The sequence below is a fragment of the Soonwooa sp. genome (genome assembly GCF_030151385.1).
In the GTDB taxonomy this organism is placed as follows: Bacteria; Bacteroidota; Bacteroidia; order Flavobacteriales; family Weeksellaceae; genus Soonwooa.
The window spans coordinates 1-54,341 of sequence record NZ_JASLDS010000072.1 but is presented as its reverse complement, the minus strand read 5'-3'; the positions used below and the strand labels follow the sequence as shown (position 1 = coordinate 54,341).

Genomic DNA, 54,341 nt, shown 5'->3' with positions numbered 1-54,341 from the left:
TGGTACTTACCAAATCATCCAATTTCAGATTATGTTTCGCAAGCTCAGATTTTAAATTTTCCATTACTTGACGAACTTCCGCCTCAAAACTTTCGTTGGCTAATTTTGAAGTTTGCGGATTCATTCCGATTTGTCCAGACACAAAAACATGTTGACCAGAAACCAAGGATGAGCTTAGCGGAAATCCAGTTGGTTTTGTTTTTTGTGCTTGTGCAAAACCAATTCCCACGATTAATAACGCACCCAATAGTATTTTCTTCATATTTACTTTTTTTGAAATTTACTGTTTATTACTGAATTTCAACATCCTTTTGCAATAATTTCTCAAAGATATAAAAACAAAATCAATAGACAGACTTGTCTATATGTTTAATAATATTTAGCTTTGCCAAATCAAGAGTACAAAAATGGATAAAATAAAGAAAGACAAATATTTAGCTTTAGCTGCTTTTATAGCTTTAGGATGCATTTGGGGAAGTAATTTCTTGTACATGCGTTTGGCTGCGCAATACATTTCGCCGATACAAGTCGTATTTTTACGAGTTGTTTTGGCAACCATTCCAATCGTCGCATTCGGATTCGCAAGAAAAGCTTTTAAAAAATGGCACTTTAAATATTGGTATCATTTTTTGGTGATGTCGTTGTTGGCGGCGGTCATTTATTATTATTGTTTTGTGATGGGCTCGCATCTTTTGTATTCGGGAATTGCAGGTTCCATCAGCGGTTCTACTCCTTTGTTTTCATTTATTTTAGGTTTGATATTCTTAAGAGAAGAGAAAAGTTCAGCATTAAAAATTCTTGGTTTAATCATCGGAATGTTGGGAATAATTCTTTTGGCAAAGCCATTTAACGCAGAAATTACCGCCACCACTTGGGAAGGTGTTTTGTACATGATAATTGGTTCCATCAGTTTCGGCGCTTCCTTTATTTATGCAAAAAAATACATCAGTCCTTTGCAAATTTCGGGCTTGGCGCTGACCTCTTATCAGTTAGTTGGTGCATCGTTTATTTTGTTGATTTTAACACCGTTTCATGGAATTCTGAATATTTTACATGATAGAACCGCAACTATTGGTTTAGTCTTGGGACTTTCGGTATTGGGAACTGGTTTAGCATTTTTGATATATTATTTTATCATCGACAAAATGGGCGCTGTGAAGGCCGCTTCGGTAACTTACATTCCACCTATTGTTGCATTAATTGTTGGTGCAACTTTGGGCAAAGAACCTATCGGATGGCTCGACATTGCTGGGGTTTTATTAATTTTGTTAGGCGTATATTTTTTAAAGAAAAAGTAAAATGAAATCATCTGTTGCCGTTAGAGACCGTATTTTGGATACCGCGTCCGAATTGTTTTACCGACAAGGCTACAATTCTACAGGAATCAACCAGATTATTGATGAAGCCGAGATTGCAAGGGCGTCTTTATACCATCATTTCAAGTCAAAAAACGATTTGTTACACGCATATTTAGAAAAAACGAACGATGCTTGGTTTACGCAATTGCATCAATTTATCAAGAAGCAAAAAACGCCTGAAGATAAGATTTTAGCTATGTTTGATTTTAGAATTAAACGCCAAACGACTAACAAATTTGGCGGTTGTCCCTTTCTAAAAGCAAGTTCCGAAATTCCTTTTGATGATACCAAAGCTTTTGAAATTATCAATACGCATAAAATGAAATTCAAAGCTTTAATACTTGAAATTCTTGATGAGAAGGCATCAGAAGATTGTTCTTTTTCCAAAATCGAATTAGCAGAAACGCTTTTTCTTCTTATCGAAGGTGCAACGATGACGGCGAATTATCAAAAAAATAAATCTGCATTGGAATCAGCAAAAGCGATGGCTGCAAAGTTGTTAAGTTAAATTTTAAATTAAAAGAACATGACAATCAACATCATAAAATTAAACGAAGAAAACATTGTCGAAATAACTGGCGATGGAATTTTGCTGAGTAATACCGAAGATGCAATGCAGCTGCTGATGGATTGCAAATACGAACATCAGGCGTACAAAGCAATTTTTTATCAAGAAAATATAACTCCCTATTTTTTTGAATTGAAGACCAAATTAGCGGGCGAAATGCTACAGAAATTCACGCAATATGGTTTTGAAATAGCGATTATTGGAGATTTTAGCATTTATGAAAGTAAAAGCCTCAGCGACTTTATTTTTGAAAGTAATAAAGCAGGAAAGTTTATTTTTGTAGCTACAAAAGATGAAGCGCTCTCTCGATGGAAAACATCATAAAGCTTTAGAAAATGAAATTGGAAAACGAAAAAATTATTTTGCGTCCTATCGCAAAACAAGATGCAGTGCGGGTTTTAGAATATCGTGCTGACAAAATTGCCAACGCTTATCAAGGTTGGATTCCTGAAAATTTGGAGGAAGTAGAAACATTTATCGAGAAGAATCCAGCGGAATTTAATCAGCCTGAATCGTGGTTTCAATTGGTGATTTTGGAAAAAGAAACGGGAAATCTCGTTGGAGATATTGGTGTGCATTTTTTTGGTGAAGAAAATTTGCAGGTGGAATTTGGGATTACCTTGGATAAAGCATTTCAAGGAAAAGCTTTGGCTTCGGAAGCTTTAAATTTGTTAATTAATTATCTTTTTAAAAATTTGAAAAAACACCGAATTATGGCTTCTTTGGACCCAAGAAATATAGCTTCGGAAAAATTGATGCAACGTCTTGGATTGCGTAAGGAAGCACATTTCGTAAAAAGTTATTACCAAAACGGAACTTGGGCAGACGACGTAATTTTTGCGATTTTAAACGAGGAATGGAAATAAACTTAAAATCATAGAAATAATGACAACAGTACTAAAAGAAAAACTGGCGGAAACGCTTCAACTTTCGTTGGAACGTGTTGATGAGTTTTTGGAAATTTGTTATGTTGTCAACTATGATAAAAACAAAATGATAGAACCCAAAAACGACATTTTCGCCCGTTTGGGATTCATTTTGAATGGTGCTGTTCGGATTTATTATGTCAACGAAAAAGGCGAAGACATCAGCTATCTTTTGCAGGTCAATAATGATGTCATCGGCGATTATGCGAGTTATATTACGGGCAAAAAGTCGGTTGCACTGATACAAACTTTGTTGAAAACCGAAGTTCTGTATTTCGACAAAAAAGATGTTGAAGCTTTGATTCAGAAAGATATTTTTTGGCTTGGTTTGGCAAAACACATGTCCGATTTGGCTTTTTTGGACGCAAAACAACGTTTGGACGAATTGTTTTTCTACACGCCCGAAGAACGATATCTTAACCTTTTGAAAAAGTCGCCCGAGATTCTGAACAAAATTCCGCAGAAGTATATTTCGTCCTATTTGGGAATCACACCACAATCTTTGAGCAGAATTCGGAAACGGATTTATTGATTCCGAAATTAACTTAAGTGAACGTTTTTGGCTTTTCGGACTTGTAATTTTGCCTCATCATTTAAATACAATCACAATGAAAATAGCAATTATAGGAGGCGGAATTGGCGGTTTGACAACAGCTTTAGCCTTGCAAAAAAACAACTTAGATGTAACGATTTACGAAAGTGCTCCCGAAATAAAGCCTGTCGGCGCTGGGATTATCATGGCGAATAATGCAATGCAGGTTTTTGATAAATTGGGTATTCGACACAAAATTGAAAATGCTGGTCATAAAATTTCAAATATTAAAATTACAGACCCGCAGTTGAAGACCTTATCCGACGTACAACTGAATAAATTTGAAAGCAAATATGGCGTTCATAATGTTGCTATTCACCGCGGCGATTTGCAACTAATTTTGGCTGAGGAAATCGGTTTTGAAAACATTCAGCTTTCCAAACGTCTGGCTAAAATTGAGAAAAACGAGGACTATAAACTCACTTTTGAGGACGGAACTATCACAAACGCTGATGTTGTTATTGGCGCCGACGGAATAAAATCGGCGGTTCGAAATCAAATTCTAAACATTGGAACACTTAGAGATTCTGGACAAAAATGTTGGCGTGGCGTTGCAGACATGGATTGGGCGACGAAATACAATCACCAGGCGCATGAAGCTTGGGGAAAAGGAAGACGTTTTGGTTTTGTGCGAATCAACGACCAAAAAGTCTATTGGTACGCCGTTGTTAACGAAAAATTGGTGAAAAACCCGAACAATCTTGCTGAACTTTTTACCGATTTTAATGCAGATGTTGTCAGAATGATTTCTGAAACGCCAAAGGAAAATATCTTCGTGAGCGGCATTATAGATTTGGAACCGATTTCGCAATGGCAAAAAGATCGCGTTTGCTTAATTGGTGATGCAGCGCATGCAACAACGCCAAATATGGGACAAGGTGCTTGTCAGGCGATTGAAGATGCTTACGTGCTCGGAAAGCTTTTTGGCGAGGGAAAAACGGTAGAAGAAGTTTTCACACAATACGAAAATTTACGCATGAAAAAAGCCCATTATATCGTGAATACCAGCGCAGCTATTGGTAAAGTTTCGCATTATGAAAATGCTTTGGCAGTTTGGCTTCGCAATACTTTGGTAAAAGCAACGCCAAATTCTGTCAACGAAAAACAAATGGAAAAAGTCTTTGATATTGCTTATTAAAGTGATATCAATACATTGTAAGTATAATCAAGACGCAGCAAAACGAGTTGGACAAAATCCTGCGTCTTGATTTTGTTTTAAGTCAAATTACTTCCTTCGTTCCAATAATAACTATCAGGATAAATGCGCTCTCCGAAAATGGCAGAACCCACGCGAATAATACTTGCGCCTTCTTCAATCGCAATTTCCAGATCGCCACTCATACCCATCGACAATTCGTTCATTTCAACATTTTGAATGTTTTCAGCAATGATTTTTTGTTGCAGATTTTTGAGTAATTTAAAGCAAGCTCGTACTTTCTCCGAATGATTGCTCAACAAACCAATCGTCATCAAACCCTTTATTTGCAAGGTTTCTAACTGAGAGACTTGACGCACCAACTCAAGCGCTTTGTCAGGATGAATTCCAAATTTGCTTTCTTCGTCGGAAGTATTCGCTTGGATAAAAACGTTCATCTTTTTTCCCTCAAAGAGAAGACGTTGATGTAATTTCTCTGCTAAATCTAATCGATCTAAAGATTGCAAACATTGCACATCATATTTGATGATATCTTTAATTTTATTGGTTTGCAAATGCCCGATAAAATGATTGGTGTGAGGCGTCGTTTTTAGAGCCTCATATTTTTCTTTCAATTCCTGCACTCTGTTTTCTGCAATCATCGTATAACCCGCATCCAAAGCTACTTTTATACGTTCTGCATCCACGGTTTTCGTTGCCAAAAGTAATTTCACATCGTTTGGATTTCGACCACTTTTTTGACAAGCCTTATTCATGCGCTCGACGATTATTGCGATATTTTCGAGGATATTTTGGTTCATAATGCAGATTTTACTTTTAAAAGCGCCTGATAATAATTCTCAAACGAATTTTCCGATGTCGAAAGGAAGAGATAAGGTTCGATAAGTTCCAGCTCCATCAAATGAAAAATACCATCAATAAAAACGCCGTCCACACGGGCATACAAGGTATCGGAAGCAAATTTCGATACATAAGGCTGAATACTTTTTTCAATAATGTCTCCTGAAATTTGAGGCGTGCTAACACTGCCACCCCAATAATGTTGCACTCTGAAATCCTTTTCCTTAGGCGTTTTCAGCAAAGAATGACTATAATTACCACCAAAAAATAAGAAACTCCATTCGCCATCCGCAATCTCTTTTACAAAAGGCTGAACAATAATTGGTGTTGTCGCCATCAATTTTTCAATCTCATTTTTATGTTGAGAAAATTCGCTTCGTTTGACTTTAAAAGTGTCTTTTGCTCCAGCCGAAATTCTTGGTTTTACTACAATTTCTTGCGTATTTAATTGCTCAAAACTTGTTTCGACTTCGTCAAAAGTTTCAGAAAAAATGGATGAAACAACTGGTAAACCGCTGTCTGCAATTTCTTTCAGATAAATTTTATCGCTGTTCCAACGAATGGTTTTTGCATTATTTTTAACCATAATACCTAAAGATTCCAAATGCGTTAACCAATCCAAAAACTCTGAAAGATGAATGTGATAATCCCAAGTCGATTTTACAATCACAATATCGTACTGCTCCCAATTTACCTGCTCGTCGTTCCAAATTTCCTTGGTTACATCTTCAGATTTCGACCGCAAATAATTCAATAAATCTTCGTCCTCATCGTGCTGTACGCCGTTGTTGAAATGTTGTTGCGTTTTATAGGAAGCCAAGGCTATTTTTACTTTTTTATTATTGTTCATTCTTTAATTTTTTGGTGTTATTTTTCATTTTTCTTAAATCGTGACATTCAGTTTCTGCCAAATTCTCGATTTTCTCCTTTTCCAACTGTTCTATCAATAAGGATTTAACCTGTGTGAAAGCATCATCTTTGGCTTCGGCGTACGAAATTTCATATTTTCTGTCGAAGTTTTTTAAATGAGTTGGGATTGCTGATAAAATATTGTCGTAAAACAAATTCAGTTCGTTTTTCGTTGGTTTTTCAAAAGAAATATGCAACTGAAAACGTCTTAAAAGTGCAGTATCAATAATCTCCGAATGGTTGGTAGCACTGATTAACAAAGCATTTTCAGGGAAATAATCAATCAGCTGAATGAGCGTATTTACCAATCGTCGCATTTCGCCAACATCTTTGTCGTCGCTGCCTCTCGCCTTGCCAATTTGGTCGAATTCATCGAGGAAAAGCACCGCTTTTTCTCTTCCTGCTTTCTCAAAAACTTCTTTAATATTTTTAGAAGTTTCGCCAATTCTTGCGTTGACAATATTGCTTAAGTTTAGAATTAAAATCGTTTTCCTTAAAGCGTCAGCAATCGCTTTTGCAGTCGTCGTTTTACCACAACCAGAACTGCCGTGCAACAAAATTTTGTTGTTCACAGGAAGTCCATATTTCTGCAATTCTGGCAAATAACTATGCTCTTTTATGAGTTGCGAAATCACTTTTTTGTTCGTCGCATTCAAGAAAACATCTTCCAGTTTTACCGCTTCTTTTTTTTGAATAATTAAATCAAATACGCTCATTTACTGCAAGAATTAAGGTTTAAAATATTCAATGATGCAATGATATCTTCGCTGTTAAAATCCATTCTGCCGTTGTTGAACATTCTCAACAAAACATTGGAAAGAATATCGCCCGACAACAAAACGGCTTCGTTTAAATGAATTCTTTTGAGCAAAAACGAAAGTAAATGTGCAGCGAAAAGTTCGCCCGTTCCCGCCATTTGAACAGGAATTTCTTTGTTTCGGATGATGGTCATCTCGCCATTTTCGATGATGCAATTATCCAAAGTTCCGTGTAAAGTGGTTTTGAATTTTGCACCAGTAATAATGATTTTTTGAGTAGAAAATAGCGCATTAAAACGGATTAAATCCAATATTTCATCAGCCGAATTTGTAGTGGTATTCAGAATTTTTTGAATTTCAAATTGGTTGGGTGTAGAAATATCGGCAAGCGGCAGCAAAAGCTTTTCAATACTCGTAGAAACGTTCGGATTTACGTACAAACCTGCGTCAATATCGCCCATCACAGGATCGCACAAATACGTAATCGATGGATGCGTTTTTTTAATTCTTTGAATAAAATCAGCCGTCATTTTCACCTGATTTTCCGTGCCAATATAACCAGTAACAATCGTTGCAACGTCGTTGAGCAAATCTAATTTCAAAACGCCTTCTAACAAATCCTGAAACAAATCGTCGGGAACAGCGCCGCCGCCAACCGTCGCTAATCCCAGATGATTGGAATAAAGCACCGTCGGAATGGTGATGACTTCGAAACCGTTCAATTGAAGCACCAACGCCGTCGTATTGAGCCCTACAAAGCCGTAGGAAACCTTGCTGTGGATGATGATAATTTTCTTTTTGTTCATGCTTTTTCTAAAAATAGAGGTCGGAAATGGATTCGAACCACTGTAAAAGACATTGCGTGCCTTCACCTAACCACTCAGCCATCCGACCTTAATTAACAATGCAAAACTAAGATTATTTTGGATGGTCTATATCGTCCAGATTTAAGAATATAGGTAGTCCAATTTTTAAATTTTAAAACTGTGGTTTTTATCTAAATCAAAATTGTAATATTCATACGTCAGTTCGAGTAGTGAAGCGTATTGAGAACTATTAAATAAGAAACTTCTCGATAATTGTAGCGACTTAATCTTAAGTTCAAAACATTGTATTCGAATTGAAATTATTTAACCCAAAATGAACATAGGTATTTCTCTAAAGGACTATCTTTGTTTGTAAGAATTATTTTAATCAATAGTCCAGATGCTTCCATTCGAAAATATTATCCACGTTGACCGAAACAGCAATATTGCCATTTACAAACAAATCGCAATTTCCATCATTAATGCCATCAATAACGGAACTTTGAAAGCTGGTGCAAAACTGCCGAGTAGTCGCGAATTGTCTAAATTATTGGGCTTTCATCGCAAAACCATTGTTGCGGCATACGAGGAACTGAGTGCGCAGGATTGGATACAAAGTAGTCCACGCAAAAGCATCACGGTTTCTAACCAAATTCCGATGCTTTATCCTAAAATCGATGCTAAGCAAAACAAGATTTTGGCGTATGAAAATAAATTATCTCTACCTTTTAAAATCGTAAAAAAAGAAGCCAAAAATTCTGGAAATGATAATTCTAAAATTACGATAAACGACGGTTATCCCGATGTTCGGCTTTCTCCGCTGGACGAATTATTGAAAACGTATCGCTCGTATTTAGCCCGAAATTATGCGATTGAAAATGCACATATCGGCAACGACCAAGGCACGATAAGTTTGCGTGAGGAATTGGCTGAGTTTCTGGCAGAATCGCGGGGTTTAAACATAAAACCAGACAATATTCTCATTACGCACGGCGCACAAATGAGTATTTATTTAGCTTCAAAATTGTTGTTAAATGACGGCGACATCGTTGTTGTGGGCAATCCCAATTATTCCAATGCTAATGAAACCTTTGTGGAAATTGGTGCAAAATTACTTGAGGTAAATGTTGATGCGAATGGATTGGACGTTGATAAAATCGAGCAAATCTGTAAAAAGAAAAAAATCTCGGCGGTTTATGTCATTCCGCATCATCATTATCCAACGACAGTGACTTTGAGCGTGGAGCGTCGCATGAAGTTGTTGGCGCTTTCTCAGCAATATTCGTTCGTGATTATCGAGGACGATTATGACTACGATTATCACTACAATTCGTCGCCGTATTTGCCTTTGGCGAACGCTAATCACAACGGAAATGTCATCTACATCGGTTCTTTTTCCAAGATTTTGGACCCGTCGTTGCGTATTGGTTTTATGGTGGCGCCTGCAAATTTTATTGCGCAAACGGTCGCACTTCGAAAGTTGATTGATGTTGGTGGCGACGGTTATATGCAAAATGCGTTGGCTTCGCTCATCAAAAATGGAGAATTAAAAAGGCATTTGAAAAGGGCTTTAAAAGCTTATCATTTTCGACGTGATTTTTTGAACGAACTTTTAGAAAAAAAACTCGGCAAGTATGTTCAATACAATATTCCGTCTGGTGGAATGGCGTTTTGGATTGAGTTAAAAGCGCCTTATAAAATCAAAGATTTAGTAAAAGATCCACAGTTGAAAATCAAGCGTTGGGACGAGGTGCTCAATGCGTTCAGATTTGGTTTTGCATCGATGAATGAACAGGAATTGACGATTACAGTAACCTATCTCGCTAAACTTTTCAAGAAAATGGACGACCAGCAATCTGGACTATCAGAATAATCAAATCTGAGCTACCAAGTGCATTTTTTCTGTCAGTAATTTTGCTCCCGAAATTAGAAACATAAAAAATTTAGCAATGGAAAAATGGTTCAACAAAATGGTCCTCGAAACTGAAAATGTCTTACTTCGTCCCCTCACTATCGAAGATAAAAACGATTTGGTGGAAGCCAGCAAAGATGGCGATTTATCGGAGCTTTGGTTTACGACGGTTCCGACGGAAGAAACGGTTGAAAAGTACATCAACGCTGCGTTGGAAGAATATAATGCCGACAAAGGTTTGCCTTTTGTGGTGATTGACAAAAAAGCGAACAAAATTATCGGCACAACCCGCTATATGAACGGCGTTCCCGAATATCGAAAATTGGAAATTGGCCACACTTGGTACGCAAAATCTTACCAAAAAACCTACGTCAACACCGAATGCAAATTTTTGCTTTTGACACATGCTTTTGAGGTTTTAAAGGCGATTGCCGTGGAATTTCGCACTAATTGGTACAATTTTCCATCCCGAAATGCGATTGCAAGATTGGGCGCAAAGCAAGATGGCGTGCTTAGAAACAACATGATTTCGGCGAATGGCTTGGTTCGGGATACCGTTGTTTTCTCTATTATTGAAAACGAATGGCCAACCTGTAAAGTGGCACTTACTTACAAAATTGATCAACTTTGGAAAAGAAATAATCTTGGAAATTAAGTTGCGCAAAGAATTTAAGTTTTATAGTATTTTTCCTTTAGCCACAGACTTGCTTTAACCAACAAAATAAGGACGGGAACTTCCACCAAAGGGCCGATAACGCCGACAAATGCTTGTGAAGAATGGATCCCGAAAGTGGAAATAGCCACCGCAATTGCCAACTCGAAATTGTTGCCCGTTGCGGTGAATGCTATCGACACATTTTTGTCGTACGGAACTTTCAAAGCCTTATTGATAAAGAAACTGACGAAAAACATGAGGACAAAATAAGTGATGAGCGGCACCGAAATCCGAAGCACATCCATCGGTAATTCGATGATTTTATCGCCTTTTAAACTGAACATCAAAATGATGGTAAACAAAAGCGCATAAAGCGATAGCGGCGAAATTTTGGGTATGAATTTCCGATTATACCACGTCAGACCTTTCGTTTTTACCAAAAAATATCGGCTGAGAAAACCTGCAAGAAACGGAATGCCCAAATACAAGAAAACGCTTTGGCTGACGTCTTTTGCAGAGACATTGATGTTGAATTCTGCCAATCCGAGTTTTGCTGGCAAAACATTGATGAAAAGCCAAACCAAAAAACTGTAAAACAAAATCTGAAAAATGCTGTTGAGGGCGACCAACATTGCGGCGTATTCGCGGTTTCCTTTTGCCAAATCGTTCCACACGATAACCATTGCGATGCACCTTGCCAAGCCGATTAAGATTAATCCCGACATATAATCGGGTTGATTTCTGAAAAACAAAATCGTCAATCCAAACATCAGAACCGTTCCAACAATCCAGTTTAAAACCAAGGAAATCATCATTGATTTTTTGTCTGAAAATGCCTTTGGAAGCAGCGAATAATCGACTTTTGCGAGCGGTGGAAACATCATCAAAAGCAATCCCAGCGCCAACGGAATATTGGTAGATCCAACCGAAACTTGGCTAATCGCGTTCGAGATATTTGGAAAAAAATGACCCAAACCAACGCCAATTGCCATCGCCAGAAAAATCCATAAACTAAGGTAACGATCGAGGTATTTTAGTTTTGGTTGCATTTAGTGGAGATTGATTTTTGAGAAAACATAAAACATTTCGGCAGCGATTTCCAAACTGCGTTTTGCGTATAATTCTGTCTGAGACGAGGTATTGTCGGCAATCTTTGGATCTTCGTAGGTAATCGGAATTCTTTTTTCGGCACCTGCGATAAATGGACAACCGCCGTCGGCTTCGGAGCAGGTCATCACCGCCGCAAAGTTGGAAGCGGGATTAAAAACATGGTCGTATCGCTTCGAAAAGCCGATAATCGGCAATGCGTTGTCGTCAAATTTTATGGCATAAACGGGATTTTCGTCTTTTGAAATTTTTGTGATGGAAAAACCTTGTTCAGTCAGCATTTCAACGATTTTTTGAAAAAGCGCCGTCGTTTCGGTTCCACCCGAAAAGCAATTTACTTTTGGAATTTGAAAATGCGCTGCAAAAACTTGTGCCCAAACCTGAGCCAGATGACTTCTTCGCGAATTGTGCGTGCAAATGAATTGAATATTGACAGTTTCTTTTTGATTTATTTTCTGTTGAATATAATCGATTAATGGCTGTAAAATTTCCTTTCGTTGTTCATTTATATTTTGAACAGAAGCAATGCTGGCAATGTTTTCGGTTAAATTTTTATACATAATTTTGAGTTTAGCAACATCCAGAATTTGGTGCGCAGTTAGTAGTATTGAGATTGGCTAAATTCACTTTTTGTTTTTGAGTGGGAATTCCGCAAGCATCACCAGCCAAGCAAGCCGTTTGTTTATTTTTTAGTAAAAAATGCTCGCCATTAAAATCCAGATCATATTTTCCGATGGTTTCACTTTGGAATTCCACTTCGATTTCGGCATCTTCGATACCCAGTTTTTCCTCAGACAATTGGATAATGTTTAGCAATTTTGCGGGTTTCAAACGATGATCAAAATCGTTGGCATTCCATAATTGAAAATTGACCGTTTTTTCATGTCGGATTTTTCCACCACAATCGATAAAATCCTTAGTGATAATGCCCACTTCTGTCACATGAAAATGCTCGGGTACAAAATTTCCATTTTCCAATTGAAACTCTACATTGCTCAATTGAGGTAAGATTTCTTTAATTTTTGATAGTTTCATACAATTTAATTTTATTATTTATATATTGCAATATTACGATATTAAAAGTCAAAAAAAATGCCTTTAACAGCATTGGTTAGTGCCTACATTTTGATTAAAAAATCCATCAAAATCCTGTTGAATTTGTTTCCATTTTTCTTCATCAATACAATAGCAAACAGATTTTCCTTCAATGGAACCTTTAATAATTCCGATATTTTTCAGCTCTTTTAAATGCTGAGAAATCGTTGCTTGCGCCAAGCCCAATTCTTCTACCAAATCGTTGCAAATACAGCTTTTCTGATTGATAATATGCTGCAAAATCGCCACACGAGCGGGATGTCCCAAAACTTTGAAAAAGCCTGCAAGTTTGTTTTGTTCTTCCGAAAAAATATCCGATTTGGTAATGCCCATTTGTTTTTATTTAACATTGCAATATTACGATGATAAATTGAAAATGCAAAGTGTTTTGTTTGTTTTTTTGAAATTTAGTTTGAGATTAGATGTAGCAAATTGTTTAGAAGATAAAATTATCTTATTGACAATCAATTAATTATATAACATTTGTCTTTTTAAATATTTTTTCTAATTTTGCAACATCTTATACTAAGTGTACATATCACAACCTCGTTTCTCAGAGGTTTTAACGATTACTTTTTGTAGTCGCGATTTTTTATTTCCATAAATTAATCTTACAGTGTTTTGCACTAATCTTAGTATGAAAAAACATAATTTAATAAGTTCTGCTATTGAACTTTTCTATAATAAAGCGTCCGAAGAAGATAGACTTTCAAAAGGAATGGGCGTTTTCGAATTTGAGCGCATAAAATATTTGATCAGCTTGTATCTTAAAAATTCTTCCACAATTCTTGATATTGGTGGTGGTACAGGCAAATATTCTGAATGGTTGTCCAAATTAAATCACAACGTTTACTTGGTAGAACCTGTTGATAAACACTTAAAAATTGCCCAAAATAGGTCTCAAAAATTAAAAAATAAGTTCAAAGTCATAAAAGGCGAAGCAAGAAATTTGGATTTTCCTAATAATTTTGCAGATTTAATCATACTTCACGGCCCTTTGTATCATTTACAGAATGCCGAAGACCGCATTCTTGCCATTAACGAAGCCAAAAGGGTTTTGAAGAAAAATGGAATTATTTTGGGTTTTAGCATTAATTCTACAGCTTCCACTTTAGTAGGTCTTTTAAATGGACTGATCTACAAACCAACATTTTTTGACATGTGTAAATCTGAGTTAAAATCAGGTATTCATACGCCTCCAGAGGATTTTCCTTGGTTGTTAGCGGAGGCTTTTTATCATAAACCAACGATTTTGAAAGACGAATTCTTGCAATGCAATTTTAAAATTGATAAAATGTTTGCGGTTGAGGGTTTTATTTGGCTTGACAAAGATTATTATTCCAACATGTTAAATCCTAAACGAAGAAGTGTTTTGAATGATTTATTGATGGCAACAGAAAATGATGAAACCTTGCTGCCCTTTAGTCCACACATGATGATTGCGGCTATTAAATAACATTAATTATAGAAGATTTTAGTTTATTTAAAAAAAACAAGCGAGGTTCTCTTTTTGAGAAACCTCGCTTGTTATTAAATCTACATTTTATTGGCAATTGCCATCCAATCCGCAAGATTGTCCTTCAATAATTTCTAAATTATTGGTAGGATTTTCCTTTTGCCATTCTTCAAATGCTTTGGTTATGGTACTTAGGAAAACTTCGGGTGGTTGCGCTCCAGAAATCGCATATTTTTGGTTAATCAGGGAAAACGGAACTCCGTTTACACCTATTTTTCGGGCTTCGTTAATGTCTTTTTCAATCGCTTCGGCAAAGTTTTTATTTTCTAAAACCAAACGCAATTCCGTTTTATCCAAACCAATTTTTTCGCCTAATTGTAACAAGGTTTCGGTATTAGCAGTGTCTTGTCCATTGACAAAAAAAGCTTCAAATAAAACTTCCTCCGCCTCCTGTCCCAACATTTTTGTTTTAGCAAACTGAACCAGTTGATGCGCTTTTTGAGAATTGACCAAAACCGAACGATCAAAATCGAAATGCAAACCAACATTTTTCGCGGTATGTGTAATTCCTGCAATCATTCCGTTGACCTGCTCCAACGCCAAACCTTTTCGTTTCACCAAATAATCGGCGTAACTGTCTTCGGCAGTTTCGGGAAGATGAGGATCCAAGACAAAACTTTTCCATGTAATTTCCAATTGATCTCGTTGTGGAAATTGCGCCAATGCAAGTTCCAAATTTCGTTTTCCGATATAACAAAACGGACAAACAACATCGCTCCAAATTTCTATTTTCATCTTTATCTATCGTATTTGTGAAAAACTTTTGAGACAATTTTCCAATCATCACCTTCCTTGATTAATGAATGAAATTCGGTGAAATTATCGCCCGTTGCATTGGCTTCTACTTCGTTTCGTACAACTGCTGTCGTAGTTGTTTTATCCAAAATACTGACATGCAAAATAATGTTAGGCGCTGCACCTGCCTGCTTTACCGAGGCGTGTAGATTTTCGATAGAACCTTCTACAAAATGCCCGTTCCAATAGCCATACATCACCGCATCTTTCGTGAAAACGTCATTAAAAATCGTTGTATCACCTGTTCTAAAACCTTCTGTATAGGTTTTCATTGTGTTGATAATTGCTTCGTAATCCGTGATGGAATTCGCGTTTTTATTTTCCATTTGTTTCAATTAATGTTAAACTTTATTTTTCTACTGCAAAGGTAAAGCAGCTTTTAACCGACTACTTTTCCAAGCGGTCCAAGTTTCTTTTCTAAAAAGTCCAAATGGATTAAAACGCCCAAAAACTACAAATGATGGCGATAAGAAGATGGCGAAATGCCGTATAAATCTTTGAAAATGCGAGAAAAATGTGAAACGTTTTCGAAACCAACAGTATAACAAATATCCCTAATGGACATCGCCGTTGTCTCCAGCAGATCCTTCGCTTTTGCCAATCTTTTTTCTCGAATTAATTGTGCGGGCGGCATATTGAAGATATTTTGAAAATCTCTTTTGAACGCCGAAAGGCTTCTACCAGAGAGATACGCAAGTTCTTGGAGGGAAGCTGGTGAGGTATAATTGGCTTCAATCACCGACTGAATGTCCACACGAACAGGTTGATCAAACTGCAACAGTTGTGCGTACATTGGTTGCGAGCCAATAGCAATGTTATAAAGCATTTCCATCATTTTGATGTGGATTTGTCCCTCCTGAACGGGATAAGTTCCTGACAAATACATTTTCACAGATTGGGCGAAATGAATTTGACATTCGGGCATCGGAAAAATACCTGGATTGGCTTCTGCATCTGGCTTTGCAATTGGTTTCATATCCGATGATGTCAAAAAAGATTTTAGCACAGCATCTTTAATGCTTACAATAATGCAATCGTAGGTTGGACCGCCGTTGGCAGATTTTTCAAATTTTAGGAAAGTCGCTTTTTTGAATAAAATCATTTCATTTTTCTTCAATTCAAAAACGTCTTTGCCATGCGTTAATTTCAAACTGCCATCCAACAAAAAGAAAAGACTATGTTCTTCCAGAAAAAAACTGCCATGTTGCGCCGTATTGCTGCATTGCTCCATAACCGAATAACCATCAAAATCCAATCGCACTTTCGACGAGTTTTCATCCAAAGGTGTGGTAGAAATTTTAATTATTTTGTTTGCGCTTACCACTAAAATCCGGTTTAAATTTCCGTTGAAGCGTTTTTATTAATCAACACATTCCGGTATTCGATTCCCCATTCTGCAAGCTCCACGATGATGTGCTCCAAAGTGCGACCGAAATCCGTAATTTCATATTCCACGGTGATGGGTTTTGTTTGTTTTACGCTTCTTGTTATCAGAAGATTCATTTCCAAATCTTGCAATTCTTTCGATAACATTTTTGCGCCAATGCCCGTTACTTCGCGTTTTAAATCACTAAAACGCATTTTCCCAAAAACGATAAGCGCCGACAAAATATGAAATTTCCATTTGCCAGAAAGTATGCTCATAGCGTCGTTCATACCCACCATTCTCAGGCTGCATTGGGTTGGATTCAGAACTTTTTTTTCGTCTTTCAAAATGCGTAATTTATCGTTGATAAAGGTAATAAATTTCCGATTTGGTTTCCTACAACACACCAGTTTCCTGTTGGAAACCAATAGTATAAATCGCAAATGACTCCTCTAATTTTGCAATCAAATATTCTGAAAAAGTTTCGGAAAATTCTCATCAAAATAATAGAAAATGATATTAATAACGGGAGCAACAGGCGCTTTGGGACAACAAACCATCAAGCATTTACTAAAATCGAAAGATGCAAAAAAAATCACAGTTTTGGTTAGAAACGAAAATAAAGCACAAACCTTTTTAGACCAAGGAATCAATGTAAAAATTGGGAGTTACGAAGATATAAATTCGCTGGAACAAGCCATGCAAGGCATCGATCAATTGCTTTTGATTCCGTCGCCAAGCGGAACAATTTTTAGCGAAAACAAAAATGTAATTGATACTGCAAAAAAATACGGCGTAAAACATATTCTCTACACCAGTCTTTTGGTGAAAGATATCGATAAATCTCCGCTGAAAGCTTTACTACAGCAGCATTTGGAAACCGAAATCTATGCAAAGGAAAGTGGAATTCCCTATACCATTTTGAAAAACACCATGTATGCGGATGCAATTCCTCTTTTTGTGGGGAACGATATTTTGGAAAACGGTGTTTATCTTCATGCTGCGGATGGAAAAGTACCGTTTGCGCTAAGACGCGAGTTGGGTGAAGCTGCTGCCAATGCACTTTTGGACGAAAAACATTTGAACAAAGAATACGAATTGACAGCTTCTGAGTATTATACTTACGCCGATGTTGCCGATGCCTTGTCTGAATTATCGGGAAAGCAAGTGCCTTTTTATGCGGAAACGACGGTTGAAGAATACGAAAATCATTTAAGGAAAAAAGGCGTTCATGAAGGTGAACTGTTTGCTATTTCTGGATTTGTAACCGACAAGCGAAATGCTGTATTTCAGCTATTGTCCAACAATTTAGAACATCTTTTGGGCAGAAAACCTTTGTCTTTAAAAGAAAGTTTGCGGGAGATCTATAACTTTTAAAATGAAATTTGTTTGATGTAAAGCTTGTCTATAATTTTAGGCAAGCTTTTTAGTTTAAATGACTTTTTGAGGAAAATTTATTTTTTAATTTTGTTCTTTATTGAGATACGAATTATGGTAAAATATTCGGAAGAAACGGATAACTTAAGATTGGCAAGTCCCATCAAGAACGATTATTACACGGTTTTAATCTGTTCTGAGGGAAGTGCTAAGATTAAAATTGGCTTTCATCATTTTGAAATTACTTCCGGAACAATCACAATTTTGCCTCTCGATGTGCTCATTTCTACTCAAAATGTTTCTGATAATTTTAAAGTAAAACAAGTCCTTTTTACAAAGGTATTTTTGCAGAAAATCATCCTGAAAGAGGGAATTATTGACGAATTACTTTTGCTAAATACCAAATATCCGCCGATGTATGAACTCAACGAAAGTTTTACTTCGGTAAAGGAAAAGTTTGTTCAAATAAAAAGGGAGTTAAATTCAAAATACGCCTATCATTTAGATATTATTCGCTTAATCATCATGGAGATTTTGTACGAATACAACAGGGCTTGCGAGTATTGTTTGCTGGGATTTGAGAAAACGATGAACCGAAATTATCAGCTGACCTACGAATTTAAAAAACTGGTTGATGAGCATTTTACATCGTGGAATTCTATCGGACAATACGCCTCGCATCTCGGAATTTCGGCAAAACATTTGACCGAAGTGATTAAAGAGGAAACGGGAAATACTGCTTTGCAGATTATCCACGAACGAATTTTGTTGGAAAGTCAATATCTTTTAAAACATACGACCCGCTCCATTAAAGAATGTGCCGATCAATTGGGCTTTGAAACCGCTTCTTATTTTTCACGATTTTTTAAACGTTATTTGATGATTTCGCCCAACGATTACAGAAAAAGTAAGTAAAATGAAGAAATGTCCTGTGATTTTTATCACAAAGGCGCAAAAACAACTATTTTTCAATTACAATTGAAGTGTAAAGTGAATAAAGTTTCCAACCTAAAGATTCATATAAATGTTTTCCCTCCTCTGTTGCTACCAAAAAATTTTGATAAACTTGTTTTGATAAAGCAATTTTTTCCAATTCTTTCATCAGAATACTTGCAAGACCTTTACGTTTATAACTATTATTAGTAATAATTCTATCGTAAACGGCGATATCGTCAACTAATACGACTCTTCCTTGCGAAGCAATTTCGCCATTTTTGGCAAGGATTTTAACTACGAAAGTCGAATTATAATTTTCAAAAGATAAACTATAATTTTCATTCAGCTTGTTTTCAATATTTTTCATTGGATGAAAACAAAACATCATGTAACCTTGAGGTTGAATTTTCCATTTTTCCGAAATTTTATCTTTGATTTCAGACGGTGCTCCACAAAATTTTAGAAAAATATATGGTTCATTAATTTCTTCTGAAAGTTGGAAAAAATCGTCATTCGGTTTAGAAAATACATATCGAGTTTTCTGGTTTTCAAATCCGACATCAACTTTAAATCCAGATTTATAGGTAACAGGAAGTGGTAATTCTCTTGATAACGACCAAGCTTTTAACCATTTCAAAATAATATCCTTAGAAACATGATTTCCCATAAAATGAATATTGATAAAGCGAAAATAAAAAAACTTCTGCTAACATTGTGTTTATTGATTGTTACTGCTCTTGCGTCTAAATATTTACTTTTCAATTCAAACAACATTCACCTCCCAAATCACATAATCCGTAAAAATTGAATCTTTTACCGAAGATTCGATATTGTGCTAATCTCCGGCTCCACCGAATTTTGCATTATTATTTTAATGCAATTTTATATGAACAAAAACGATACAACGTGGAGAGATCTTTTCTCGAACGGAAACGGATTAAAAGCCACAACATTGGCTTTGGGCGTGATGTTACACGCAACAAATGTGTATTTGGCAACAACGATAATGCCGTCAATCATTAAGGAAATCGGCGGTTTGGAATATTACGCTTGGAACACCACGATCTTTATCGTCGCCTCGGTGATTGGTTCGGTCATTTCGGCAAATCAAATGGGAAAATCGGGACCTCGAAAAGCCTATCAAATCGGGATTTTATTATTTTCGATCGGTGTTTTGTTGTGCAGTTTGGCGCCGACAATGTATGTATTGTTGCTCGGACGCTTTATTCAGGGATTTGGTGGCGGATTGTTATTCGCTTTATCCTATGCGATGATTAGATTGATTTTCGCCGAAAAATTATGGTCCAGAGCAATGGCTTTAATTTCTGGAATGTGGGGCGTGGCCGCATTTTCGGGACCTTTTATTGGCGGAATTTTCGCTGAGCATGGGCATTGGCGAATGGCTTTTGGCGTGCTATTGATTTTTTGCGTTTTCTTATTCATCTTATCTTCCAAAACTTTACCCAAAACTAAAACTCAAGAAAAGGTTTCCAAAATCCCTTATCTCAAACTTTTACTCTTGGGATTGGGGGCTTTAACGGTTTCTATTGGTAGTATTCAGAAAAATATAGTCGGAAGTCTCATCGGAATTTGTGTTGCATTTCTTTTGTTACTGATTTTAGTTATTTCGGAGAAAAATTCCAAAAACCGTTTACTCCCAACTGGCGCTTATAAAATATCTTCGCAATTGGGCACCACTTACAGCATTATGGCATTGCTAACCATTGCCACATCCATCGAAATTTATGTTCCTTATTTTGCACAAATTATAGACGGACTTTCACCTTTAGAATCAGGTTATCTTACGGTGTTAATTGCCATTGGATGGACATTATCTTCTATTCTATTTTCTGGAATTAAAGGAAATCGAGTAAACAAAATTATCCTTTTGGGTGCATTTGTAATGTTGATTGGCATGCTGGGACTTTGCTATTTTTCGATTGCGACTTTACACACATTCACGATGAAACTCATTATAGAATGCACATTCCTGCTACTCATCGGAATCGGCATCGGAATGGGTTGGCCACATTTGCTGACAGAAGTATTTTCGCTCTCGCCAAAAGGCGAGGAAGACCTTACCTCATCGTCGGTAACAACCGTACAACTGATTGCAACATCCTTTGGAGCCGCGATTGCCGGACTTGTGACCAACTTTGGCGGAATCACCAATCCAGGTGGAGTTATCGGCACAACACAAGCTTCGATTTATCTTTACGGCTCTTTTGCTGTTGCTCCTTTGATTGCAATTATCCTTTGTTTGATGTTGAAAAAGACGAAGTAAAATTTGACATTACTATTTTCAGTTTAAGTATTGATTTTATCATTTTAAAAATAAATTCTTCCATAAAAACAGTACAGAAACCAATCTCCGTACTGTTTTTATTTTTAAAATTTTGAAATTATTTTGCTTCCGAAAGTGCCATTTTAATTGCTAAAAACGAAAGAACACTTGCCATAAACCATTTTTGAATTCGAATCCATGTTGGATTAGCTGCGAAAAATTTCGCCGCTTTTGCCGCTGTTAATACGATGATAAAATTGATGCTAAAACTTACAAAAACCTGAATAACGCCCAATTCTAAACTTTGCGTAAACACCGATCCATATTCTGGTTTGATGAATTGCGGAAAGAATGATAAATAAAAAACCGCCACTTTTGGATTCAAAACATTGGTCAAAAATCCAACTGAAAACAATTTTTTGGGACCATCGATTTTTAAGTTTGGGTCGACTTCAAAAATATTCTTGCTATTCGGTTTTACCGCTTGGTAAGCCAGATACAGAAGATAAATCGTTCCTAAAGTTTTCAAAACAATGTAGGCATAAGGGACAGCGAACAAAACCGCCGTTAATCCAAAGGATACCATCACAATATGAAACAAAAATCCGCAAATAACGCCAGCCAACGAGGTTAAACCTGCTTTTTTCCCTTGTGTAATGCTTCGTGAAATTAAATAAATCATGTTAGGACCAGGACTAATGACTAATGCCAACGCTGCGAGTGCAAAAAATAAAATGTCTGTAAATGGAATCATGCTAAAAAATTTAATTGTTAAAACTGAGTGATATTCTTGTAAACTGCTTATTCATCACAGAAAACAACTATTGTTCGGATGCTGGATTTTTAATTTTTGGTAAAAAGACTGCAAAAATCCCAATTAATGGTAGATAAGCGCAGAATGAAAACACATATTCTACACTCGTTCTGTCCATTATCCAGCCCAATCCAGCCGACGCAATTCCTGCCACACCGAACATTAATCCATAGAACAACCCTGCAATTGTTCCGATTTTTCCTGGAACCAAATCCGTGGCGTACAACATGATTGCTGAAAATGCCGATGACAGAATTAAACCGATTAAAATGGCAAAAACAATTGTCCAAAGCAGGCTAAGATGCGGTAACAACAAGGTAAACGGCGCAACGCCTAAAATGGAAAACCAAATCACATATTTTCTTCCGATTCTATCGCCAACTGGCCCGCCAATCATCGTTCCGACTGCAACAGCGGCTAAAAATGCAAATAGATAATATTGTGCATGCTGTACACTAACATGAAATTTGTCGATGAGGTAAAATGTAAAATAATTGGTCATCGACGCCATATAAATGTATTTGGAAAACAGCAGTAAAAACAGAATAGCCATAGAAAACATGACCTGCTTTTTAGTAATTCCAGCCGCATAAATTTGCTGAACATTGGAAGCACTTTTTTTCCTAAAATCGAGATGTTCTTGATACCATTTACTTACACGTTGTAAAATAAAAATCCCTAAAAATGCCGCCAAACAAAGAAATACAAGCGATGTTTGCCCAAAAGGAATAATGATAATCGCCGCCAGCAATGGTCCCAAAGCTGTTCCGAAAGAACCACCCAATTGAAAGATGGATTGCGCCAAACCTTTTTGTCCGCCTGATGCGATATAAGCCACTCGAGAAGATTCCGGATGAAAAATAGAAGAACCTAAACCGACCAACGCAACCGCAAATAGAAATAAATAAAAGTTATTTGCAAACGCCAGCAAAATAATCCCACTCAGGCTAAAAAGCATTCCCAAAGGCAAAGAATAGGGTTGTGGTTTTTTGTCCGTATATCGTCCAATCCAAGGCTGCAACAACGATGCAGTGACTTGATAAGTAAAAGTAATAATCCCAATTTGTGTAAAAGAAAAGTCGTATTTCTCCTTGATTAAAGGGTAAATCGATGGAATAACCGATTGCATTAAATCGTTGAGCAAATGCGAAAAACAAATCATAAACAAAACGGGATAGATTGTTTTATGCGCAATTTTCTTGGCAGTAATTTCTGTCGTTTTTTCTGTTGTTATCATATAAATTCATTTATTCATCCTATCATCAGATGAATTTTAAGTTTAAAAAAAATTACACCAAACTAATGATCAACTCAGAAGCTTTCCAAGCGTTTAAAGCGTCGCCATCTTTAATGCAATTGTAAAGGGCAACGTGTCTTCCGTGCGATTCAATAAGCGGTGCTGTGCTTTTATGATTTCTATGAAACCATTTTTTAAGGTGTTCGGACGTCGCTTTGTAAATATCGAACAACATATCGTTGTAAGAAGCCTTTGCAATCGCCAAATGAAACTGAATATCCGATTCAATGGTCATGTCCAAATTACCTTCATTGGCATATTTTCCACGAAGATCGAGGTACTTTTTTATGTTTTCTAAATCTTCTGGAGTTCGCTTTAATGCGGCTTTTTCGGCAATTTTTAATTCTAAAATTTCACGAACTTCATTCAATTCGTTAATGCTGGAACGCAGCATGCGATGCTCAAAACTTTCCTCGCTGACAATTTGCTTCTCTACAAAAGTTCCACTTCCTTGTCTCACACTCAAAAGTCCAATGTTAGAAAGTGTTTTAATCGCTTCTCTCACCGTCGATCTTCCTACGCCGTACATCTTTTCCATCTGCGTTTCGGTAGGCAATTTTTGACCAACTTCATACTTGCCCTCTGCGATTTCGTCTCGTAAAAGGTCGGATAAACGTTCCGCAAGTGATTTTTTTTGAAGTATTTTTGTCATATCATCTGATGAATTGCAAATGTACAAATTATTTTTGATTTACAAATTTTTGCCCCTATTTTAAAGATTTAAACTTTTCCCAATTCTGCATATTCATCTCGCAATTTTTTCGGCAACTTTTTAACGACTTCTTGCACCGAATGTTTAATCCAAGTTTTCAAGGTTTCGTCGTCCATATCGCCATTTAGCAAAATCGTATTCCAATATTTTTTGTTGAAATGCCAAGCTGCCTCAACACTTTCGTAACGTTCACGAAGTTCGATAGCTTCCTCGGGATCGCATTTTAGCGAAACTTTCAATTCTGCATCATTCAATGGAATCACCGCAAACCATTTGTCATAAATCCGAAACATCAGATATTCATCCTTAAAAGGCATATCTTCCGTCGCCAACGGAATGGACAAACAATATTCGCGAAGTTCTTCGATGTTCATAAAAGATGGTATTAATTAATTTAATCCTTTGTATTCGCGATAATCACAGCAAATGAATCCATATAATCTCGCCAATGCACAATTTTTCTGTTTTTAATAGTCACAATCGAACAAAACCTGTTGTCATAAGGCTTTCCAGTTGCTGGAATCGTACCGTGAACAGCATATTCCAAAGTGACAATTCCTTGCGCTTGGTCTTTATAAACATGTAAACCATCTGCCGAATCGAGTTGCGTTTCGTAACCGCCAAACCAGTCCATATAGGCTTTCCTCCCTTCTATTCTATTGGGAAAATTCGGGAAATTGTACAAAAACTCAAATACAGCATTTTCATCCACAGCATCCCAAAAATGTTCGCCGTCCACTTCGCCTTTCAAACCTTGCATCACGATATTATAAAACGCATCAGCATTTTCCCGAAACGCAGGATGATTTCTATCGACTTGATTATTAGAAGTATTTTCTGACATGAGATTTATGTTTTAAATAGGAGTTTAAAATTAGAAAAAAAATGCTTTTCAGCAAAATCAAAAAGGCTAAAAAAAGTTTGATTTTTGTAAGTTAGCAAAGCGATAAAATTCACGATAAATGAAAAAAGAAATCCAAATTGACGGTTTCAAAATTCAAGATTTGACAAGTTTGTATAAGGAATTTAATGACAAATTGATGCCCAATGAAGATTGGAAATTGGGCGAAAGTTTGGATGCTTTGGACGATTTGTTGTATGGCGGTTTTGGCGAAATTAATGGCAACGAAGCTATTCGATTCGTTCGGACAGATTTTGAACGGATGAAAGAGCTTTTCGGTTATGATTTTACCTTGAATTTCTACAAAAATAAACTGCAATATCCAGAAGTTTTCAATATAAATTTGGTTCAAAACTCTATTGATGAACTGAAAAGTGGATACGGAAAAACCTATTTTGAAATTATCTTAGAAATCATTGAAAGTCATTCTAATATTGAATTGGTGACGAGATAAACATTGAATTCAATAATTCTTTTTTATCTGTTTCAGAATTTCACATCTATTTAAAATTTAGTTTTTATAATCCATTCGTGAGTTTTCTTTCTTTTAAACTTCAAATTCAAAAATCATTATTTTAGCAATTGCTTAAATAATAAAATTAACTACATTTGCCTTATGGAAAAAATTTCGTGTATAAGGCAGCAAGCGGATGCTCATCAAATCAATCGTTGCAAAGAAAAGGTTTCGGAACTGGATGATACTTTTGATTATTTGTCGCAAGGTCTCGAGTTGATAGGCAACAATGTAAGGTTGAAAATCCTTTATTTATTAAATGAGGAAAAACGTTTGTGTGTCTGCGATTTGAGCGATATTTTGGGAATGACAGTTTCTGCAATTTCACAACATTTACGAAAATTAAAGGACCGTAAACTCATCGAAACAGAAAGAGAAGCACAGACTATTTTCTATTCTTTGACCAATGAATACGATAAAATTCTGCAACCCATTTTCAATATTCTTGATAAATCCGAAATCCTCGAATCAATATGAAATCAGAAAATAAACTTTTAGGCGCTGGACTTTTAACGGCACTTGCTGCGTCACTTTGTTGCATTACGCCTGTTCTTGCGCTTTTCGCGGGTGCAAGCGGTGTGGCTTCTACTTTTTCGTGGCTTCAACCTGCCAGACCTTATTTTATTGCAATCACCGTTCTGGTGCTGGCTTTTGCGTGGTATCAGAAATTAAAACCTAAGAAAGAAATTGATTGTAATTGTGAAACCGAGGAGAAACCAAAATTTGTACAATCCAAAACTTTCCTTGCAATCATCAGTGTTTTCGCGGTTTTAATGCTCAGCTTTCCACTTTATGCCAATATATTTTATCCCAAAACGGAAAAGGAAGTCGTTGTTGTTGAAAAATCTAATCTTAAAACGGTGGAATTTGGAATTAGCGGAATGACTTGCGATGCGTGTGGTGACCATGTTAATCATGAAGTGAACCAGTTGCAAGGCATCGTAAAATCTACTGCTTCGTATGAAAACGGGAGTGCCATTGTGGAGTTTGATGAATCCAAAACGACAGTTGCTGAAATCGAAAAAGCAATCAATTCTACTGGCTACAAAGTGATTAACAAAACGGAAAAATAAATGGAAATTATATTAAATTCAACAATTACGTGTCCCAATTGCGGACACAAAAAAGAAGAATTAATGCCGACAAATGCATGTCAGTATTTTTATGAATGCGAAAAATGCAAGTCGGTTTTAAAACCAAAACAAGGCGATTGCTGCGTCTATTGCAGCTATGGCACAGCAAAATGTCCGCCAATACAGGAAAACAAGAAATGTTGCTGATTTCTAACAGCTTGCAAAATTTGTCTTTAAAATTATTAAAGACATTTTTTTTGAAATATAATATACCGATTGGTATATTATTTGTAACTTTGCCTTGTGAAATCGTTTAAGTATCAATTTAAAACTTTGGCATTATGACAAATGATTTGAAAATAGAAAAATCCTTGCTTCCTTTTAATTCGTTTTTAAAAGCGGATTGCAGCTATGAGTTTATTGACGGCTACAGCACCGATTTTCTTGATAAAAAAAACGAAATTAATATCAAGACAATTACTAAATTATTTTTCACTTCGGAGCCAAATTGGGTGAAAAGCCTAATGAAAATTAGAGACAATGCAGTTGGAAAATTAGGATTGAAAACCACGGGAACGACTTCTGACAAAGCGCAAGATTTGGAAAATTTCAATGCTGAAATAGGTCAAAATGTGGGATTGTTTAAAGTTTTTCATCAATCGGAAAATGAAGTGGTTTTGGGTGAAGATGATAAACATTTGAATTTTCGTGTTTCACTTTTTATGGAACCAACACAATCAGAAAAGAAGAAATTGAGTATTTCGACTTCGGTGAAGTTCAATAACTTATTGGGTAAAGCTTATTTTATTCCAGTCAAGCCCATTCACAAGCTGATTGTCCCATCGATGTTGGGTCGAATGGTGAATCAAATTCAATCTTTATAAAACACAATTGGATTTTAGAAATTTAAGACAAAATCATGAGTAAAGCAGAAAAAACGAGACAATTTATCATCGAAAAAACGGCGCCTATTTTTAACAAAAAAGGTTACGCTGCGACCTCTTTGGCAGATATTACCGAAGCGACTGGACTTACGAAAGGCAGTATTTATGGTAATTTCGAGAATAAAGAGGAAGTTGTCATCGAGGCTCTTCGCTATAATGTTTCGAAGCGCAGTGGTGGTTTGGACGAGGTTATTTCTGCCTCCCAAAATCCTTTGGATGCGTTAATTGGCATGCTGGAATATCATCGCGAAAAGTTGATGCAAGTCTTGAAAACTGGTGGTTGTCCCATGTTAAATGCGGCAACGGAAGCCGATAATCATTTAGATTTTCTTAAAAACACGGTTCAACGACAGTTTCAAGGTTGGCAGATGAAATTTATCAAGGTCATAGAAGAAGGTCAGGCACAAGGTTATTTCAAAAAAGACATTTCGGCAGATAATTATGCCAAGGAATTCATTATGTTAATCGAGGGCGGCATCCTTTTGTCAGGCACTTTGGATGATAAAAAGTACATGGATTTGGCAATTGACCGTGGCTTAAAAATCATTGAAATCGAAATTAAAATTTAAAAATTTTTAAACATAAATATACCATTTGGTATTTAACAATATTTTCATCCCTAAAAAGATGATGTAATTAAAAACAAAAAGACAATGGAACATTTTGATATCACCGTAATTGGTTCGGGTCCTGGCGGTTATGTAGCGGCAATTCGCAGCGCTCAATTGGGTTACAAAACTGCAATTATCGAAAAATATGACACGCTGGGCGGTACGTGTACCAACGTTGGATGTATTCCCTCAAAGGCTTTGCTGGATAGTACGCACCATTTTTCGGACGCTTTGCACAAATTCAAAGTGCAAGGAATTGAAGTTGGCGAGGTACAATTGAATTTTAAACAAATGTACGACCGCAAAGCTGACGTTGTTCTGAAAAACACCCAAGGTTTGGAGTTTTTGATGAAGAAAAATAACATCACCAAGTTGCATGGTACAGCAAGTTTTGTCAATAATAATCAAGTGAAAATTGTGGATGCTTCTGGTACGGAAACTCAAATTTCCAGCGACAAATTTATCATTGCAACAGGCTCTAAACCCTCTTCCATTCCTGGAATTGAAATCGATAAAAAACGCATCATCACATCAACCGAAGCTTTAGCGCTGACTGAGCAACCCAAAGAAATCATCATTATTGGTGGTGGTGTTATTGGTGTAGAAATGGCTTCTATTTTTAACAGAATTGGCACTAAAGTTACGATTTTGGAGTACGCCGATTATCTGATTGCGACAATGGACCACGAGTTGGGCAAAACTTTGCAGAAAATTTTGAAAAAAGAAGGCGTTGATATTCAGTTGCAACAATCGGTTTATAAAGCTGAAAATCAAGGCGATTCGGCAAAAGTTTGGTTTAAAGATAAAAACGGAACCGAGCAAACTTTACAAGCCGATTATGTGTTGATGGCGGTTGGTAGACGACCTTTCACGCAAGGTTTAGGTTTAGAAAATACAAGTGTAAAACTGACAGAAAGAGATTTTATAAAAGTGAACGAAAAATTACAAACCGAAGCTGCTAATATTTATGCCATTGGCGACGTTATCGGCGGTGCAATGTTGGCACACAAAGCGGAAGAAGAAGGCGTTTTTGTTGCTGAAACTATCAACGGACAGAAACCGCATATCCATTACAATCGCATTCCTGGCGTGGTGTACACTTGGCCAGAAGTGGCATCTGTTGGCGCAACCGAGGAAGAATTGAAACGTGATGGAATTGCTTACAACTCGGGCAAATTTCCGTTTTCGGCAAGCGCCAGAGCTCGGGCTTCAATGGATTTGGATGGTTTTGCTAAAGTTTTGGTTGATCCCAAATATGGCGAAGTTTTAGGCGTTCACATCATCGGTGCTCGTGCGGCTGACCTTATCGCATCTGCCGTTGTTGCGATGGAATACGAAGTTACCGCCAAAGATATGTTTACGATGTCGTACGCGCATCCAACCTATTCCGAAGTTGTGAAAGAGGCTTATATGCTGGCTTCTGGACAAGCTGCAATTAATATTTAAATTTTAAAATTCAATTAAATCTTGAATTTTAACCATAAACCTAACAATAAATGACACCAATAGAATTATTAAAATCGTATAAAGGCAAAGTTTTCGACAATTCACCGTCACCTTTCACAAAATGGTTGGCACCGACGGTTATCGACGCTTCCGAAGGCAGAATCGTGTTCGAATTTACCGTTCGTCCAGAATGGCTGAATCCGATGCACAATATCCACGGCGGCGTTACAGCTGCGATTATCGACGATGTTATCGGAACCATGATGTTTTCTTTGGGCGAAGACAGTTTTTACACGACCATCAACAACACCATCGATTATTTTTCGGTGGCAAAAGCAGGTGACAAAATTACAGCCGAAACCCAAATTATCAAGAAAGGCAAGCAATTTGTGCACGCTGAATGCGAAATCTGGAACCCCGATCATACGAGAATGATCGCCCGCGGAACCTCTAATTTATTTAAAACCTCATTACAGAAATGAAACGTGTTGTAGTAACTGGTCTTGGGACTATTAACCCTTTGGGAAATGATATTGAAAGTTTTTGGTCGAACATAAAAGCTGGCAAAAGCGCTGGGCAAAAGCTTTCACGCTTTGATGCATCTAAATTTCGGTCGCAAGTAGCGTGTGAAATTCAGGACTTTGATGCGTCCAAATATTTGGATAAAGCGGAAATAAAACGCACCGATCTTTTCACTCAATATGCCTTGTACAGCGCATCACAAGCGATGGAAGATGCCAATTTTGATTTGAGTAAAATCGACCCTTTTGATTTTGGTGTGATTTGGGGAGTTGGTCAAGGTGGAATGCAAACCTTTGAAAATGAAGTCGAAAACTACGTAAATGGCGATTATAACCCACGTTTTAATCCGTTTTTTATTCCTAAATTGTTGATTAATATGGCATCGGGAATGATTTCGATGAAATATGGTCTGCAAGGAATCAACTATACGCCAGTTTCGGCTTGTGCAACGGGAAACACTGCAATAATGGACGCTTTCAACTACATTCGATTGGGTAAAGCCAAAGTTTTTGTGACAGGTGGTTCCGAAGCGGGCATTACTCCTGCCTCTTTTGGCGGATTTTCTGCCATGAAAGCCATGAGTCAGCGCAATGACGACCCAAAAACGGCTAGCCGACCTTTTGATAAAAATCGAGATGGTTTCGTTATGGGAGAAGGTGCAGGTGCTTTGATTTTGGAAGAATACGAACATGCAAAAGCTCGCGGTGCAAAGATTTATGCCGAATTGGTGGGCGCTGCGATGACTGCGGATGCATATCACATGACTTCGCCACATCCCGAAGGTTTGGGTGCAGCAAAATCCATGGAATTGGCGATTGAAGAAGCAGGTTTGAAACCAAAAGATGTCGATTATCTCAATCTTCATGCGACTTCTACGCCAGTTGGTGATATTGCAGAATTAAATGCCGTTCAGAAAGTTTTTGGTAATGACCATCAACTGCATGTGAGTTCCACAAAATCCATGACTGGGCATTTATTGGGCGCTGCCGCTGCTATTGAAGCGATTATTGCCATAAAAAGCATCAACGAAAATATTATTCCCGCAACGATTAATGTTGAAGAATTAGATGACGAAATCCCTACTGACATCAATGTTGTCATCAATCAACCTTTGGAAAAACCCGTGAAAGTTGCGATGAGCAACGCTTTTGGTTTTGGAGGTCATAATTCGACAGTGATTTTTAAAGAATTTGTTGAGTAAAGAATTAGTTTTTATCGCAAAGACCAATATTTAATCTGAGTTTTGCAATAATTAGAATAACGTCAGTTCGAGTTGATTTTGCAAAAATTGTGTCGAGAACTTTTTAAAACAAGTTCTCGATACAAAATCTTTCAGATTTTTACTCGAACTGACGACTCGTTTAATGAACAGCTTTTATCCTGAACTGATGCTGTGTTAATTAAGGTCATATTTTTATGGCGCAAAGGTTTTATCTTCCATAAAATTTCACCATTTTAAAATTGAAAATCATTGTATTGAGCAAAGTCGAAATGTTCTTGCGCCTTAATTTACAAGTCAAAATAAATAATTGGAAAAAACTAACCTGCGATTGTGGGTTAGTTTTATTTTTGTGAGAACAGCATTGAATCTGATTTAAAACTCAATTCCGTATTTTTGATTAAATATAGCAAAGAAAATGTCCATTATCTACCGAGTTTTATTGCCTAATGAAAGCAAAATTTATCGTGAAATTCGATTGGAAAGTTTAAAAACCTTTCCAGATTCTTTTGAAGTAAAATATGAAGATTCGGCAAAGCAGAAAAAATTAGCGTTCGAAATTGAAATCGAAAATCAAAGCATTGATAGATTTGTTTGTGGCGCTTTTGATGATGAAAAACTTATTGGCATTTGCACGTTTGCGAAAGATAAAAATGGCAACGGAAATATCATTCAGATGTTCGTAAAACCTGAATACCAAGGTCAAAATATTGGAAAATATTTATTAGAATTCATTTTAAAAGAAGCCAAAAACCGATTTCCAAAAACCAGTATTTTCTTGGAAGTTGCCAAAGATAATTTGTCAGCATTTCGTCTTTATAAAAAAGCAGGTTTTAAAATTGAAAAAGAATCGGAAGACGACAGGATCGTTTTGATGAAATACAGTTAATAATGTTAGTCATCTTCCTTCTTAAAAACGGTTTTTCGATATTCAACACCCCAATGAGACATTAGTTGCAAGATCTCGAACAAGGATTTTCCCAATTCGCTTAAGGAATAATTTACGGTCATCGGTTTCGAAGTCGTTTCCTCGCGTTTTATCAAAAGATTCTGCTCGAGATCTTTTAATTCTTGGGTCAAAACTTTCGCTGAAATATTGGTGATATAATACTTTAATTCCCCAAAATTTAGGACATGACCATAATTCAAAGTTTGAATAATTACCACTTTCCATTTGCCACGCAATAAATCTTGGGTGTCTTTCAGACCCTTCATTAATTCAAGGCAATGATCTGTAATTTCCAAATTTTGTTTGCTCATCAAATGGTTTATTTAGGAAATTCAAAAGTAAAAAAATATTCCAAACTAACTTCTAAGTAATCGGTTACCAAAAGGTAACTCCTATTCTATTTTCAAGTTTATGAATATACATTTGTTCAATAAATCAAAGAAAATGAACAAAGTAATAGAAAACCTAAATTGGCGAAGCGCGGTCAAAAAATACGATTCTCAAAGGAAACTAAGCGCTGAAAATTTAGAAATTTTAAAAGAAGCGATTAGATTGTCGCCAACTTCTTTTGGACTTCAATTATTCAAAGTTTTAGTAATTGAAGATCCCGAAACGAAACAGAAATTGCAAAATGCAGCTTATGGACAAGAACAAATTGGCGAATCATCTCAGCTTTTTGTATTTGCAAATTATACAAAAGTTACTGATGCACAAATTGACGAGTATTTTAACCAAATGATAAAAATGAGAAACTTGAAAATCGAAGATGTTGCAAGTTATAAGGAGGATGTTTCTCGGTTTGTAAAAGGTCTTGGCGACCATCTTGGAACATGGACAGCAAAGCAAACTTATCTTGCCTTGGGAATATTGCTCATTACTGCGGCGGAATTACAAATTGATGCTTCGCCGATGGAAGGCTTTAATGCCGAGGAATTTAATAGAATCTTGGACTTGGAAAAACACAATCTAAATACATCCGTAATTGCAGCTGTCGGATATCGGTCAGACAACGATTTCTATAGCAAAATGCCAAAAATTAGAAAATCAAAAGAGGAGATTTTTCTTACAATTTAACAAAAGTAAAAGCCGTTCTGTTGAGCGGCTTTTGTTGTATTAAAATGCAAATTATTTCTTCTTAATCATACGCTTTGCAACCGACTCATAATCCAATAAATCAACATTATTTTCGTCATAGAAAAGTTCCCATTTAAAGTTTGGAATAAGAATTTTAGTAGTCGGCGATTCGCTCCAATCAACTTCAAATTGGTGCTTTTTTAAAACTTCAACCACCTTTTTGCCAACCGCGATGGTTACGTCATCATCTTCATTATCCACTTTCTGAAAAGCAATGTATAAACTCGAATCTTCCTTTGCAATTGCCCTTGACAAGTCTTGCTCGTGATAAAAGCAATATCCGTGAGAAACAATTCCGTTGTCGCGCAACTTTCGCTCCACGTCCACAACCTCATACTCGCCGTCGCTGGTCGTGTAACCTGCATTGTGAAGCGCAATAATATTTTGGTCACAAAGTTCGTCAAAAGCGGCTATCAAGCGGTCGGTATTGGTTGGGTTTTTCCATGTTTTGGTTTCGTTTAACCTCGATTGCCATTCGACTTCAATATGTTGAGTTGCCCAATCTTCCGAGATTTCGTTTTCGAATTCGTTGTCTTCAATTTCATCTAAAATATTGTCTTTAATCTCATCAAGCGACAAAAATCCCATTCGTACTTGGTTCTCAATCGATTCGTAAATAAAAGCTTCGTTTTCAGTCATTTTTCAGTGTTTGTAGGTTTTAATTGTTTTAAAAATAGGACTTTTTCGTAAATCAAATAGTATTTCAACACTGTTTTAAACAATTTTAACAATGATTTTACTTTTAACAAAAAACCACAGAAAATCAAATGTTCTGTGGTTTTATAATTCTATTTAAAGAAAATTTATAAATTCATTCCGCCTGAAACTTCGATGCGTTGACCTGTAACCCAACGTGCATCGTCGCTGCATAAGAAAGCAACTACGCCACCAATATCATCTGGCAAACCAACTCTTCCCAAAGCCGTAACCTGAGCAACATGGTCGTTGATTTCCTTGTTGTCACGCACTCTTCCGCCACCAAAATCCGTAGCAATCGCTCCGGGTGCAACTGTATTTGCAGTTATTCCGCGAGAACCCAATTCTTTTGCTAAGTATCGACTCAAAACTTCTACAGCGCCTTTCATGGCTGCATAAGCTGATGAACCAGGGTTAGAAAAACGAGCCAAACCAGTTGAAATATTCACGATTCTACCACCATTATTTAAAAAAGGTAAAGCTTTCTGCGTCAAGAAAAACACGCCTTTGTAATGGATATTCACTGCATTGTCGAATTGTTCTTCCGTGGTTTCTGCAAAAGGTGCATACAAAGCCGTTCCAGCATTATTGACCAAATAATTGAAATTCGGTTTTCCTGTTTTCTCGGTTAAATGATTCGTAACTTCCTTTATAAAAGCATCGAAAGATTTCACATTTCCAGCATCCAACTGAAACGCCGCGGCATTTTGTCCTAAATTTTGGATTTCGGCCACCACTTTGTCCGCTTCTTCTTTGTTGCTATTGTAGGTCAAAACCACATCCACACCTTTCTTCGCTAAACTCAAAGCCATATTTTTGCCCAAACCACGACTTCCGCCAGTTACCAAAGCAATCTTATTTTCTGTACTCATATTTTTGTTTTATTTAATGATGCAAAGTTGCAAGAAAATCGGCAATTCAATATTGCGTGAATCAATGAATGATTTGTAAAATTCAAATCATTTAGTTTCGATAAGCCAAAGGCGTTAATTGCGTATGTTTTTTGAAAAAGTTAGAAAAATGTGCCACTTCTTCAAAGCCCAAACTGTAAGCAATTTCCGAAACATTCCAATTGGTTTGTTTGAGTAAATATTTAGCTTCCTGAACAATTCGATTACCGATAACTTCGGTCGTTGTTTTGCCGATGCTTTCCTTTAAAACCTTGTTCAAATGATTGACATGAACCGATAATCTTTCCGCAAAATCCTTTGCTGTTCGAAGATTCAGTTTTTGATTGGGAGATTCAATCGGGAATTGTCGCTCCAACAACTCAATGAAAAGTGAAGTTACCCTTGCAGCCGCATTATGCGAAGAATTTTGCTCGTCTAAAGGTTGCAGTTTTTGTCCATAATGAATCAATTCCAAAACATAATTTCGGATCAAATCATATTTAAAACGATAATCGGAATGCAGCTCCTGTTGCATCTTTCGGAAGATTTGCAACACTTCTTCCGCTTTTTCATCGTCAATTTGAAATATCGGATAAGCACCCGTTTGGAAAATTGGCAAATCATCCAACACAACACCCGTTTTATTTCGAACTAAAAAATCATCGGTAAAAACACAGAAAAACCCCAACTGATGCTCATCTTGAGGCAACCAATGATACGGGATTTTAGGTGTTGCAAAAAGCAAAGCATTCTTTTTGATTTCGAAAGTTTTATCTGCATATTCCGCTAAATTATGCCCACGAATCATACTGATTTTGTAATACATCCGTTTGTTGTAGGGCATCAATTGTGTGCGACGTGTTTCATTGAAAGTTTCCGCGATATCAAAAATATTAAAATGTCCAATATCCTTGGAAATATCTGGCGGCAAAAAACTATAGATATTTTGCCCCGTTGCATTAGACATTTCCTGATAAAACTGGTTGATGCTGGTTTTCTTTTCCATGACAAAGTTTGCAAAAATCAAATGTACGCAAAACTTTCAATCAATATTTTTTTGAATTTAAATCTTTGCTAAATCTGAAATTGCATTTACAATTTTATCATTCAAAAGAAGTGGAATTTCATGTCCCATACCTTCAATTTTTAAAAGTTTTGAAGTTTTGATTCGTGTATGTAAATCCTCTGCACAAGCCAAAGGAAAAATTGGGTCTTCGGTTCCATGAATAATTAAAGTCGGTGCTTTAATTTTATCAAAACGTTCGGGATTAAAACCCGTCAAAGTCATCGCCGTAATATGTCCCAAGGTTTGTGCTGGCACTGCACGCTGATTCTCCTCGACAAGTGTTTGCCATTCTGCCTCTTCATCAAAAGGAGTCAAACTGCCTGAAATTCGTTTAGCAAACTTCAAGCGGTTTTCTCGAAAAGCTTCTTTTTCCGTTTTAAAATCTGGAACTTTCTGCATCATCATTTGCATAACATCTGGCGAAGTTTGCGGAAGTTCGGGATTTAAAGAAGTAGACATTATTATTGTTGCACTCAAAACTCTTTCCGGAAATTCAGCAGCTAAAACTTGAGCAATAATTCCGCCCATCGAGCGACCGACAATATGCGCTTTTTCTATTTTCAAGGCATCCAACAATCCGATTGCATCTTTTGCCATATCCAAAAGTGAATAGGCATTTTCAGGAATTTTTCCTTGCTGTAAAAGTTGCATTAATTGTCCAACGTCCGAAACTTTTTGCTCAATAAAAGTACTTTTCCCAGCATCGCGATTATCAAATCGAATCACGTGAAATCCTTTAGTCACCAACTTTTGACAAAAGTCTAAATTCCAACGTGTCATCTGACTTCCCAAACCAGAAATAAGTAAAATACTTTCTTTATTTTCCTCGCCAAACTGTTCGTAGCAAATCGAAATACCATCGATATTTATATATTTTGAACTCATTTTTAAATATTTTAAACTTTATAAATACTTGACTACTCAAATAAATATTTTACAAAGATAGTTTTAAAAATTAAATTTAAAGTTCAATTCAATCTATAAAACAAATAGTTAGCTTTAATTATTGTTTGACTTGTCAAGTATATTCGATTTTAAGAAAGAAAAAATAGCTCAAAACAAAATGAGGTTCTCCAAATGGAAAACCTCATTATTATTATCAAAGTATGGTTTGAATTTTTATGTCTTCGAACCTTTCTAAAGCTTATTTCTTTCTAAAGAATAAAGCTCGATTGTACTCGTAATTCATTCTGGCGATTTGAAGCACCGAGATTCCTTGTGGACATTCGACTTCGCAAGCTTCGGTGTTGGAACAATGTCCAAAATGTTCTTTGTCCATTTGTTCAACCATGTCCAAAACACGTTTGCTACGCTCTTCTTTACCTTGAGGTAATAAAACCATGTGCGAAATTTTTGCAGAAGTAAAAAGTGCGGCACTTCCGTTTTTACAAGTCGCCACACAAGCACCACAACCGATACATGCTGCTGCATCAAAAGCCTCTTCAGCGGTTTGGTGAGTTACAGCAATCGCTGTCGCATCGGGTGCTTGCCCAGTATTGATAGACACAAAACCACCAGACGAAATTATGCGATCAAAAGCAGTCCGGTCAACCTTCAAATCTCGTTTCACAGGGAAAGCTTCTGCTCGGAAAGGCTCAATAACAATGGTTTCACCGTCTTTGAAAGAACGCAAATGCAATTGGCAAGTCGTTGTATTTTCCAAAGGTCCGTGTGCTAAACCGTTAATCATCACACCGCATTGCCCGCAAATCCCTTCACGGCAGTCGTGATCGAATTCTACTGGCTCGTCACCAGCAACAATTAATTTTTCGTTGAGGATGTCTAGCATTTCCAAAAAAGACATGTGCGGATTGAGCTCTTTTAGTTTGTAATCGACCAATTTACCTTCCGTTTTCGCGTCTTTTTGTCTCCATATTTTAAGATGTAAATTCATAGTTTGTGCTTTTTATTTATAACTTCTCACCGTTGGTTGGAGTTCTTCAAAATTTAAATATTCTTTAATTAATTCGGGCTCGTTATCGTTGCTAGTCCATGCCCAAGCGGAAATAAATTTGTAATCGGCATCATTTCTCATCGCTTCGCCATCGGGCGTTTGGTATTCTTCACGGAAATGGGCGCCACAAGATTCGTTTCGGGTTAAAGCATCATAACACATTAGCTCTCCAATTTCGAAATAATCGGCAACACGACCTGCTTTTTCCAATTCGGAATTCATGCTTTCGGCTTGTCCTGTCACTTTTACGTTTTTATAAAACTCGGATTTCAGTTTTCGGATTTCCTCGATAGCGAATTTTAAACCTTTTTCATTCCTTGCAAGACCGCAGTAATCGTATAAAATTTTACCCAAAGTTTTATGATAATAATCCACAGTTTTGGTACCCTTGATGCTCATTAAAGTTTGAATCTGATTTTTCACCTGAGCCTCTGCGTCGTCAAAAGCTTTATCTTCGGTCGAAATTTTTCCAGTGTGAATTTCGTCAGCCAAATAATTGGCAATCGTGTAAGGTGCGATGAAATAGCCGTCAACACAAGCTTGCAACAGAGAATTGGCTCCCAAACGGTTGGCGCCATGATCTGCAAAATTGGCTTCACCCAAGGCAAATAATCCAGGAACGCTGGTCATTAACTCGTAATCTACCCAAAGTCCACCCATCGAAAAGTGAGCAGAAGGCGAAATCATCATCGGTTCTTTATAAGCATCGTAGCCTGTGATCTTTTGGTACATGCTAAAAAGGTTGCCATATTTTTCTTTGATTTTCTCTTTTCCTTGTTCTTTAATCGCTTTTGAGAAGTCTAGGTAAACCGCATTTTTCAATGGACCAATCCCGAAACCTGCATCAATACGTTCTTTGGCAGCACGAGAAGAAATATCTCTAGGCGCTAAATTTCCAAATGCCGGATAACGACGTTCTAGATAATAATCTCTTTCATTTTCGGGAATATCGACTGGTGCGCGTTTTTCATCTTTATTTAAAGGAACCCAAATACGGCCGTCATTTCTTAAAGATTCTGACATTAAGGTTAATTTGGATTGATAATCTCCTGACTGTGGCAAAGAAGTTGGGTGAATCTGAATCCAGCTAGGAGAAGCCATCAAAGCACCCTTTTTATGTGCTCGCCAAATTGCAGAACCGTTGCAACCCATTGCCAGCGTCGATAGATAATAGATTTTGCCATATCCGCCACTCGCCAAAATAACAGCATGAGCCGCATGTCTTTCGATTTCGCCAGTGTCCAAATTTCTGACAATGATGCCACGCGCTTTGCCGTCAATCATTACCAAATCAAGCATTTCGTGTCTTGAAAATAGCTGAACAGATTTTTTACCAACTTGTCGCATCAAAGCTTGATAAGCGCCCAAAAGCAGCTGCTGTCCCGTTTGTCCTCGTGCGTAAAATGTTCGACTTACTTGTACACCACCAAAAGAACGATTGTTAAGGTAACCACCATATTCTCTACCGAAAGGAACACCTTGCGCCACAGCTTGATCGATAAGTTCCAAAGAACATTCTGCCATGCGATAAACATTAGCTTCACGAGCACGGAAGTCGCCACCTTTTAAGGTGTCAACAAACATTCGGTACACACTGTCGCCGTCGTTTTTATAATTTTTGGCAGCATTCACACCACCTTGCGCCGCTACCGAATGTGCTCTTCTTGGACTATCTTGGAAGCAAAATGACTTTACATTGTAACCCATTTCGCCCAAAGATGCAGCAATAGAACTTCCTGCTAAACCTGTCCCAACAACGATAACATCCAATTTCTTACGGTTGGCAGGGTTCACCAATTTGGCTTTCTTTTTATAATTTTCCCACTTTTTTTCTAGTGGTCCTTCTGGAATTTTAGAATCTAAAATCATAGTTTTTCGATTTAAAGATTAGTGAAGTAAATGTAAATAGGCATCATGGCAAAACCTGCGCAAATAATAATGGAATAAGCGATACCTACAATCTTAAACCATTTTACATATTTGGGATGATACAAACCTAAAGTTCGGATAGCGCTGTAAATCCCGTGAATTAAATGGTAACACAACGCAATCATAGAAATAACATAGATAAGGACGTACCACCATTCTTTGAACACCGAAACTACCAGTATATAAAGGTCTTTGTTTCCTGCCTCGTCAATTGGTGGTGTTCCAAATTTGTACACATACCAAAAGTTTTGAAAGTGTATTACTAAAAATATCAAAACCAAAGTACCCAAAACGCCCATATTTCGTGCAGCCCATTTGCTAGCTCTTCCGCGGCGGTCATTTTGATATTTTCCGCCTGATTTGCGGTTCTTCAAAGTGATAATTAATCCATCTACAGCGTGCAGGATAATGGAAAAATAAAGCACATAAGAAACAATTTTAATAATAACATTTCCAGCTAAAAATTGCGAATACGCATTAAACTGATGGTGCGCCACATCCTCTGGTAAAAAGAGTTGAAGGTTTCCCAAAAAGTGAATCAGAAGAAAAAAGCTTAGAAAAAGTCCCGTGAGACACATCAGCATTTTTCTAGTTAAAGATGATAGCATAATTTTTATTTAAACTTAATAATAGCCTATAATTTTCATTATTAATGTACACCAATCTAATAAGAATTCATATTTTTCGGACAAGACATAAATCAGATTTGCCAAAAAAGTAAGGCATTATATCCATAGAAAATTGGGAATCTTTCTAATCCGAAACTACCCACTTAAAAAAAAATAACCGTTAGTTAAGCTCAATCAACATGAGCCTCACAAAAATATCAACACTTATTGTTTTGCAATAACTTACAATTGTCACTTTTAAAAACAAGACAATGCAAATCACTATTAACATCAATAAGAATTAACTTAAGTAACAAACATTTTTATATTTAAATATTATCTTACAGGGTGTTAAAATTCTGGACAAAATTAGAAAAATACTTGCTCATAAAAAAAATACTTTATGTACAAACAGTTAAAGAAATAATGATTTTTCGTAAACAATTTATAATATGGATATATTGTCTAATCAAAATAAAAGTAATATTTTAGTAACTTCACAAATTACCATTGAAAAACTATAATGAAGCGAATTACTATCGAAATAAAATGGGCAATACTTTTTAGCATCATGACTTTGGTATGGTCATTTTTAGAAAAACAAGTAGGTCTTCATGATAAATATATTGATTATCAAACATATTTGACCAATCTATATGCAATTCCGGCTACATTAATGATGTTATTTGCTCTACTTGACAAAAAGAAAAATTTTTATAAAGGTCAAATGTCTTTCAAGCAAGGTGTTACTTCAGGTATTATTTTATCAGTTTTTATAGCATTTTTAGCACCTTTTGTTCAATGGGTTATTTCTTTTGTTATATCTCCAGATTTTTTTAAAAACGCCATCCAAAATTCTCTTAATCATGGTTACTATAGAACATTTAATGAAGCCAAAGCACAATATAATTTTGCCAATTATGTTCGACAAGGGACATTTGGAGCACTTGCACTAGGTGTTGTTACATCAGCTATTTTGATGATTTTCTTACAAACCAAAACCACGAAAAATCTTCGTACAGAGGAAAATTTCTAGAATTTTAATCAGATGTTTTTTAAACCAAAATTAGTTTTGTTGATAAGTTGCTTATCAATGCTCATGTTACAGGTTAAGGGACAAAAGATTTCGTCTATTTATCCTAAAATAGATTCGCTTATTCATCAGGAATCGCCTATTAAATTTAATGGCAATGTTTTGATTACAAAAGGAAATCACAATCTATACCACAAAAGTTTTGGCTATCAAAATTTTAAGACAAAAACAAAACTGCGCTTCGAAGATCGTTTTGAGGTTATGTCTATAACTAAGCAATTGACTGCTGTTATGATGATGAAAGCGGTTGAAGAAAACAAACTAAATCTAGAAGCTCCAATTTCTAGCTATATTCCAGATTTAGATTCGTCTTGGAAAGATTCCGTTAAAGTATACCAACTTCTCAACCATACACATGGAATTATTGAGACAGATCAAAAACTTGCCTTTGAACCAGGAACAAATTTTCGCTATGGGAATTTATCATTTGCACTTGCAGGAAAGATTTTGAAAAACATTTATGGAAAACCTTACGCCGAACAAGCAAAGAACTTTCTAAAATCTTTAGGTTTTAAAAACCCAGAAATCTACGATGCAAATAGCAAACAGTCACAAGTAAAAGGACATTTAATCGAAAATGGAAAAATTGAAACTATAGAAAAAAGTGGTATTCGTCCAGATTTTGCCGCCGCAGATGGATGGTTAGCATCCGCAAGCGAGCTTGGACAATGGAACCAACTACTCTATTCTGGTAAAATTCTAAAAAAGGAAAGTTTACAACATTTGCTTAATGCAAAAGCGATGTCGCAACACGATGTTTTTGGAAAAGAAAAAATGCCTTACGCATACGGAATCCGAATTGTGAATGATGGAAACATTAATTATTATGGACATACAGGATTAGGTGATGGTTTTAGCGCTTTAAATATTTATATTCCTAAATACGATTTAAGTTTGATAATCCTTGAAAATCAAATGCCTGAAAACAGTGATTATTACTATGATGTTGAAACAAAAATCAAAAATGTACTCCTAGATTTTCTAAATAAAAACCAGAATATTAAATTTTAAATTCAATTTTACGGTTAACCGTATTTTTCGAATAGAAAGTACAATTATATTTGCATCAATAAGTTCTCGAACTTGTTAACCAAACTAAATATTGTATTGTGAAAGGCTTTTACTAATGAGGTGATTGCCTTTTTTTTATTCAAAAAAAGCTGCTTTCGATCTCGAAAGCAGCTTTTAATTTAACTAAACTTAATGCTTTTGCATCTTGCTCGGATCATCATAATTCATCATCCAATTAATATTGAACTTATCGACGAACATTCCGAAATAAGCGCCCCAAAAGGTTTCTTGCAAAGGCATTGTTATCTTACCTCCTGCCGACAAAGCATTAAATAAATTATCCGCTTCTTCTTTAGAATCTGCATTAATCGCAATCGAAAAATTGTTTCCAACAGTCAGTCCTCTACCCCAGTCTGTTCCCGCATCACTTCCCATTAACACAGTTTCTTTACTGATTGGTAATGTGATGTGCATAATCTTTTCTTTATCTTCTTCGGATATTTTTTTTCCGTCCACTTCAGGCATATCGCCAAATTTTCCAACGTGAGGAAAATCTCCACCAAATGCAGATTTGTAAAAATCGAACGCCTCCTTACAGTTACCTTCAAAAGTTAAATAGATGTTAGTTGTTGCCATAATTATGTAAAAATTTCAGTTAAAAATTGTGCGAAATTCTACTTCCGAAAATTTAAAATGTAAGTAATAAATTTAAACAAACTTTCTATAAAAATCCGATAAAATTCCACTCCTAAAATATAAAATTTTCTGCTTCTACATGATGTGCGAAGATTTTTTCACACTATAATTTTTAATAAATTTGAATTAAAATATTGGAGAATGTCAGAATTAGTACATAGTAAAGAAATAAAAATTAGCAAAGAGCATTTAGATAAAAATGATCATGTTAACAATGTCCAATATGTGCATTGGGTGGAAGAAATTGCAGCTGATCATTGGGAAGTTCTAAAAAACAAGACGCAATACTCAAAAGATTATTGGGTTCTTTTTGATCATCATATTCAATACAAAAAGCAGGTTTTCCTTGGAGATAATTTAATTGTTAAAACTTTTCCGCTTTCTCCCATCGGAATTAAGCAACCAAGAAAAGTCGAGTTTTATTTAGGTGAAGAATTGGTTGTAAGTTCGGATACATTGTGGATACTTTTCGACCATGAAACTCAGAAAATTAAACGAATTGACGGAAATTGGTTAGAAGAATTGAAGATGAAAATTTAATTACTTTTCTCTTCCAAATGAATTATTATCATGTAGAAAAGAAATAATTCAGTACGCTCAATCACTTCTATTACTTTCATAATTCTGCCAACCAAGCTTCAAACTTTTTTGGATTCGTTCTTTTAGTTTATCAGGCTTTATTACGGTTATAAATTCTCCCATTCCTAAAATCATTCTTTCCAACTCGAAATTAAGCTGAACACAAATCCTAAAAGTTGTCCCTTTGTCATCTTCTTTTAGAATTGTTTGAGAATGGTGAAAAGGTTTTGTGATGACGTAAGGCGCATGTTTTTTGGAAACAAAAAAATCGACATTTCGGGGACGTTGCGTTTCCGAAACGGTTGCGCCGATTACTTCTCCAAAGTATCGATCCGCATCCAAATTATAATCGATGTAAGTGGTTTTTTCGTCTTTATTAATTTCTTGCATTCTGTCCAAAGCCAAATTGTAAAGCTTACCTTTATGAAGGCAAATCAAAAACCAACGGTTGTTGTATTCCTTCAACAATTGTGGATGAACGGTCATGTTTTGTGCTTCGCGAGCAGTGAAACTTTGATAGAGAATACTTAAAACTTGTTTATTGAGAACTGCTTGATACAAAACATCAATATATTCTAAACCTTTTAAACGCTCGTTTTTATCAAGATGAATAATTGATTTTTGTTGCGTTGCTTGTATCGAATCTTCCAGTTTCTGGATAACACCATTCATTTCTTTGAACATCGAAAAATCTTTGAACTGCTTTAGAATCTGAATAGCATCGGTCATCGCTTTCAAATCACTTTCTGTAACCGAAATATTATGAATACTGTATTCTGGGTCGCTGTAGCGATAGTATTTTCGTTCGTAAACTTCAATAGGCGCTTCATAACCAAACTTTTCACTGCGCATATTCTGCAAATCCAATTGTACAGTACGTTTGCTAACAAAGGATTCTTTGCCTTCAAACTCGAATAAAGCTTCCGAACACTCATCGATTAAATCGTCAAGCGTATACTTTTTATACTTGTTCTTCAAGCATTTATCGAGGGTTTTATACCGAATTAAAGCATTTTTGTTGGAAGACATTTGATTATAGTATTAATGGTTGAAGATGTTAAATAGTTCTTTTTGTTCTTTCGAAAGTCCCTTAAAGCTTATTTCCAAAGTCATTGACGGAAAATTCTCATCACTTAATCTGATAAAGAGATCTTGATTAGCGTAATTATGTAAAGTTCTTACTATCGGAAATTCAGCTTTAAGAAATAGTTTCTTGTATTCTATTTTGTTTCTTGTAACGACAAATATTGTTTTAAGAATTTTCCATCCAAATATCTTCTGGTAGCCACAAATAAAAAATATCCCATCGAAGATATATAGATCAGCTCTATTACAAAGGTAATTAGTATTTCTACCTCCCCAAACTAATGTTGAACATCTAACACCAATAATTTCCTTAATCTTCTGAGTTTTTGATAGTGCTTTTATGACTTCGATCGAATTTTTAAATGCTCTTGACCTTTCATGAGCAAAGTAAACACCTAATACAATTAAAACTAAAATTGTAATAAAATAAAGCTCCATTGAAAATTAGACTTAATTATTAATCATTATTCGTTTCTGTATTTAACCTAGAAAAATGCTCTCACTCAGAATAAGTTGAAGAAACTACAAAATTCAGCTTTTACTTATTACATTTAAACTTAATAAAAATACAAAAATAAAACTGCTACGCAATTTCAATGCGCAATATTTTTTTTGCACAAAAAAAAGCTTGTCTCTTTCGAAACAAGCTTAGTTATTAAGTTGAAGTAAAATTACTTCACGATTTTAATATTAACTGCTGAAAAACCTTTTGGAGATTTTTCCTTCTCATAAGTTACCTTGTGACCTTTTTTCAATTCCTCTTCAGAATTATTGATGTGGAAAAAGATATTTTCTTTCGATCCATTTTCTGTTATAAAACCGTAACCTTTATCGCTTAAGAAAGTGATAATACCTGTAATTTCGGTTTCGTCAACTTCAATCGGTGCTGCACCAAGTTGGATAGCATCTAGATCGATTTCAACTTTTTCGCGTTGGTCAGGTGGCGTGCTTGTCAATTGACCGAACTCGTCCACATACATAAACATTTCATCAAGACTTTTTCCTTTATTGTTTTCGGTCTTGCGTTCTTCACGGCGTGCTGCCTTTTCCTTTAGTTTTTGTTGTTTCTTTTTAAAGTTTTCTTTTTTTGAGAAAGAATCTGCCATAAATAATTTTAGATTTAATTTTTGGGTTGTTAATTGTTAAGCCTTTCAGGCTTTTTCTACACACTATTTTAAGTTCAATAAAAGCTGCAACAGCATTATTGACCTCTTCATTATTTAGAAACTGCAATAGTTTCTTATCCTTTAATTCTTAATTTTATATTTAAGTTGCTAGTAAAAGCAGCGAAAAAATGAAAGTAATGCGAATAATAAACCTTGAAAAGTTTATAAAAACAAGTGCTTTCTTTAATTAGGTATTCAAAGATACGACAAAAGAAATTAATAATCGATTAAAATGCATATTTTAAATTTTCAAATTCAAAATGACAAGCATATTTTTGGCAACTGAATAACAAAAAGCCTAACTAAAATACTGTCAGGCTCATTTTGATTTTTATTAAATACTATCTTCTTCCTCCACGGGGCTCTTCCATTTTTGGAGCATTATGCATGCCTCCTCCTTGCATTCTAATAACTGGTGCTGGTCTTGGCGTATTATTAATTTCTCGAGTTTCTTTTGGGATGGCAGCTTCTTGAGGACGAACTTCCATGTTTCTTGGCGGATTATTGCTAATCATTTGATTTTGTTCTCGTTGTTGGTTGTTCATTTTGGCTTGGAAGTTTGCATGCTCTTTCGCAATTGCATTTTGAGAAATTACACCTTGATTACTTTTGAATTGCATTTCACTATTGGCTTTTGCAGATTCGTTATGTATTTGTTGTGCTTGTGTTGGCGCAATGTGATTCTCATTATTTAGCATCATTTTATTTCGTTGACTTTCATCCATTTTTACACCGCCTTTTCCTGCGAAACTGGTTCTGACATTATTGTTAACGTAATTTTTGTCAATATAAGTATTGTGTATAATCGTTGTATCGATATTATTGACTGCGGTATTGTAGACAAAAGTATTGCCATTCCAACGACCACCATTGTAACCACGACCAAAATAGCCGTAGCCATAATTAATACCACCATAATAACCTACACTTCTACCCCAATATCCAGGATTCCACATGTATGCATTGTCAACGAAGCCCCAATATCCAGGAGTCCAAAGCATTCCCAAAGAAGGTGGCAATGTCCAATATCCAGGAACCCAATAATAACCTGAAGCATTATCGTAAGCCCAATAACCAGGAACCCAGATGTAACCATCACCAGGACAAACGACTTGATTGTACATCGGAATTTCGGGAGGCGCAAAGTTTACAGAAACTTGTAATTGTGCGCTCATTTTTAAACTAATAGTCATTGTTAAAATTAATGACAAGCAGAAAGTTAATACTCTTGTTCTCATGACTTTAAAAATTAAATGTTTGTAATCCTTTCTTTAACAATTGCCATATTTCAAATGCAAGACCAATTTTTGAATTATAAACAAGAATTAACGCATATTAAAAAAAACTGAAAATCAAGTTTATAAAAGCTTTTTTCAAAAAAAATCAAAAAAGATTTTACTACGCAAAAAGATTGCGCAATTGGGTTTTTACTTTGCATCATCAAATTAACAGGAAAGTTATAAACGTCGAATTGCTGCAGCCCGACTTGAGCGGAAATCCTTTTGTGAGGAACGAACAAAAGATTGGGAGCGGAAGGCATAAATGAGAAAAAAGCGAAGGCTTTTATCGAAGTTTACGAACGAAGTTCAAGCTGCCCAAAAAAAATTAGAAAAGATGAAAATTACAGGAAACGAATTAATTGCTTTAGGATATCAACCAAAAAAATGGTTTGCCGAAGCTTTGGAATATATCAACGAAAACGACTTGTCACAAGCGGAAATGGAAGCTTATTTGGAGCAATTCCGTGCGCCAAACCCAATTCCGTTAAAGGAAAAAGCGGAGGATTTTGTCATTAACATTAAAGCGGAAAACGAAGCCGAGGAAGATAATGTGCAAAAAGTAATCAGAACAATGGAGGTTTTGATGAAGACGCCGACTTTGGTTTCAGGAGCGTTGATGCCGGATGCTTGTCCGACTGGTCCTGAAGGGCAAATCCCTGTAGGAGGCGTGGTGGTAGCGAAAAATGCGATTCATCCAGGATTTCACTCGGCGGATATTTGTTGTTCGGTGATGTTGACAGATTTCGGGAAAGTGGACCCAAAAGTGGTTTTGGACGAAGCGCATTCGATTACGCATTTTGGTTACGGAGGTCGTGCTCGAGGTGAACAAATGCCGATGAGTGTTGAATTGATGGACGCTTTTAGAGAAAATATGTTCTTAAACGACGAGCGATTAATTAGCATTGCGCGTTCGCATATGGGAACTCAGGGCGATGGAAATCACTTCTTGTTTGTTGGGATTTCTAAAAATACGGGTAACACAATGATGGTGACGCATCACGGTTCTCGTGCGCCTGGAGCGGCTTTGTATGACAAAGGAATGAAGGTTGCGAACCGTTTCCGTCAGGAGATTTCGCCTGATACTTTGAAGGAAAACGCTTGGATTCCTTTTGAAACCGAGGAAGGTGAAGCCTATTGGGAGGCTTTGCAATTGATCAGAAAATGGACGAAGGAAAACCATGAAGCCATTCATAATGCGACTTTGGAGAAGTTGAACATAGAAAAATTAGATAGATATTGGAATGAACATAATTTCGTATTCAGAGACGGAGATTTATTCTACCATGCGAAAGGAGCAACGCCGCTGGACGACAAATTTTTGCCGGATATTACAGGTCCACGATTGATTCCTCTGAATATGGCGGAACCTGTATTGATTGTAAGTGGTGCTACAAACGACAGAAATTTAGGTTTTGCTCCTCATGGCGCGGGAAGAAATTTCAGCAGAAGTCAGCATAAAAGAAGCTTGGCTCACAAAACGACTGAAGAGATTTTCGCGGAAGAAACGGTTGGTTTGGATGTGAGATTTTTCACGAATGATATCGATATTTCTGAATTGCCGAGTGCGTATAAAAATGCTCAAAATGTGCGCGCTCAAATTGAAGAGTACAATTTGTGCGAAATCATCGACGAAGTACTTCCTTACGGTTGTATCATGGCTGGTGACGTGCAGAAAAACGCACCTTGGAAGAAAAAGAAGAAGTTTAGGAAGTAGTGTTGGATGCGGGAAGATGGGCGTTAAACCTTGAACTTGAGACTTTAAACGTAAAACATTACAAAAATGGAAACAAAAATAAAAGATAAATTAAGAACTCTTGAAAGAGAGAAAAATATAGAAATCCTTTTGGCGATAGAGTCTGGAAGTCGGTCTTGGGGATTTGCTTCGCCCGACAGCGATTACGATATCCGCTTTATATACAAGCATCCGACGGATTGGTATCTGTCGCCGTGGGAGAAAAAAGACACAATAGAATTCATGACCGAAGATGATTTGGACGGTTCTGGATGGGATTTCAGAAAGACCATATTGCTGTTAGCAAAATCAAATGTTCCGCTTTTGGAGCATTTGTATTCGCACCTTTTTTATATGAAAAATGATGATTTTCTCGAAAAAATGTGCGACTTGGCGAAAGATGCTTTTTCACCAATTGCGGTATCATTTCATTATTTGGGAATCGCCAAAAAGTATTTGGAAAGCTGCAAAACGGATGAAGTAAAACTAAAAGATTATTTCTACTGTTTAAGAACGACTTTAGCCACAAAATGGGTGGTTGAAAAAGGAAGTTTTCCACCAGTAATCTTTCACGAAATGTTGGATTTGTTGCCAAATTTAGAACGCGAAAAAGTGGAATATTTGTTAGGCATAAAATCTAAAAATGGTGAAAAATATCACCACCCAAAAGATGAAGAGCTCACAAATTATTTAGTCTCTGAACTCTCTTTTCTAAACGACAAAATAAAAGAACTCCCCTCAGGGAATTTTGACAAATCGAAAGCGGAAAAAGTGTTTTTGGAGTTGGTGAAATAAATAAGCAGATTACGGGTTTCCGTAATCTGTTTTTGGTGGAAAATTATTAATATATTTAAAAGAAAAATAAATGGAAAACTTCGATTCATTAAAACATATTTTACATTATCCAGATCGTTCTACGTTGGTAAGAGTCTCATTTCACGATTGCATTATTAATGAAAAAGATATATAATGGATCAATGAATATATGCACAAAGTTTACAAAGATGATAATAGAAAGATATTTGAATTTAAAAATGTTTTTTTCAAACAGTATTCCGAAATCCTTAATATTGGAAACCAAGTTCATGTAGAAATAATAAATTGCAGATCATATGAGCAGACACCAATTCTATTTAATGGAAGCTTTAGTTTACTACAAATTAGAGGTAGCAAACTAGCACAAATAGGATTTTCTGGAAATATTACATCGATTGATATCGTTGAAAGTGAAATTGGAGTAATAAGTTTTTCAACTAAGGAAACTGAGTTAATTAATAACATTAGAATTTTGCATCCTGATTCAAGCAAAGGTTGTAATATCAATTTTAATAATGTTACAATTGATAACTTTCAGTTAATTTTAATTGAAACGAAAAAAGTAGTAAATCATGTATCATTAATTACTTTTGGCTACATTAATTTCATAGATTGTCGAGATTTTATTATAAAATCAGAACATAATAAAAAACCAAATTGCTTAGTCCGTGATTTCTTTATTTCAGATAAAGAATATTCCGATAGACAAAGAGGGAAAATTGATTTTCGGATAAACAAAATTGTGCTTTCAGATTTGAATTTCAATAGATTTAAAATGGTTGGAGATATCAATTCTACAATACTAATTAAGAATATAAAGGTTCAAAATTTTGAGTTAAATGAATTGGTATCAATTAAAAAATTGGTTTGCAATAATTTATCAAGTTATCCTATTGAAACTGAAAAATCAAGTTTAAAGATTAAATATAGCAACCTAAGCAATATTATTTTTTCAGAATCAAATTTTGATGCATTTGATGACTTTATTTTCGAAGACAATTATATTAATACAATAACATTTGACAGTTGCACAATGCCATCAAATGAAAAAATAATTAAAAACAATAATTCATTAAGCATAGCACGAAATTTCAAAAACATCTTCAAAAAACAAGAAGATAAACACTTGTTTTTGCAGTATTTATCTTTAGAAAACAACCTTCAACTACAAAAATCAAAATTAAATTGGAAAGATAAAACTATATTATACTCTTCTAAATTTTCGAATAACTTCGGTATAAATCCTTTAAGAGGTGTTTTATTTACAATGTCGTTTAGTGTCCTTTTTTTCACATTGTCAATTCTATCCACTAATTTATTTGAAATAGGATTATATGAAAATTTTGATGAATTTAAAGATGCCTTTTCAAATTCATCAAGTTATTTTTGGCAGTTCATTCTGCCAACACATAGATTTGATTATTTAGGTACTAAGGACATATATTATTCAAGTGGGTTTTACTTTTGGGATTTTATTGGAAGAATTTTTGTTGGATTTGGAATTTATCAAACTATTGCAGCATTTAGAAAATATTCATCATGACCATCCACGACTTAAAACATAAAAACCTCCTACTTTTCGAAGCCATATCTGGAAGCAAAGCTTTCGGATTGGCGACGGAGAAGTCGGATACGGACATTCGAGGGGTTTATTATTTGCCGAAGGAAGATTTCTTTGGACTGGATTATATTCCGCAGGTTGCGAACGAAACCAACGACGAAGTTTACTATGAATTGGGAAGATTTGTAGAACTATTGTTGAAGAATAATCCCAATATTTTGGAAGTTTTGGCAACGCCCGAAGATTGCATTTTGTACAAACATCCAGTTTTTGATAATTTGAAAATGGATGATTTTCTGTCAAAACTTTGCAAAGAAACTTTTGGTGGTTATGCGATGGCTCAAATCCAGAAAGCAAGAGGTTTGAAAAAGAAAATCGTCAATCCAATGGACGAAAAACGAAAAGATGTTTTGGATTTCTGTACGGTTTTCGAAAATGCAGATTCTGTTTCTTTAAAAGATTGGCTGAATGAAAAATTATTTTTGCAAGAACATTGCGGTTTGGCCAAATTACCGAGTTCTAAAGGAATGTTTGCTTTGTTTTATGATGTTGAAGGCGATAAAAACTACCGCGGAATTTTTAAAAACGAAGATTCTAACGAACTTAGCTTGTCTTCGATTCCGAAAAATGAAAAAGTGGAAGCTTATTTGTTTTTCAATCAAGATGCGTATTCGGTTTACTGCAAAGAGTATAAGGAATATTGGAAATGGGTGAACGAGCGAAATGAAGACCGTTACGACACCAACCAAAAGCACGGCAAAAATTACGATAGCAAAAACATGATGCACACGATTAGGCTTTTGCAGTCCGCTTTGCAAATTTTGGAAACTGGAAAACTCAATATTCGGGTAGAAAATCGCGAAGAATTATTATCGATAAAAAACGGTGATAAAGAATATGACGAACTTTTGAACTACGCCAAAACCTTGATGGACAAATTAAATTCGGCTTCAGAAAATTCAAAATTACCAGATTTTCCAGACAAGAAAAAAGTTGATTCTATTTTGGTGAAAATGCGCTCGGAATTGTATAAATCGACTTATTAATTTAGGTCGATTTTTTATTTAAAATTGATTTGATTAAAATAATTAAACTTGAAACTTTAGACATTAAACGCTAAACTACCTCTTCCCACTTGGCTTCATTTTCATAATCGAAAAATAGGAATTGCTAAATGCGGAAAGACTCTTGTAGCCGACTTTGTACGCGATTTCACTTAGTGTGAAACGTTTGGTATCGATAAGTTCTATACTTTTTATAATTCGGATGAGCTGAATATATTTTTGCAATGTTATGCCCGTTTCTTGCTTGAAAATTCTTTGCAAGTTGCGGGCTGACATTTTTGCAATTTCGCCCAAATCATCTGCGCTGACGTTGTATTGATAATTTGCGTTGATGTAATGACAAACGGGAATCAGTCGAGAATCCGTTGGTACAGGAACTTGCAAGCCAAAAGCGTCGTTGCAAAAGTTAGGCAAACTCCCCAACAAAGCTTTTAGGAAAAGATGTTGCTCGGGATTTTCGATGGTCGCTTTGTTCCATTTTGAGGCATAAAACATCATTTCCCGCAAAACAGCAGGCGCTTCGAAAACGTGAACTTCATTATAAAAATCCTTTTTAGGAGCCGACTTAAATAAAATCAACATCGGATTAACCGCCGTCGCATCGGAGGTTGTCCGATGTTTTTTGTTGGCAGGAATCCAAATCACATTATTCTGCGGAACTAAATAGATTTTCTGCTCGATATGAAAATACTGATAACCTTCCTCAACATAATTTAGCTGATAATAATCGTGCGAATCTTCGTTGTCATCGTGCTTCCAATCGCTTTCGTACCAAACGTAAGAATTGATTTCTAAATGTTCGACATGTTGTCCGCGGTCTTCTTTTGTGTCTTTAAAACTCATTTTGTCGTTTTAAATATAATTAATGGCAAATTTAATACAAACGACATTATTAATTTTGCAAAAGAAATTTATAATGCAAGAAAGCAGTTTTTTGATTTACCAAGGATAAGATATAAATGTACGAGACCTTGTCATTGGCTACGCCGAATCTTCGATTTCCAACGAAGGAGGAATCTAATTAAGAATAGATTCTTCATTCCGCTTCGCTACATTCAGAATGACAAAATGCTGATAATATTAAATTTAAAACTTGCGTCTTTGCGTTAAAAAAATAAAAAATATGAATAAAGAAAATACCAATAAAAATCTCGCTTGGCTCGGTGTCTTGGTCGTGATTTTGGTTTCCAGCAATCTGCGTTCGCCAATTACGGCGGTAAGTCCGATTTTGGACGAAATAAAAAATGTTTTTCATCTCGATAATTTAGAGGCGAGTTTGCTCACGTCCATTCCGCTTTTTGTGTTTGCAACGTGCTCCATTTTGGTGAGTAGAGCAGCCGCGAAAATCAATATTCGTACAGGTTTGTTGATTTCGCTTATCATTTTAATTGTCGGACTTTACATCAGAATTTACGGAAATGTGGCATCGCTTTTTGTAGGTTCACTAATCCTTGGATTGGGAATTTGCATCGGAAATGTCCTAACTCCCGCCTACATCAAAAATATTTTCCCCAACAAAATCGGAATTATGACAGGCGTTTTTTCCGTGGCAATGAGTTTGGTTGCTGCTTTAGCATCTGGTTTGAGTATCGACCTTGGTAAATGGACAGGAATGGAATGGAAAGGTTCGTTGGGAATCTGGGTTATTGGCGGAATCCTTGCGTTAATCGTAGTTTCGGCGGAATTAATTACTGGTAAAAAAACAACTCAAACTGCGACAAGTGCGATTGCTATGACAAAATTTAATATTTTTAAATCCAAACAAGCTTGGAGCATTAGTATTTTTATGGGACTTCAATCTTTGGTGTATTATTGCCTTGTTGCTTTGCTACCAACGGTTCTCGTAGATTTTGGAATGCTAAAATCCGAACAGGCTGGGTGCTTTTTGTCCTTCAAATGGCGATGTTGCCTGTAATGCTTTTTAGTCCAGTTTTGGCAACAAAAATGAAAAATCAAAAAAGTTTAATTTACTTAACTGGCGGACTTTTCCTTATCGGTTTGTTGATGCTCACCATCCTAAAA

At 35.9% G+C, this 54,341-nt stretch carries 64 protein-coding genes and 1 tRNA gene (1 of these 65 running past the window's edge); 31 read left to right on the top strand and 34 right to left on the bottom strand.

What is annotated here, in order from left to right; genetic code table 11:
* Nucleotides 1-262: the 5' portion of a Rid family detoxifying hydrolase gene (locus tag Q1V95_RS14030; RefSeq protein ID WP_300675200.1), read on the bottom strand. Its footprint begins 167 nt before the window's first position; the window shows 262 of its 429 coding nt (coding positions 1-262); the start codon lies at nt 260-262; the stop codon falls past the left edge of the window.
* 145 nt (nt 263-407) lie between these two features.
* Here Q1V95_RS14030 and Q1V95_RS14025 point away from each other — a divergent pair, with 145 nt between their 5' ends.
* From Q1V95_RS14025 to Q1V95_RS14000, 6 genes are all read left to right on the top strand, one after another.
* Nucleotides 408-1,298: a DMT family transporter gene (locus Q1V95_RS14025; protein ID WP_300675198.1), complete on the top strand. Its 891-nt coding sequence runs from the start codon at nt 408-410 to the stop codon at nt 1,296-1,298.
* 1 nt (nt 1,299) lies between these two features.
* Nucleotides 1,300-1,866, top strand: coding sequence for a TetR/AcrR family transcriptional regulator (locus Q1V95_RS14020; protein ID WP_300675196.1), 567 nt, complete (start codon nt 1,300-1,302; stop codon nt 1,864-1,866).
* Nucleotides 1,867-1,884: 18 nt separating this feature from the next.
* Nucleotides 1,885-2,250 carry a DUF4180 domain-containing protein gene (locus tag Q1V95_RS14015; protein ID WP_300675194.1) on the top strand — a complete coding sequence of 122 codons (366 nt, stop codon included), beginning with the start codon at nt 1,885-1,887 and terminating at the stop codon, nt 2,248-2,250.
* 11 nt (nt 2,251-2,261) lie between these two features.
* A complete protein-coding gene (locus tag Q1V95_RS14010) occupies nt 2,262-2,792 on the top strand; it encodes a GNAT family protein (protein WP_300675192.1) in 531 nt (176 codons plus the stop codon).
* Nucleotides 2,793-2,811: 19 nt separating this feature from the next.
* Nucleotides 2,812-3,384, top strand: a complete 573-nt coding sequence (locus Q1V95_RS14005) for a Crp/Fnr family transcriptional regulator (RefSeq protein WP_300675190.1) — start codon at nt 2,812-2,814, stop codon at nt 3,382-3,384.
* 76 nt (nt 3,385-3,460) lie between these two features.
* The gene (locus Q1V95_RS14000; protein WP_300675188.1) at nt 3,461-4,582 is read left to right on the top strand and encodes an FAD-dependent monooxygenase; all 1,122 of its coding nucleotides are present in this window, start codon (nt 3,461-3,463) and stop codon (nt 4,580-4,582) included.
* 77 nt (nt 4,583-4,659) lie between these two features.
* On the opposite strand, the gene Q1V95_RS13995 is transcribed toward Q1V95_RS14000, so the two are convergent.
* The 5 genes from Q1V95_RS13995 to Q1V95_RS13975 all read right to left on the bottom strand — a co-directional run bounded on the left by Q1V95_RS13995 (nt 4,660) and on the right by Q1V95_RS13975 (nt 8,001).
* The gene (locus Q1V95_RS13995) at nt 4,660-5,400 is read right to left on the bottom strand and encodes a YggS family pyridoxal phosphate-dependent enzyme (RefSeq protein WP_300675186.1); all 741 of its coding nucleotides are present in this window, start codon (nt 5,398-5,400) and stop codon (nt 4,660-4,662) included.
* Complete coding sequence (locus tag Q1V95_RS13990; RefSeq protein WP_300675184.1) at nt 5,397-6,290, bottom strand: hypothetical protein; 894 nt, start codon at nt 6,288-6,290, stop codon at nt 5,397-5,399. Before Q1V95_RS13990 ends, Q1V95_RS13995 begins: the two co-directional genes overlap by 4 nt.
* Entirely contained in the window at nt 6,280-7,065 is a 786-nt protein-coding gene (locus Q1V95_RS13985; protein WP_300675182.1) for an ATP-binding protein, read from the bottom strand. The genes Q1V95_RS13990 and Q1V95_RS13985 overlap by 11 nt, the downstream gene beginning before the upstream one ends.
* Nucleotides 7,062-7,913 carry a pyridoxal kinase gene (gene pdxY / locus Q1V95_RS13980; RefSeq protein WP_300675180.1) on the bottom strand — a complete coding sequence of 284 codons (852 nt, stop codon included), beginning with the start codon at nt 7,911-7,913 and terminating at the stop codon, nt 7,062-7,064. The genes Q1V95_RS13985 and pdxY overlap by 4 nt, the downstream gene beginning before the upstream one ends.
* Nucleotides 7,914-7,930: 17 nt before the next feature.
* Nucleotides 7,931-8,001: transfer RNA gene (locus Q1V95_RS13975), tRNA-Cys, on the bottom strand.
* 312 nt (nt 8,002-8,313) lie between these two features.
* Between Q1V95_RS13975 and Q1V95_RS13970 the strand changes: the two genes are divergently transcribed.
* Nucleotides 8,314-9,786, top strand: a complete 1,473-nt coding sequence (locus Q1V95_RS13970) for a PLP-dependent aminotransferase family protein (protein ID WP_300675178.1) — start codon at nt 8,314-8,316, stop codon at nt 9,784-9,786.
* A 76-nt stretch (nt 9,787-9,862) separates the two neighbouring features.
* Nucleotides 9,863-10,480, top strand: a complete 618-nt coding sequence (locus tag Q1V95_RS13965) for a GNAT family protein (RefSeq protein ID WP_300675176.1) — start codon at nt 9,863-9,865, stop codon at nt 10,478-10,480.
* Nucleotides 10,481-10,494: 14 nt separating this feature from the next.
* Here the strand turns inward: Q1V95_RS13965 and arsB are convergent, their stop codons facing one another.
* The 4 genes from arsB to Q1V95_RS13945 form a co-directional block, all read right to left on the bottom strand.
* Complete coding sequence (gene arsB, locus Q1V95_RS13960; RefSeq protein WP_300675174.1) at nt 10,495-11,529, bottom strand: ACR3 family arsenite efflux transporter; 1,035 nt, start codon at nt 11,527-11,529, stop codon at nt 10,495-10,497.
* Nucleotides 11,530-12,147, bottom strand: a complete 618-nt coding sequence (locus Q1V95_RS13955; RefSeq protein ID WP_300675172.1) for a protein-tyrosine-phosphatase — start codon at nt 12,145-12,147, stop codon at nt 11,530-11,532.
* Nucleotides 12,148-12,157: 10 nt separating this feature from the next.
* The gene (locus Q1V95_RS13950) at nt 12,158-12,622 is read right to left on the bottom strand and encodes a DUF6428 family protein (RefSeq protein WP_300675170.1); all 465 of its coding nucleotides are present in this window, start codon (nt 12,620-12,622) and stop codon (nt 12,158-12,160) included.
* A 63-nt stretch (nt 12,623-12,685) separates the two neighbouring features.
* Nucleotides 12,686-13,015, bottom strand: coding sequence for a metalloregulator ArsR/SmtB family transcription factor (locus Q1V95_RS13945; protein ID WP_300675169.1), 330 nt, complete (start codon nt 13,013-13,015; stop codon nt 12,686-12,688).
* 304 nt (nt 13,016-13,319) lie between these two features.
* Between Q1V95_RS13945 and Q1V95_RS13940 the strand changes: the two genes are divergently transcribed.
* Nucleotides 13,320-14,138, top strand: a complete 819-nt coding sequence (locus Q1V95_RS13940; RefSeq protein ID WP_300675167.1) for a class I SAM-dependent methyltransferase — start codon at nt 13,320-13,322, stop codon at nt 14,136-14,138.
* An 87-nt stretch (nt 14,139-14,225) separates the two neighbouring features.
* Here the strand turns inward: Q1V95_RS13940 and Q1V95_RS13935 are convergent, their stop codons facing one another.
* The 4 genes from Q1V95_RS13935 to Q1V95_RS13920 all read right to left on the bottom strand — a co-directional run bounded on the left by Q1V95_RS13935 (nt 14,226) and on the right by Q1V95_RS13920 (nt 16,706).
* A complete protein-coding gene (locus Q1V95_RS13935; protein WP_300675165.1) occupies nt 14,226-14,933 on the bottom strand; it encodes a DsbA family oxidoreductase in 708 nt (235 codons plus the stop codon).
* Between the two features lie 2 nt (nt 14,934-14,935).
* Complete coding sequence (locus Q1V95_RS13930; protein WP_300675163.1) at nt 14,936-15,319, bottom strand: nuclear transport factor 2 family protein; 384 nt, start codon at nt 15,317-15,319, stop codon at nt 14,936-14,938.
* 125 nt (nt 15,320-15,444) lie between these two features.
* Nucleotides 15,445-16,317, bottom strand: coding sequence for an AraC family transcriptional regulator (locus tag Q1V95_RS13925; protein WP_300675161.1), 873 nt, complete (start codon nt 16,315-16,317; stop codon nt 15,445-15,447).
* An 11-nt stretch (nt 16,318-16,328) separates the two neighbouring features.
* A complete protein-coding gene (locus tag Q1V95_RS13920; RefSeq protein WP_347881100.1) occupies nt 16,329-16,706 on the bottom strand; it encodes a helix-turn-helix domain-containing protein in 378 nt (125 codons plus the stop codon).
* A gap of 166 nt (nt 16,707-16,872) precedes the next feature.
* Here Q1V95_RS13920 and Q1V95_RS13915 point away from each other — a divergent pair, with 166 nt between their 5' ends.
* Both Q1V95_RS13915 and Q1V95_RS13910 read left to right on the top strand, forming a co-directional pair.
* Nucleotides 16,873-17,736, top strand: a complete 864-nt coding sequence (locus Q1V95_RS13915; protein ID WP_300675159.1) for an SDR family oxidoreductase — start codon at nt 16,873-16,875, stop codon at nt 17,734-17,736.
* Nucleotides 17,737-17,850: 114 nt separating this feature from the next.
* Nucleotides 17,851-18,651, top strand: coding sequence for a helix-turn-helix domain-containing protein (locus Q1V95_RS13910; RefSeq protein WP_300675157.1), 801 nt, complete (start codon nt 17,851-17,853; stop codon nt 18,649-18,651).
* A gap of 46 nt (nt 18,652-18,697) precedes the next feature.
* Here Q1V95_RS13910 and Q1V95_RS13905 read toward each other — a convergent pair whose 3' ends face one another.
* Entirely contained in the window at nt 18,698-19,339 is a 642-nt protein-coding gene (locus tag Q1V95_RS13905) for a GNAT family N-acetyltransferase (protein ID WP_300675155.1), read from the bottom strand.
* Nucleotides 19,340-19,558: 219 nt separating this feature from the next.
* On the opposite strand from Q1V95_RS13905, the gene Q1V95_RS13900 reads away from it, so the two are divergent.
* Complete coding sequence (locus tag Q1V95_RS13900; protein ID WP_300675154.1) at nt 19,559-20,956, top strand: MFS transporter; 1,398 nt, start codon at nt 19,559-19,561, stop codon at nt 20,954-20,956.
* Between the two features lie 118 nt (nt 20,957-21,074).
* Here the strand turns inward: Q1V95_RS13900 and Q1V95_RS13895 are convergent, their stop codons facing one another.
* From Q1V95_RS13895 to Q1V95_RS13875, 5 genes are all read right to left on the bottom strand, one after another.
* Nucleotides 21,075-21,710 (bottom strand): LysE family translocator, encoded by a 636-nt coding sequence (locus Q1V95_RS13895; RefSeq protein ID WP_300675152.1) that lies wholly within the window; start codon nt 21,708-21,710, stop codon nt 21,075-21,077.
* A gap of 67 nt (nt 21,711-21,777) precedes the next feature.
* Complete coding sequence (locus tag Q1V95_RS13890) at nt 21,778-23,007, bottom strand: MFS transporter (protein WP_300675150.1); 1,230 nt, start codon at nt 23,005-23,007, stop codon at nt 21,778-21,780.
* Between the two features lie 52 nt (nt 23,008-23,059).
* Nucleotides 23,060-23,719 carry a FadR/GntR family transcriptional regulator gene (locus tag Q1V95_RS13885; RefSeq protein WP_300675148.1) on the bottom strand — a complete coding sequence of 220 codons (660 nt, stop codon included), beginning with the start codon at nt 23,717-23,719 and terminating at the stop codon, nt 23,060-23,062.
* A gap of 68 nt (nt 23,720-23,787) precedes the next feature.
* The gene (locus Q1V95_RS13880) at nt 23,788-24,153 is read right to left on the bottom strand and encodes an MmcQ/YjbR family DNA-binding protein (protein WP_300675146.1); all 366 of its coding nucleotides are present in this window, start codon (nt 24,151-24,153) and stop codon (nt 23,788-23,790) included.
* 20 nt (nt 24,154-24,173) lie between these two features.
* Nucleotides 24,174-24,623, bottom strand: a complete 450-nt coding sequence (locus Q1V95_RS13875) for a nuclear transport factor 2 family protein (RefSeq protein ID WP_300675144.1) — start codon at nt 24,621-24,623, stop codon at nt 24,174-24,176.
* Nucleotides 24,624-24,741: 118 nt separating this feature from the next.
* On the opposite strand from Q1V95_RS13875, the gene Q1V95_RS13870 reads away from it, so the two are divergent.
* From Q1V95_RS13870 to Q1V95_RS13825, 10 genes are all read left to right on the top strand, one after another.
* Nucleotides 24,742-25,134, top strand: a complete 393-nt coding sequence (locus tag Q1V95_RS13870) for a ribonuclease inhibitor (protein WP_300675143.1) — start codon at nt 24,742-24,744, stop codon at nt 25,132-25,134.
* A gap of 162 nt (nt 25,135-25,296) precedes the next feature.
* Nucleotides 25,297-25,671 (top strand): metalloregulator ArsR/SmtB family transcription factor, encoded by a 375-nt coding sequence (locus Q1V95_RS13865; RefSeq protein ID WP_300675141.1) that lies wholly within the window; start codon nt 25,297-25,299, stop codon nt 25,669-25,671.
* Nucleotides 25,668-26,267 (top strand): mercuric transport protein MerTP, encoded by a 600-nt coding sequence (gene merTP, locus Q1V95_RS13860; protein WP_300675139.1) that lies wholly within the window; start codon nt 25,668-25,670, stop codon nt 26,265-26,267. The genes Q1V95_RS13865 and merTP overlap by 4 nt, the downstream gene beginning before the upstream one ends.
* Nucleotides 26,268-26,474, top strand: coding sequence for a GDCCVxC domain-containing (seleno)protein (locus tag Q1V95_RS13855; protein WP_300675137.1), 207 nt, complete (start codon nt 26,268-26,270; stop codon nt 26,472-26,474). It begins immediately after the preceding gene.
* A gap of 134 nt (nt 26,475-26,608) precedes the next feature.
* The gene (locus tag Q1V95_RS13850) at nt 26,609-27,151 is read left to right on the top strand and encodes a DUF2867 domain-containing protein (RefSeq protein WP_300675135.1); all 543 of its coding nucleotides are present in this window, start codon (nt 26,609-26,611) and stop codon (nt 27,149-27,151) included.
* A 35-nt stretch (nt 27,152-27,186) separates the two neighbouring features.
* Nucleotides 27,187-27,780, top strand: a complete 594-nt coding sequence (locus Q1V95_RS13845; RefSeq protein ID WP_300675133.1) for a TetR/AcrR family transcriptional regulator — start codon at nt 27,187-27,189, stop codon at nt 27,778-27,780.
* Between the two features lie 84 nt (nt 27,781-27,864).
* Nucleotides 27,865-29,268: a dihydrolipoyl dehydrogenase gene (gene lpdA, locus Q1V95_RS13840; RefSeq protein WP_300675131.1), complete on the top strand. Its 1,404-nt coding sequence runs from the start codon at nt 27,865-27,867 to the stop codon at nt 29,266-29,268.
* A 50-nt stretch (nt 29,269-29,318) separates the two neighbouring features.
* Complete coding sequence (locus Q1V95_RS13835) at nt 29,319-29,750, top strand: PaaI family thioesterase (RefSeq protein ID WP_300675129.1); 432 nt, start codon at nt 29,319-29,321, stop codon at nt 29,748-29,750.
* Nucleotides 29,747-30,991 carry a beta-ketoacyl-ACP synthase II gene (gene fabF, locus Q1V95_RS13830; protein WP_300675127.1) on the top strand — a complete coding sequence of 415 codons (1,245 nt, stop codon included), beginning with the start codon at nt 29,747-29,749 and terminating at the stop codon, nt 30,989-30,991. The genes Q1V95_RS13835 and fabF overlap by 4 nt, the downstream gene beginning before the upstream one ends.
* A gap of 436 nt (nt 30,992-31,427) precedes the next feature.
* The gene (locus Q1V95_RS13825) at nt 31,428-31,898 is read left to right on the top strand and encodes a GNAT family N-acetyltransferase (RefSeq protein ID WP_300675125.1); all 471 of its coding nucleotides are present in this window, start codon (nt 31,428-31,430) and stop codon (nt 31,896-31,898) included.
* Between the two features lie 5 nt (nt 31,899-31,903).
* On the opposite strand, the gene Q1V95_RS13820 is transcribed toward Q1V95_RS13825, so the two are convergent.
* Nucleotides 31,904-32,269, bottom strand: coding sequence for a winged helix-turn-helix transcriptional regulator (locus Q1V95_RS13820; RefSeq protein ID WP_300675123.1), 366 nt, complete (start codon nt 32,267-32,269; stop codon nt 31,904-31,906).
* 133 nt (nt 32,270-32,402) lie between these two features.
* Here Q1V95_RS13820 and Q1V95_RS13815 point away from each other — a divergent pair, with 133 nt between their 5' ends.
* On the top strand, nt 32,403-33,032 hold the full coding sequence (locus tag Q1V95_RS13815) for an NAD(P)H-dependent oxidoreductase (RefSeq protein WP_300675121.1): 630 nt from the start codon (nt 32,403-32,405) through the stop codon (nt 33,030-33,032).
* Nucleotides 33,033-33,083: 51 nt separating this feature from the next.
* Here Q1V95_RS13815 and Q1V95_RS13810 read toward each other — a convergent pair whose 3' ends face one another.
* The 7 genes from Q1V95_RS13810 to Q1V95_RS13780 form a co-directional block, all read right to left on the bottom strand.
* On the bottom strand, nt 33,084-33,731 hold the full coding sequence (locus Q1V95_RS13810) for a hypothetical protein (protein ID WP_300675119.1): 648 nt from the start codon (nt 33,729-33,731) through the stop codon (nt 33,084-33,086).
* A 164-nt stretch (nt 33,732-33,895) separates the two neighbouring features.
* Nucleotides 33,896-34,660, bottom strand: coding sequence for an SDR family oxidoreductase (locus Q1V95_RS13805; protein ID WP_300675117.1), 765 nt, complete (start codon nt 34,658-34,660; stop codon nt 33,896-33,898).
* A gap of 91 nt (nt 34,661-34,751) precedes the next feature.
* Nucleotides 34,752-35,684: an AraC family transcriptional regulator gene (locus Q1V95_RS13800; RefSeq protein ID WP_300675115.1), complete on the bottom strand. Its 933-nt coding sequence runs from the start codon at nt 35,682-35,684 to the stop codon at nt 34,752-34,754.
* A 57-nt stretch (nt 35,685-35,741) separates the two neighbouring features.
* Nucleotides 35,742-36,629: an alpha/beta hydrolase gene (locus tag Q1V95_RS13795; protein ID WP_300675113.1), complete on the bottom strand. Its 888-nt coding sequence runs from the start codon at nt 36,627-36,629 to the stop codon at nt 35,742-35,744.
* 259 nt (nt 36,630-36,888) lie between these two features.
* A complete protein-coding gene (locus tag Q1V95_RS13790; protein WP_300675111.1) occupies nt 36,889-37,638 on the bottom strand; it encodes a succinate dehydrogenase/fumarate reductase iron-sulfur subunit in 750 nt (249 codons plus the stop codon).
* Nucleotides 37,639-37,650: 12 nt separating this feature from the next.
* Nucleotides 37,651-39,567: a fumarate reductase/succinate dehydrogenase flavoprotein subunit gene (locus tag Q1V95_RS13785; protein ID WP_300675109.1), complete on the bottom strand. Its 1,917-nt coding sequence runs from the start codon at nt 39,565-39,567 to the stop codon at nt 37,651-37,653.
* Between the two features lie 11 nt (nt 39,568-39,578).
* Complete coding sequence (locus Q1V95_RS13780) at nt 39,579-40,235, bottom strand: succinate dehydrogenase cytochrome b subunit (RefSeq protein ID WP_300675107.1); 657 nt, start codon at nt 40,233-40,235, stop codon at nt 39,579-39,581.
* Between the two features lie 523 nt (nt 40,236-40,758).
* Between Q1V95_RS13780 and Q1V95_RS13775 the strand changes: the two genes are divergently transcribed.
* Both Q1V95_RS13775 and Q1V95_RS13770 read left to right on the top strand, forming a co-directional pair.
* Nucleotides 40,759-41,271, top strand: a complete 513-nt coding sequence (locus Q1V95_RS13775; protein ID WP_300675105.1) for a DUF4199 domain-containing protein — start codon at nt 40,759-40,761, stop codon at nt 41,269-41,271.
* 63 nt (nt 41,272-41,334) lie between these two features.
* Nucleotides 41,335-42,339, top strand: coding sequence for a serine hydrolase domain-containing protein (locus tag Q1V95_RS13770; protein WP_300675103.1), 1,005 nt, complete (start codon nt 41,335-41,337; stop codon nt 42,337-42,339).
* 189 nt (nt 42,340-42,528) lie between these two features.
* Here the strand turns inward: Q1V95_RS13770 and Q1V95_RS13765 are convergent, their stop codons facing one another.
* Entirely contained in the window at nt 42,529-42,975 is a 447-nt protein-coding gene (locus Q1V95_RS13765; RefSeq protein WP_300675101.1) for a VOC family protein, read from the bottom strand.
* A gap of 201 nt (nt 42,976-43,176) precedes the next feature.
* Here Q1V95_RS13765 and Q1V95_RS13760 point away from each other — a divergent pair, with 201 nt between their 5' ends.
* Nucleotides 43,177-43,575 carry an acyl-ACP thioesterase domain-containing protein gene (locus Q1V95_RS13760; RefSeq protein WP_300675099.1) on the top strand — a complete coding sequence of 133 codons (399 nt, stop codon included), beginning with the start codon at nt 43,177-43,179 and terminating at the stop codon, nt 43,573-43,575.
* 57 nt (nt 43,576-43,632) lie between these two features.
* Here Q1V95_RS13760 and Q1V95_RS13755 read toward each other — a convergent pair whose 3' ends face one another.
* The 4 genes from Q1V95_RS13755 to Q1V95_RS13740 form a co-directional block, all read right to left on the bottom strand.
* Nucleotides 43,633-44,643, bottom strand: a complete 1,011-nt coding sequence (locus Q1V95_RS13755; protein ID WP_300675098.1) for a WYL domain-containing protein — start codon at nt 44,641-44,643, stop codon at nt 43,633-43,635.
* A 12-nt stretch (nt 44,644-44,655) separates the two neighbouring features.
* Nucleotides 44,656-45,138: a hypothetical protein gene (locus tag Q1V95_RS13750; protein ID WP_300675096.1), complete on the bottom strand. Its 483-nt coding sequence runs from the start codon at nt 45,136-45,138 to the stop codon at nt 44,656-44,658.
* 233 nt (nt 45,139-45,371) lie between these two features.
* Nucleotides 45,372-45,806 carry a cold shock domain-containing protein gene (locus tag Q1V95_RS13745; protein WP_300675094.1) on the bottom strand — a complete coding sequence of 145 codons (435 nt, stop codon included), beginning with the start codon at nt 45,804-45,806 and terminating at the stop codon, nt 45,372-45,374.
* 401 nt (nt 45,807-46,207) lie between these two features.
* On the bottom strand, nt 46,208-47,041 hold the full coding sequence (locus Q1V95_RS13740; RefSeq protein WP_300675092.1) for a YXWGXW repeat-containing protein: 834 nt from the start codon (nt 47,039-47,041) through the stop codon (nt 46,208-46,210).
* A 439-nt stretch (nt 47,042-47,480) separates the two neighbouring features.
* On the opposite strand from Q1V95_RS13740, the gene Q1V95_RS13735 reads away from it, so the two are divergent.
* The 4 genes from Q1V95_RS13735 to Q1V95_RS13720 all read left to right on the top strand — a co-directional run bounded on the left by Q1V95_RS13735 (nt 47,481) and on the right by Q1V95_RS13720 (nt 52,301).
* Nucleotides 47,481-48,860, top strand: a complete 1,380-nt coding sequence (locus Q1V95_RS13735; protein WP_300675090.1) for an RtcB family protein — start codon at nt 47,481-47,483, stop codon at nt 48,858-48,860.
* Between the two features lie 66 nt (nt 48,861-48,926).
* Nucleotides 48,927-49,673 (top strand): nucleotidyltransferase domain-containing protein, encoded by a 747-nt coding sequence (locus tag Q1V95_RS13730; RefSeq protein ID WP_300675088.1) that lies wholly within the window; start codon nt 48,927-48,929, stop codon nt 49,671-49,673.
* A gap of 190 nt (nt 49,674-49,863) precedes the next feature.
* On the top strand, nt 49,864-51,237 hold the full coding sequence (locus Q1V95_RS13725; RefSeq protein ID WP_300675086.1) for a hypothetical protein: 1,374 nt from the start codon (nt 49,864-49,866) through the stop codon (nt 51,235-51,237).
* The gene (locus Q1V95_RS13720; RefSeq protein ID WP_300675084.1) at nt 51,234-52,301 is read left to right on the top strand and encodes a nucleotidyltransferase domain-containing protein; all 1,068 of its coding nucleotides are present in this window, start codon (nt 51,234-51,236) and stop codon (nt 52,299-52,301) included. The genes Q1V95_RS13725 and Q1V95_RS13720 overlap by 4 nt, the downstream gene beginning before the upstream one ends.
* A 75-nt stretch (nt 52,302-52,376) precedes the next feature.
* Here Q1V95_RS13720 and Q1V95_RS13715 read toward each other — a convergent pair whose 3' ends face one another.
* Entirely contained in the window at nt 52,377-53,162 is a 786-nt protein-coding gene (locus tag Q1V95_RS13715; RefSeq protein WP_300675082.1) for an AraC family transcriptional regulator, read from the bottom strand.
* 280 nt (nt 53,163-53,442) lie between these two features.
* On the opposite strand from Q1V95_RS13715, the gene Q1V95_RS13710 reads away from it, so the two are divergent.
* Nucleotides 53,443-54,234 (top strand): MFS transporter, encoded by a 792-nt coding sequence (locus Q1V95_RS13710; protein ID WP_300675080.1) that lies wholly within the window; start codon nt 53,443-53,445, stop codon nt 54,232-54,234.
* Nucleotides 54,235-54,341: the final 107 nt, after the last annotated feature.

What these genes read in the sequence shown, in the direction of transcription:
- Q1V95_RS13810 (WP_300675119.1), bottom strand. Translation starts at nt 33,731, where the DNA reads ATGACTGAAAACGAAGCTTTTATTTACGAATCGATTGAGAACCAAGTA.
- Q1V95_RS13725 (WP_300675086.1), top strand. Translation starts at nt 49,864, where the DNA reads ATGCACAAAGTTTACAAAGATGATAATAGAAAGATATTTGAATTTAAA.
- Q1V95_RS13970 (WP_300675178.1), top strand. Translation starts at nt 8,314, where the DNA reads ATGCTTCCATTCGAAAATATTATCCACGTTGACCGAAACAGCAATATT.
- Q1V95_RS13955 (WP_300675172.1), bottom strand. Translation starts at nt 12,147, where the DNA reads ATGTATAAAAATTTAACCGAAAACATTGCCAGCATTGCTTCTGTTCAA.
- Q1V95_RS13750 (WP_300675096.1), bottom strand. Translation starts at nt 45,138, where the DNA reads ATGGAGCTTTATTTTATTACAATTTTAGTTTTAATTGTATTAGGTGTT.
- Q1V95_RS13785 (WP_300675109.1), bottom strand. Translation starts at nt 39,567, where the DNA reads ATGATTTTAGATTCTAAAATTCCAGAAGGACCACTAGAAAAAAAGTGG.
- Q1V95_RS13755 (WP_300675098.1), bottom strand. Translation starts at nt 44,643, where the DNA reads ATGTCTTCCAACAAAAATGCTTTAATTCGGTATAAAACCCTCGATAAA.
- Q1V95_RS14010 (WP_300675192.1), top strand. Translation starts at nt 2,262, where the DNA reads ATGAAATTGGAAAACGAAAAAATTATTTTGCGTCCTATCGCAAAACAA.
- Q1V95_RS14005 (WP_300675190.1), top strand. Translation starts at nt 2,812, where the DNA reads ATGACAACAGTACTAAAAGAAAAACTGGCGGAAACGCTTCAACTTTCG.
- Q1V95_RS13715 (WP_300675082.1), bottom strand. Translation starts at nt 53,162, where the DNA reads ATGAGTTTTAAAGACACAAAAGAAGACCGCGGACAACATGTCGAACAT.
- fabF (WP_300675127.1), top strand. Translation starts at nt 29,747, where the DNA reads ATGAAACGTGTTGTAGTAACTGGTCTTGGGACTATTAACCCTTTGGGA.
- Q1V95_RS13945 (WP_300675169.1), bottom strand. Translation starts at nt 13,015, where the DNA reads ATGGGCATTACCAAATCGGATATTTTTTCGGAAGAACAAAACAAACTT.
- Q1V95_RS13790 (WP_300675111.1), bottom strand. Translation starts at nt 37,638, where the DNA reads ATGAATTTACATCTTAAAATATGGAGACAAAAAGACGCGAAAACGGAA.
- Q1V95_RS13870 (WP_300675143.1), top strand. Translation starts at nt 24,742, where the DNA reads ATGAAAAAAGAAATCCAAATTGACGGTTTCAAAATTCAAGATTTGACA.
- Q1V95_RS13935 (WP_300675165.1), bottom strand. Translation starts at nt 14,933, where the DNA reads ATGAAAATAGAAATTTGGAGCGATGTTGTTTGTCCGTTTTGTTATATC.
- Q1V95_RS13730 (WP_300675088.1), top strand. Translation starts at nt 48,927, where the DNA reads ATGGAAACAAAAATAAAAGATAAATTAAGAACTCTTGAAAGAGAGAAA.
- Q1V95_RS13850 (WP_300675135.1), top strand. Translation starts at nt 26,609, where the DNA reads ATGACAAATGATTTGAAAATAGAAAAATCCTTGCTTCCTTTTAATTCG.
- Q1V95_RS13905 (WP_300675155.1), bottom strand. Translation starts at nt 19,339, where the DNA reads ATGGGAAATCATGTTTCTAAGGATATTATTTTGAAATGGTTAAAAGCT.
- Q1V95_RS13835 (WP_300675129.1), top strand. Translation starts at nt 29,319, where the DNA reads ATGACACCAATAGAATTATTAAAATCGTATAAAGGCAAAGTTTTCGAC.
- Q1V95_RS13820 (WP_300675123.1), bottom strand. Translation starts at nt 32,269, where the DNA reads ATGAGCAAACAAAATTTGGAAATTACAGATCATTGCCTTGAATTAATG.
- merTP (WP_300675139.1), top strand. Translation starts at nt 25,668, where the DNA reads ATGAAATCAGAAAATAAACTTTTAGGCGCTGGACTTTTAACGGCACTT.
- Q1V95_RS13855 (WP_300675137.1), top strand. Translation starts at nt 26,268, where the DNA reads ATGGAAATTATATTAAATTCAACAATTACGTGTCCCAATTGCGGACAC.
- Q1V95_RS13915 (WP_300675159.1), top strand. Translation starts at nt 16,873, where the DNA reads ATGATATTAATAACGGGAGCAACAGGCGCTTTGGGACAACAAACCATC.
- Q1V95_RS13875 (WP_300675144.1), bottom strand. Translation starts at nt 24,623, where the DNA reads ATGTCAGAAAATACTTCTAATAATCAAGTCGATAGAAATCATCCTGCG.
- Q1V95_RS14000 (WP_300675188.1), top strand. Translation starts at nt 3,461, where the DNA reads ATGAAAATAGCAATTATAGGAGGCGGAATTGGCGGTTTGACAACAGCT.
- Q1V95_RS13735 (WP_300675090.1), top strand. Translation starts at nt 47,481, where the DNA reads ATGAAAATTACAGGAAACGAATTAATTGCTTTAGGATATCAACCAAAA.
- Q1V95_RS13930 (WP_300675163.1), bottom strand. Translation starts at nt 15,319, where the DNA reads ATGGAAAATAAAAACGCGAATTCCATCACGGATTACGAAGCAATTATC.
- Q1V95_RS13965 (WP_300675176.1), top strand. Translation starts at nt 9,863, where the DNA reads ATGGAAAAATGGTTCAACAAAATGGTCCTCGAAACTGAAAATGTCTTA.
- Q1V95_RS13720 (WP_300675084.1), top strand. Translation starts at nt 51,234, where the DNA reads ATGACCATCCACGACTTAAAACATAAAAACCTCCTACTTTTCGAAGCC.
- lpdA (WP_300675131.1), top strand. Translation starts at nt 27,865, where the DNA reads ATGGAACATTTTGATATCACCGTAATTGGTTCGGGTCCTGGCGGTTAT.
- Q1V95_RS13745 (WP_300675094.1), bottom strand. Translation starts at nt 45,806, where the DNA reads ATGGCAGATTCTTTCTCAAAAAAAGAAAACTTTAAAAAGAAACAACAA.
- Q1V95_RS13775 (WP_300675105.1), top strand. Translation starts at nt 40,759, where the DNA reads ATGAAGCGAATTACTATCGAAATAAAATGGGCAATACTTTTTAGCATC.
- Q1V95_RS13710 (WP_300675080.1), top strand. Translation starts at nt 53,443, where the DNA reads ATGAATAAAGAAAATACCAATAAAAATCTCGCTTGGCTCGGTGTCTTG.
- Q1V95_RS13740 (WP_300675092.1), bottom strand. Translation starts at nt 47,041, where the DNA reads ATGAGCGCACAATTACAAGTTTCTGTAAACTTTGCGCCTCCCGAAATT.
- Q1V95_RS14025 (WP_300675198.1), top strand. Translation starts at nt 408, where the DNA reads ATGGATAAAATAAAGAAAGACAAATATTTAGCTTTAGCTGCTTTTATA.
- Q1V95_RS13890 (WP_300675150.1), bottom strand. Translation starts at nt 23,007, where the DNA reads ATGATAACAACAGAAAAAACGACAGAAATTACTGCCAAGAAAATTGCG.
- Q1V95_RS13815 (WP_300675121.1), top strand. Translation starts at nt 32,403, where the DNA reads ATGAACAAAGTAATAGAAAACCTAAATTGGCGAAGCGCGGTCAAAAAA.
- Q1V95_RS13985 (WP_300675182.1), bottom strand. Translation starts at nt 7,065, where the DNA reads ATGAGCGTATTTGATTTAATTATTCAAAAAAAAGAAGCGGTAAAACTG.
- Q1V95_RS13800 (WP_300675115.1), bottom strand. Translation starts at nt 35,684, where the DNA reads ATGGAAAAGAAAACCAGCATCAACCAGTTTTATCAGGAAATGTCTAAT.
- Q1V95_RS13910 (WP_300675157.1), top strand. Translation starts at nt 17,851, where the DNA reads ATGGTAAAATATTCGGAAGAAACGGATAACTTAAGATTGGCAAGTCCC.
- Q1V95_RS13990 (WP_300675184.1), bottom strand. Translation starts at nt 6,290, where the DNA reads ATGAACAATAATAAAAAAGTAAAAATAGCCTTGGCTTCCTATAAAACG.
- Q1V95_RS13770 (WP_300675103.1), top strand. Translation starts at nt 41,335, where the DNA reads ATGTTACAGGTTAAGGGACAAAAGATTTCGTCTATTTATCCTAAAATA.
- arsB (WP_300675174.1), bottom strand. Translation starts at nt 11,529, where the DNA reads ATGCAACCAAAACTAAAATACCTCGATCGTTACCTTAGTTTATGGATT.
- pdxY (WP_300675180.1), bottom strand. Translation starts at nt 7,913, where the DNA reads ATGAACAAAAAGAAAATTATCATCATCCACAGCAAGGTTTCCTACGGC.
- Q1V95_RS13940 (WP_300675167.1), top strand. Translation starts at nt 13,320, where the DNA reads ATGAAAAAACATAATTTAATAAGTTCTGCTATTGAACTTTTCTATAAT.
- Q1V95_RS13865 (WP_300675141.1), top strand. Translation starts at nt 25,297, where the DNA reads ATGGAAAAAATTTCGTGTATAAGGCAGCAAGCGGATGCTCATCAAATC.
- Q1V95_RS13805 (WP_300675117.1), bottom strand. Translation starts at nt 34,660, where the DNA reads ATGAGTACAGAAAATAAGATTGCTTTGGTAACTGGCGGAAGTCGTGGT.
- Q1V95_RS13760 (WP_300675099.1), top strand. Translation starts at nt 43,177, where the DNA reads ATGTCAGAATTAGTACATAGTAAAGAAATAAAAATTAGCAAAGAGCAT.
- Q1V95_RS13880 (WP_300675146.1), bottom strand. Translation starts at nt 24,153, where the DNA reads ATGAACATCGAAGAACTTCGCGAATATTGTTTGTCCATTCCGTTGGCG.
- Q1V95_RS13765 (WP_300675101.1), bottom strand. Translation starts at nt 42,975, where the DNA reads ATGGCAACAACTAACATCTATTTAACTTTTGAAGGTAACTGTAAGGAG.
- Q1V95_RS13950 (WP_300675170.1), bottom strand. Translation starts at nt 12,622, where the DNA reads ATGAAACTATCAAAAATTAAAGAAATCTTACCTCAATTGAGCAATGTA.
- Q1V95_RS13780 (WP_300675107.1), bottom strand. Translation starts at nt 40,235, where the DNA reads ATGCTATCATCTTTAACTAGAAAAATGCTGATGTGTCTCACGGGACTT.
- Q1V95_RS14015 (WP_300675194.1), top strand. Translation starts at nt 1,885, where the DNA reads ATGACAATCAACATCATAAAATTAAACGAAGAAAACATTGTCGAAATA.
- Q1V95_RS13900 (WP_300675154.1), top strand. Translation starts at nt 19,559, where the DNA reads ATGAACAAAAACGATACAACGTGGAGAGATCTTTTCTCGAACGGAAAC.
- Q1V95_RS13895 (WP_300675152.1), bottom strand. Translation starts at nt 21,710, where the DNA reads ATGATTCCATTTACAGACATTTTATTTTTTGCACTCGCAGCGTTGGCA.
- Q1V95_RS14020 (WP_300675196.1), top strand. Translation starts at nt 1,300, where the DNA reads ATGAAATCATCTGTTGCCGTTAGAGACCGTATTTTGGATACCGCGTCC.
- Q1V95_RS13845 (WP_300675133.1), top strand. Translation starts at nt 27,187, where the DNA reads ATGAGTAAAGCAGAAAAAACGAGACAATTTATCATCGAAAAAACGGCG.
- Q1V95_RS13795 (WP_300675113.1), bottom strand. Translation starts at nt 36,629, where the DNA reads ATGAGTTCAAAATATATAAATATCGATGGTATTTCGATTTGCTACGAA.
- Q1V95_RS13995 (WP_300675186.1), bottom strand. Translation starts at nt 5,400, where the DNA reads ATGAACCAAAATATCCTCGAAAATATCGCAATAATCGTCGAGCGCATG.
- Q1V95_RS13885 (WP_300675148.1), bottom strand. Translation starts at nt 23,719, where the DNA reads ATGACAAAAATACTTCAAAAAAAATCACTTGCGGAACGTTTATCCGAC.
- Q1V95_RS13825 (WP_300675125.1), top strand. Translation starts at nt 31,428, where the DNA reads ATGTCCATTATCTACCGAGTTTTATTGCCTAATGAAAGCAAAATTTAT.